The following is a 55405-nucleotide window of genomic DNA, read 5'->3' as shown; positions in this document are numbered from 1 at the left end:
CCGCAGTGACTACCGGCCTGACCGCGGTGGTGCATAGCCTGACGCAAAAAACCATCGCCCACCAGGCGGCATTGCAGCAAAAAGCCCTGCTTGACCAAGTGGTGCCCCCGGAACACTACGACAACGACATGCAGACCGAGTGTTTCCTGGTAAGCGATCCGGCGCTGGGCAACGGTGCCCCTCACCGCCTGTATCTGGCGCGTAAAAACGGTCAACCTACGGCAGCCGCGGTAGAAACCACCGCGCCGGACGGCTATTCCGGCGCCATTCAGCTGCTGGTCGGCGCTGATTTCAGCGGCACCGTGCTGGGTACCCGCGTGGTCGAACACCATGAAACGCCTGGATTGGGCGATAAAATTGAGCTGCGTATCTCGAACTGGATTTCGTTCTTCAGCGGCAAGAAAATTGAAGGCCCGGACGATAAACGCTGGGCGGTGAAGAAAGACGGCGGTATGTTCGATCAATTCACCGGCGCCACCATCACACCGCGCGCGGTGGTCAACGCCGTTCGGCGCACGGCATTGTATATGGAAACGCTGCCGCCTAAACTTGATAGCTTACCTGTGTGTGGAGCCAGCGAATGAGTGAAGCCAAAGATCTGATTGTCCAGGGGTTGTGGAAGAACAACTCCGCACTGGTACAGCTGCTGGGGATGTGCCCGCTGCTGGCAGTGACGTCCACCGTGACCAACGCCCTCGGGCTTGGGTTGGCGACCACCCTGGTATTGACGCTGACCAACGGCTCCATTTCCGCGGTGCGCCGCTGGGTGCCGAATGAAGTGCGTATTCCCATTTACGTCATGATCATCGCGGCGGCGGTCAGCATCGTGCAAATGTTGATCAATGCCTATGCCTTTGGCCTGTATCAATCGCTGGGGATCTTTATTCCCCTGATCGTTACCAACTGTATCGTGGTGGGCCGCGCCGAAGCGGTAGCCTCTAAAAAACCCATCGGTTTGTCAGCGCTGGACGGCCTGGCAATCGGCCTGGGCGCTACCGGCGTAATGGTAACGCTTGGCGCGATGCGTGAGTTGCTGGGCAACGGCACCCTGTTCGACGGCGCCGATATGCTGCTGGGCAGCTGGGCCAAAGTATTGCGCATCGAAGTGGTTCACTTTGACAGCCCGTTCCTGCTGGCCATGCTGCCACCGGGGGCCTTTATCGGCCTGGGCCTGCTTTTGGCGTTGAAATACCTGATTGATGAACGGATGAAAGCGCGTACGGCCAAAGCCTTGCTGGCTGAACCGACGCTGGGACAAGGACAGACAGAGAAAGCCTGATGAATAAGCAAAAACGGCTGGAAATTCTTACCCGGCTGCGCGACAACAACCCGCAGCCGACCACGGAACTGGTGTACAGCACGCCGTTTGAACTGCTGATCTCCGTACTGCTCTCCGCGCAGGCGACCGACGTCAGCGTCAATAAGGCCACCGCCAAGCTTTATCCGGTGGCCAACACCCCGGCCGCCCTGCTGGCCCTGGGCGTCGACGGCGTCAAAGACTACATCAAGACTATCGGTCTGTTTAACAGCAAAGCCGAGAACGTGATCAAAACCTGTCGCATGCTGTTAGAACTGCACGGCGGCGAGGTACCGGAAGATCGTGCCGCGCTGGAGGCCCTGCCTGGCGTCGGTCGCAAGACCGCCAACGTGGTGCTCAATACCGCCTTTGGCTGGCCGACCATTGCCGTAGATACCCACATCTTCCGCGTTTGCAATCGTACCCGTTTCGCTCCGGGCAAAAATGTCGATCTGGTTGAAGAGAAGCTGCTCAAGGTGGTGCCGGCCGAGTTCAAGGTCGATTGCCACCACTGGTTTATCCTGCACGGCCGTTATACCTGCATCGCGCGTAAACCGCGCTGCGGTTCCTGCATCATTGAAGATCTTTGCGAGTTTAACGAGAAGGTTTATCCCGACGCCTGATCGCTGCCACCGGGCGCAACGCGCGCCCGTCTCTTCCTCATATCCCATTGAGCTATTTTTTATCGGAAATGTGATATCAAGCAGCAGTAACCTTGGTGTTCTCGCGGATTTCAGTAGAAAACCCAATTCCCGCTTATTTTCAAGCGAAAAATTAGTTAAAAATTGCGGTAAACCTCACGTTTTAAAGATCACATTACCGTCACAAGCGCCAGTCCCGTTTTCTTAAATTTCTATAATTTTACAAAATGCGTCATATGCACAACAATCCAATGGATTAATCACCCCACCTATTGATATGGACTAATAAAACTCCATTCAGCAGAATATATCACTGTTTAAATTCCGTATAGCTTTTAATCAAAACAAAAACTCGGCAAAGCAAATAAAGACGAACGTTAATGCTGCATAACATTTGCAACATGGTTGTTTCACTCCGCGAGCGTTATATGTAACAGGATATGACAAACGCCTTGCCTCGTTGACAAAGATAGTGAACATTAACCGCCGTCATCCCATCCTATAACAACGCAGAAGGATGCAGTCCTGCATCACCTTTTGCAATTTCTCGTCTCTCTGGGACGGGGCAGTGAAAAATCAGAGGTACCAGTGTCAACAGCAAACAACAACAGCGAACAACCTGAAAGCGTGAGTCTTAACGCCTTCAAACAACCCAAGGCGTTTTACCTGATCTTCTCTATCGAGCTGTGGGAACGTTTTGGCTATTACGGCCTGCAAGGCATCATGGCGGTTTATCTGGTCAAAATGCTTGGCCTGAGCGAAGCCGACTCGATTACCCTGTTCTCTTCCTTCAGCGCACTGGTGTACGGCTTTGTCGCCATCGGTGGCTGGCTCGGAGATAAAGTGCTGGGCTCCAAGCGCGTGATCGTGCTGGGCGCGCTGGTGCTGGCCGTCGGATACGCCATGGTGGCCTACTCCGGCCATGAAATCTTCTGGGTGTACCTGGGTATGGCGACCATCGCCGTGGGTAGCGGCCTGTTCAAGGCTAACCCATCTTCCCTGCTGTCAACCTGCTATGAGAAAGACGATCCGCGTTTGGACGGTGCATTCACCATGTACTATATGTCCGTCAATATCGGTTCTTTCCTTTCCATGTTGGCCACACCGTGGCTGGCGGCGAAATACGGTTGGAGCGTCGCGTTCTCACTGAGCGTGGTGGGCATGCTGATCACCCTGGTCAACTTTATGGTGTGCCACAAGTGGGTTAAACAGCACGGTTCCAAGCCTGACTTCAAACCCCTGCAGGTGAAAAAGCTGCTGATGGTCCTGGTGGGCGTAGTCGCTCTGGTAGCCATTTCCAGCTGGTTGCTGCACAACCAGGTGATTGCCCGCTGGGCACTGGCGATTATCTCCATCGGTATCGTGATTGTGTTCGCCAAAGAAACCTTTGCGCTGCACGGTGCTGCGCGCCGCAAGATGATCGTCGCCTTCCTGTTGATGCTGGAAGCGGTCGTCTTCTTTGTGCTCTACAGCCAGATGCCGACCTCGCTGAACTTCTTCGCTATCCACAACGTGGAACACAGCATCCTCGGTATTGGTTTCGAACCCGAGCAATATCAGGCGCTGAACCCGTTCTGGATCATGCTGGCCAGCCCTATTCTGGCGGCGCTGTATAACAAGATGGGTGACCGTCTGCCGATGCCGCACAAGTTCGCTTTCGGTATGATCCTGTGTTCAGGTGCCTTCCTGGTGCTGCCGTGGGGTGCCAGCTTTGCCAACGAACAAGGTATCGTTTCGGTTAACTGGCTGATCCTGAGCTACGCGTTGCAGAGTATCGGCGAGCTGATGATCTCCGGTCTGGGCCTGGCTATGGTGGCGCAACTGGTACCACAACGCCTGATGGGCTTTATCATGGGTTCCTGGTTCCTGACCACCGCCGCTGCCGCGCTGATTGCCGGTAAGGTCGCCGGTCTGACCGCCGTGCCTAGCAATGTTAACGACGCGCACGCTTCGCTGGCTATCTACAGCCACGTGTTTATGCAAATCGGTATCGCTACTGCCGTGATCGCCATCCTGATGATGCTGACCGCGCCGAAGCTGTACCGCATGACGCTGGACACCGCTGAAGATACCAACAAGAAAGCACAGGCGGCCGCTGCGGCCAACTGATCGCCGGCGAGGTTTTCATCGCAATAAAAAGCCGGGGCAATCATTTGCCCCGGCTTTTTTATCTCTCGTCCTGCGAGATTCAGACCTTCGGTTTAGCGCTCAGGTTAGTCCACATGAACTCGCTGACCAACGCACCGTGGAACGCGGCCTGTTGTTTGTCTGCCGCCGCACTGTGCCCACCCTCGGTATTCTCATAGAAATAGGCCTGCTGGTACCCCATCTGCTGCATCCGCGCCGCCATTTTACGCGCGTGCGACGGGTTGACCCGGTCATCACTGGTGGCGGTGTAAAACAGCACCGGCGGATAAGGTACATCGGCTTTGATGTTGTGATACGGCGAGAAAGTCTTGATGTACGCCCACTCTTCCGCTTTGCTCGGGTCGCCGTATTCAGCAATCCATGAAGCCCCGGCGGAAAGCTGGGTATAACGTTGCATATCCAGCAACGGCACTTCACAGACGATGCAACCGAACAGCTGCGGGTACAGCGTCAGCATGTTGCCTACCAGTAAGCCACCGTTGCTGCCGCCGCGGGCCCCCAGATGTTGTGACGATGTCACTTTTCGCGCAATCAGATCCTCCGCCACTGCGGCAAAGTCCTCATAGGCACGATGACGGTTTTGCTTAAGCGCCGCCTGGTGCCAGGCTGGACCATACTCACCACCGCCGCGAATATTGGCCACGACGTACACCCCGCCACGCTCCAGCCAGGCCGGCGCCTTGGCTCCCATGTAACCCGGCGTGAGCGACACCTCAAACCCGCCATAACCGTACAGCAGCGTAGGGTTGCTGCCGTCCAGCTTGATGTCCTTGGCCGATATTTGGAAATACGGCACCCGCGTACCGTCTTTTGACGTAGCGAAATGCTGGCTGACCTGATAACCACTGGCGTCAAAATCCTGCGGCCCTTGCTTAAGCAGTTCCGGCTCCCCGCCGTCCAGATTGCCCATGTACAAAGAGGTCGGCTGCAGGAAGCCGCTGAGAGTCAGGAAGTAATCGTTGGTCTCTTCATCAATGCCGCCGGCGGACAGGGTGCCGATGGCCCCCGGTTTGCCCAGCGGCTTGCGCTGCCAGCCATTCTCTTGCGGCGTCAGCACTTCCAACCGGTTTACCACGTTGTCCATGATGCTGAGGATCAGGTGATCGCGCGTGGCGCTGTAGCCACTTAACGCCACCTGCGCGGTCGGGGTGAATAACACCGTAAATTCACGCTTGCCGGCCAGATAATCGTCAAAATGGGTCGCCAATAATGCACCGGAAGGATAACGCGTCTCCCCCACCTGCCAGTCGCTGCTCGGCTTAACCAATAGCCACTCGCGGTGGGTGCTGAACTCGGCGTCGGCGGGAATATCAATTTTGATTTTCTGATCTTGTGCGGTCAGCAGATAGGTTTCGCGGCGATAGAAATCCAGGCTGCGGCCCACGTAGTTTCGCTCAAAGCCTGGCGTATGGTCATGATAGGCATATACCACCATATCCTGCGGTTGCGCTTCATACAGCGTTTGAGCCGCACTCAACGGCGTGCCGCGCCGCCAGCGTTTGGCAATGCGCGCATAACCTGATTGAGTCATGGATCCCGCGCCAAAATCCGTGGCGACAAACAGCGTATCCTTATCAATCCACGAGGCCTGACTTTTCGCCACCGGCAGCACAAAGCCGTCTTTAACAAACTGCTTGGTCACCAGATCGAATTCACGGATTTCGGTGGCGTCACCGCCGTCCGGCGACAGCTCCAGCAGGCAATAGCGGTATTCGGGAGCCAGCGACTGCGAGCCATGGAACACCCAATCTTTGCCTTCGGCCTTGCCCAACGCGTCAATATCCAGCACCGTTTCCCAGTTCGGTTGATCCTTGCGATATTCCTGCAAGGTGGTCCGTCGCCACAGGCCGCGTGGATTGGCTTGATCCTGCCAAAAGTTGTAATAGTACTCATCCCGCTTGGTGACCCACGGAATTTGGCTCTCTTTATTCAGAATGGCCAGCACCTGCTTTTCCACCTGACGAAAACCTTCGCCCTGGGCAAAACGCGCGGTGGTGCGTTGGTTTTCCTGCTTGATCCATGCCTGTGCGGCTTTGCCCTGCAGCTCTTCCAGCCACAAGAATTGGTCGGCGGCGCTGGTGCCCCCTTCTGCCGCCATCGCCAGGCGGATACTGTTGGGTAATGAAGTCATCGCGAATACGGCTCCTGCGGTTTGTGCGCTGAGTTTAATAAACTGGCGTCGGTTGGTGACTGGCAAGTTCAATCTCCCTTTGAAAGTTAATAAGACTCATTTTCAACAAGGTAGGCGTTTGGCGGCGCAGAGTCAAAGCCTGCGCCCACGCCGTTGAATCAAAATTTAGGGTAATGGATCAGATCGTGAATGCGTACCGTCTGTTGGCTGGCATTGCGGTAAGCATGTGGCCGATCGGCCTGAAAGCGCATCGCCTCGCCGCTGCTCAGGTGATACCACTGCCCGTCGACGGCCAGCTCCAGCTCGCCGCTGATGACAATCACATGCTCGATCACCCCCGGCTCATGTGCAGAAGACTCGCTGAGCGCCCCTGGAGCCAGATCGATGACAAACATGTCGAACCCCAGTTGGCGATCGAAGGGAAACAACGGGACGACACGCATATCGGCGTTGTATTGATTAAACACTGGCGCATCGCCATAGCGGTGCAGCGTGGCCTGCTGTTGCAGCGGTGAGATCTCGAGAAACGCAGAGAACGCCACGTTAAACCCGGTCGCAATTTTCCACAGCGTTGCCACCGTTGGGCTGGATTCTCCGCGTTCGATCTGCCCCAGCATGGCCTTGCTGACGCCGGTATTTTCCGCCGCCTGATTCAGGCTCCAACCGCGCTGCACGCGCAAAGAACGAAGCGTTTGTGCCAGATGACCGGACAATTCCTGCATGTTTTTCTCCCTTGCTTTTCGGCTGATTATAGCCCCTTGTGCGCTATAACGCACGGTGCTATGCTGCCGTTTCACTGTGCGTTATAACGCACGACCGTTACCGGAGTCAGGCATGCGCCCAGCCCTCTCTTTGCGTCATCTGTCCCTGCCCGCCGTGATGGCCGGGTTCGTTGCGGTATTGGTCGGTTACACCAGTTCTGCCGCCATTATCTTTCAGGCGGCCGCGGCCGCCGGTGCGACGCCAATGCAGATTGGCGGCTGGCTGACCATGTTGGGGCTGGGGATGGGCATCACCTCCCTCGGACTGTCGCTGTATTACCGCACGCCGATCCTGACCGCCTGGTCGACGCCCGGCGCCGCGCTGCTGGTCACCAGTCTGCCAGGAACCCCACTCAACGAAGCGATTGGCGTTTTCATCTTTGCCTCCGGGCTGATCCTGCTGTGCGGCGTGACCGGGCTGTTTGCCCGGTTGATGGATTACATCCCGCAGGCAATTTCGGCGGCGATGCTGGCGGGGATCCTGCTGCGCTTTGGCCTGGATGCCTTCGCTTCGCTACAGGTGAATTTCGTGCTGAGCGCGGGAATGGGGCTGGTGTACTTGATAACTCGCCGTTATCTGGCCCGCTACGCGATTGTCCTGACCTTGTTGACCGGCCTGGCGATTGCGGCGCTGCAGGGTAACATCCATCTTGCGCAGCAACCGTTGGCGTTCGCCATGCCGGAGTTTATTGCGCCACACTTTAGTGCGTCTACGCTGTTAGGGATTGGTGTGCCTTTCTTCGTGGTCACTATGGCGTCACAAAATGCCCCCGGCATCGCCACCCTCAAGGCCGCCGGCTACAGCGTCCCCACCTCGCCGTTGATTAGCTGGACGGCGCTGACCGCACTTTTGCTGGCGCCGTTCGGCGGGTTTTCGGTTTGTATCGCCGCTATTACCGCCGCGATCTGCATGGGGCCTGACGTGCATCCGCATCCGCAGCGCCGCTATATGGCCGCCGCTGCCGCCGGGGTATTTTACCTGCTGGCCGGTGCCTTCGGCGGCGTTATCGGCATGTTGTTCAGCGCATTGCCCGCCGCCTTGATCCACACCATTGCCGGGCTGGCGCTGCTGGGCACCATTGCCGGGAGTCTGCAACGCGCATTGCAAGATGAAAAGCAACGTGATGCCGCGCTGATCGCTTTCCTGATCACCGCGTCCGGCGTGACGCTGCTCGGCGTCGGCTCGGCATTTTGGGGGATTATTGGGGGGGCCATCGCTCATATCATCCTTTCACTGCCACACCGCGCGAACCGCAGCGAGAATTAAGTCCGCAGGTTGAAAGATGCTTTAGTCCCTCCGTCAATGTTCACCCTTTAGCGATCTTCTGCTTAACTGATGGGGAACCATGGACGGTTTTACTATTGCCATCGTCAATCACTAAGTGACATTGTCACGAGGATGTTTATGAATGAGCATGCCACGCTGTTAGCCCAGCGTCTGATCCGTAATTTCGACCAGGTTGATAAATCACACGACAACCGTCCACCGCTGTATGACAGCATCGGCGCCCGTTTGGGCACCGGTACCGCAGCCAAAAAACTGGGGGCTTCTATCGACGTGGTAGCCCCGGGCATGCGTTCATGCCCTTATCACTTCCACTATGCGCAGGAGGAGATGTTCATCGTGCTGGAGGGGATCGGCACCTTACGGGTTGCCGGGGAGCGGCTGCCGATCAAAAGCGGGGACGTTATTTTCATTCCGCCGGGCCCGGAATACCCGCATCAGATCATCAACACGTCGGATGCGCCGCTAAAATATCTGTCTGTCAGCACCCGCGAGCAGCCCGAACTGGTGGAATATCCTGACTCAGGCAAATTTCAGGCGATGGCCGTGGACCAAAATGGTGAAATGGTACGCTATTTACAGCGGCCTTCAGCGTCGCTCGATTATTGGCAGGATGAACCCTGAATCCCCTTCCGGTAACGACAGGCCCAGTGCGAGCGCCGCCTGCTCGGCGACACGGAAATCGATATCCGCCGCTTCGCCGTCCTCCATAAACCAGGCGGCGGACAGCCCTGCCCAGGCAAGGATCCACTGCAGCAGACGCTGGCGTTCCAGCCCAGCCAGTTGGCAGATCTGCACGACTCGCCGCTGAAAAATGTCTGGGTCAGTAGCAATACCGTAGTTGGGGTTGCAGAAGATGTTGGCGTAGTCGAACGCGCGTTCGCCATAAAGGCGTTTAGGGTCGATCACCAGCCAGCCACGCTCACCGAAATCCAGCACGTTGTCATGGTGTATATCTCCGTGCAACACGGTCTGTTCACGCGGGCTGGTCAGCAATTCTGCGGCCACCCTGGCGCTGAGGCGCAGCATGCCACCGTGCGCCTGCGCCGCCGGCCACAGTGAGTTAAACCATTGGTGCAAAGGAATGAGTTCCGGTAAGGGTTCGGCACGTGGTGCATGCAGGCGGGCAACAACCTGGCAAAGAATTTCCGTCGCCTGACGATCGTCGCCATCGCGCACCATTTGCGGCAACGAGCGGCTGCCTTGCGCACGCTCCAGCAAGATCCCATCCTCATGCCAGGCCAGCACCCGCGCAGCACCTTCGCCCTGCCACCAGCACATCAATAAACCGCCGAACTTTTCTTCCTGTTCGCGGGCTATTTTCAACATGGCGGCGGCCCCCTGATAGCGAACGGGCATCAGCAGGCTGCTGTGAGTTTCAAACGCCTGGCCGTCGGGCTGTAGCTGCCAGCGTTGCATGTAAGGAATTAAGGCCGAATTCATTACCCTGAAACGTCCTTCACAGTTATAAATGAATGGTAGTGATATTATTTAAAATCAATATATCGCAGCGTACTTCCGATGTTCATCGCACTATCCTAACCAAGTTTGTTTACTTTTTTAATTTATCTCTCGGGGTTTTTACCATGACATCATTAAAGCGCATTAATTATCCGCATCTGCCTACGCCGGGGGGGCCCTATGTCCATGCCGTACGCCACGGGGATACGCTGTATGTTTCCGGCCTGACGGCATTTGCCACCGAGGCTCAGGGGCAAACGACCCAGCAACAGACGCAGGCGGTTCTGGAGCAACTGGCAACCATCGCCGCCACAGAGGGCACGAACCTCAAAGCGCTGATTAAAATAACCGTGTTTCTGACAGATATCGGCGATTTGCCGGCCATCCGGCCGATACTGTTTGACTATTGCGACGGCGCGCTTCCGGCCTGCTCACTGGTCGCGGTCAGCGCCTTGTTCTCGCCACAGGTCAGCGTTGAGATCGAAGCCGTTCTGGCGCTGTGAACGTAAGGTGCCCGTAGGCATCGCGTGCGTTACCCTTTGCCGCCATTGGGACTATTCTGCTAATTTACAGCTAGGAACTTTATTACCGCCGAGACGTTAATGCAGCAAAAGCCGGTTATGCACGAAGCCAGACAGTTAAAGCGCCTCAACGCCGCCACGCGTCGGCAATCCCATATGTATAAGTGGATTGCCTTTATCGCGGCGCTGGACGCCATACTGGTATTTTTTTATGACCGGGATATGCGCAACATTACCTTTTCAGGCGCCGTTGCGCTGGTGTGCGGATATTTGTGGATCCGCGATCGCAACAAAGCGCGCGGTTATCGGCGGGAGTACGATCGCAAATTTGGCAAGCACAGCGGCCTTTAGTCCTGCATTGCTTCCAGCACTTTTGCGCTGTCGACGATTTGCACGAACTTAACAATTTTTCCCGCGCGCAGCTGGTAAATATGCGCAAAGGATGCGGTGAAGGACTTTCCGGTGGCCGCGTAGGTGCCATGGTAGAAACCCTGCGCAATCACGGTTTCGCCGGCATCATAAAAGTGGTCGACATCGGCGCGATAGCCCTGCCATTCCGTCCCCAAACGCTGGTGAACATTTTTGAATATCGCCTGCGGGCCGATATAGGTGCCGGCATAAGGAAACCCCGCCGCTTCGGTCCACTCGGCATCTGGCGCCAGCGCTGCCAGCAGGTTGCGGCCATTCTCTTCGGCACTACCGCCCTCATAGGTGGCGCGTACAATTTCAAGATTCGTAGGCATGATCTTTCTCCGGTGGCGTCTGCAGGATATTCCGGCCATACCCCGCAGACACAGGTTTACACCAAGCGGAGATGACCGGAATGGCGTCATTGTAAGTTGCTTATTCCGGTATAAAAACCGCGATTGCGGCAATAGTCTGTTGCATTGTAGTAAACAATTAGAACATTGCGCTGTCATCACCGCCGCATCAAAGGGGGTTATGATTGAGGTTTTCCGCCCACAAGGAACAAAACACGTGCATTCTTCACCACTGACGCAAGCCTTACTACAGCCTTTCGCCCCCCATCAGGAACTGGCTCAGGCGTTGTTGCCGCTGACGCTCGATTCCGATGATGGCTCTCATGACGTGGCACATCTGCATCGCGTGTGGAAAAACACCCGCAAAATCAGCCAACAAGAAGGCGGCAACCGTCGCATCCTGTGTGCGGCCGTGCTGTTGCATGACTGTGTGGCAGTGGAAAAAAACTCGCCACAGCGCCATCTGGCCTCGCGCATGGCGGCAGAGAAAGGCGCCCTGGTGCTCAAACAGCTGGGCTGGGAGCCGCAGGACATTGCCGAAACCGCCCATGCCATCGAGGCCCACAGCTTCTCCGCAGCCATTACCCCGGAGAGCCTGGAGGCAAAAATCATTCAGGACGCAGACCGTCTGGACGCTATCGGCATGATTGGCGTAGCGCGTTGTTTCTATATTGGTGGACGCATGCGCAGCGCGCTGTACGATGCCGCCGATCCGCTGGCGGAACAGCGCCAATATGACGACAAGCGTTTTTCCCTGGATCACTTCGAAACCAAGTTATTCAAACTGCAGGAAGGTTTCCAAACCGCCACCGGCAAGAAAATGGCGCTGGAACGTACCGAACGCATGCGGCGTTTCCTCAGCGAACTGCTGGAAGAGATGTAACGCGCCAGCGCCCTGCAAACTGGCATTTCCGTTACGGCAGCAGCATCTTCACACCGCTAATTGCTGTACACTGGATGCCAACTTCACTGACCAGGCTGCAAAAATGAAAAAACTGACGCTGAAAGACATGACGGAAAGCGAGCAACGTGAAGTAAAAACCGAGTTGGACAAGGCACGTAAAAGCCTCGGGCGCGCCTTGACCAATGGCGAGAATAACAAGATCAAGGATGAGGTGGTGGCTCGCATCACTGCCGCCCGCGAGAAAATTGAAAAAGCCACCCGGGCCGAACGCAAAGCCAATCGCGTTCAACCCACCGGGGAAACGTTCAGTTGGTCGGCTTCGATCAACGGCGCACGCCGTCCCCGCTAATCAATTTCGCCCCGCCAAGGCGGGGTTTTCCTTTTCCCGGCTTATTAGCCAAACTCATCAGCGCGGTTTCATCATGAATAACCGTGTTATCAACCTGTTGCAAATTGACAGCATCATGCAGAATATTCATTATCATCGCATTACCCCTTTTCAAGAGACCGCCATGACTCACCTCAACCACAATGACGCTGCGCAAATATCGGCATTGCCGCTTGAAGGTTTGGTGGCAGTTTACTCGAAGAAACAGACGCTCATTTGATCGGGGCGCGCTGTCCCGTCAGATGAGCTGACTGGGCGGTGTACGACTCGTTTCCCCTCTTGTTATCTCATCTGGCTTCTTATTGTTCGCATTGAAGGAAATTACTATGGCCTCATTTTCCGGTATCTGGGTTGCGCTGGTGACCCCATTTAATCACAACGCCGTTGACCTGCCCGCCACCCAACGGCTGGCCCAACACCTGATCGCCTCTGGCGTCGATGGGTTGGTGGTTTGCGGTACCACCGGTGAGGCTGCCGCGTTAAGCAAGGAAGAACAGCTGGCGGTGCTCGATGCCGTGCTGGCCGTGACGCCTGCCCATCAGGTGGTGATGGGGCTGGCCGGCAATAACCTGATCGACACATTGCAAATGCAACAGGCGATCCAGCTGCGCGACGTCGCCGGCGTGCTGATCCCCGCCCCCTACTACATTCGCCCGTCGCAATGCGGTCTGGTGGACTATTTCACCCAGTTGGCCGACGCCTCAAGCGTGCCGGTGATCCTGTACAACATTCCGCAACGCACCGGCGTGGTGATGGAGCTGACAACCCTGCGCCAGATTGCACGCCATCCGCAGGTGAAAGCCATCAAGGACTGCGGTGGTAATCCAGACACCACCATGGCGCTGATTAACGACGGTGAAATCGACGTACTGACCGGGGAAGATAACCTGATCCTGACGACGCTGTGCCTGGGCGGCACCGGGGCGATTTCTGCTTCCGCGCATATTCAGCCGCAGCGTTTTGTGCAATTGGTGCAGCAGGTCGCCGACGGCGATTTGGTTGCCGCCCGCGCTAACTTCTATGGCCTGCTGCCGATGATCCAGCAAATGTTCAGCTTCCCGAACCCAGCCCCGGTCAAAGCCGCATTGGCGCAGCAGGGTCTGATCCGTAACGAGTTGCGTTCGCCCATGCAAATCGCGCCGCAGGCATTGCAACAGCAAATTGCCGTCACCCTGGCGCAGTTGCAGCCCGAAGCCGCGTTGATAAGTTAAATTTGTCGTTTAACCCGCTGTAATTTTGGCGTTATAGAGCTAGGATCAGAAGTTAAGCATGCCTGTCACTCATCATTATCAAGGAGCTTTCGATGAAACTGTTCTATAAAGCCGGTGCCTGTTCTCTGTCTCCACACATTGTACTGCGTGAGGCGGGCCTGGATTTCACGGCGGAAAAGGTCGATCTGGCGCTGAAGAAAACGGAAAGCGGTGCCGACTATCTGACCATCAACCCGAAAGGACAAGTGCCTGCGCTGCTGTTGGATGACGGCAGTCTGCTGACCGAAGGCGTCGCGATTGTGCAATACCTGGCCGATCGCGTGCCGGATCGCGGTCTGATCCCCGCAGCGGGCACGCTGTCGCGCTACCATGCAATTGAGTGGCTTAACTATATTGCTACCGAACTGCACAAGGGTTTCAGCCCGCTGTTTAACCCGAAAACGCCTGAAGAATACAAAGCCTTCACGCGGGAAAAACTGGAGAAGCAGTTCAGCTATCTGGATTCAGTGCTGGCGAAGCAACATTTCTTGCTGGGGAACCGGTTTAGTGTGGCAGATGCCTATTTGTTTACCATTCTGCGCTGGGCTATCGCCATGCAGTTTGATCTCAAAAAGCACGCCAACCTATCGGCCTATTTTGATCGCGTGGCCGCACGGCCGGCAGTAGATGCCACCTTGAACGCGGAAGGATTGAAATAATTTCCTGGCCCCGGCGCGATAATCCGCCGGGGCACAGCGTCAGCTTAATTACAGCTTTACCGCTTTAAAATCACAGTCTGGCTGCACGATACGATCCTGAGCCGCCACCACCTGTAGTTCGTACTGTCCCATTGCCTGAGTTGTCAGCATCACTTCATAAACCGCCGCCGTCACGTGCTCCAGCGCCTGATCAAGCGCCTCGCCCTTAAGCAGATTAACCAGCAACAGGCCGCTGGTCAGATCGCCCACGCCTACCGGTTGGCGGCTGCCAAAATCCACCAGCGGACGACTGATGTGCCAGGCTTCATCCGCCGTAACCAACAGCATTTCGAAACAGTCCGGATGGTAACCGGCGCGGCTCAGGTGCTTGACCAGCACCACTTTCGGTCCCTTGGCAATTAGCTCACGCGCAGCGCTTACCGCTTGATCAACATTCGCGACGGTGCGCTGACTCAACAACTCCAGCTCCAGCAGGTTTGGCGCGATCATGTCGCTGCACGGTAATGCCTGCTGACAATGAAACTCCGCCACGCCCGGTGCCACGATGCAGCCTTTTTCAGGGTGACCCATGACCGGATCGCAAAAATACCAGGCGTGCGGATTGGCCTGTTTGACCTGACGCACGATTTCCAGAATATGGCTACCCTGCTCCGGCGAACCGATATAACCGCTCAGCACGGCATCGCAATGCTTGAGTTGATCGATATCCGCAATACCCTGGGCAATTTCCGTCAGGTGGCTGGCTGGCATCACGCAACCGGTCCACTTGCCGTACTGGGTGTGATTGGAGAACTGGACGGTGTTCAACGACCAGACGTTAACGCCCATGCGGCGCATCGGAAATTCTGCCGCACTGTTGCCCGCGTGGCCAAACACCACATGAGACTGAATAGAAAGAATGTTTTTCATCAAAAATTTGCTCTGATGCCTTAAAAATAAAGGGGCCGCTGAGGGCCCCTTTGCTGCAATTTCGTTTACTGCCAATCTACCAGGCAGTAATGTTTTTTGCCGCGACGCAGCAGCGTATAACGACCGAACAGGCGATCGGCGTCGCTGAAGGTGTATTCGGCGTTAGACTGCTTCTCACCGTTGATGGTGACTGCATTGGAGCCAATCATGGTGCGAGCCTGGCCGCGTGAAGGTACCAGCTCGGCATTCACCAGCGCCTGTTGCAGATCGGCGTCGCCATCGAGCTTGATGGTCGGCATACCGTCCTGCGCCAACTGAGCGAAGTCAGCTTCAGTCATGTCGTGCAGTGCACCGGAGAACAGGCTCTGGGTGATACGTTTGGCCGCAGCCAAGCCTTCCGCACCATGCACCATGCCGGTCACTTCTTCTGCCAACACATACTGGGCACGCGGTGCCTTGCCGCTGTTCTTGTCTTCTTCTTCCAGCGCGTTGATTTCGGCCAGATCCATAAAGGTGAAGAACTTCAGGAAGCGGTACACGTCGGCGTCGGCGGTGTTGATCCAGAACTGGTAGAACTTGTACGGGCTGGTTTTTTCAGGTGCCAACCAGACTGCGCCACCTTCGGTTTTGCCGAATTTGGTGCCGTCGGCTTTGGTGATCAAAGGCACGGTCAGGCCGAACACCTGCTGCTGATGCATGCGGCGGGTCAGATCGATACCTGAGGTGATGTTGCCCCACTGGTCGGATCCGCCGATCTGCAGCTCAACCTGATGACGGTTGTAGAGCTCGGCGAAGTCGAAGCCCTGCAGCAGATTGTAGGAGAACTCGGTGAACGAGATACCGGAATCGTCACGGTTCAAACGCTGCTTCACCGCTTCCTTGTTGATCATCTGGTTGACGGAGAAGTGTTTGCCGATATCACGCAGGAAGGTCAGCACGTTCATGCCGCCGAACCAGTCGTAGTTGTTGGCTGCTACCGCGCTGTTGTTGCCACAGTCGAAATCCAGGAACGGAGAAACCTGTTTGCGGATTTTTTCTACCCACTCGTTCACGGTATCGGTGGTGTTCAGCTTACGTTCAGCCGCTTTGAAGCTCGGATCGCCGATAAGCCCCGTGGCGCCCCCCACCAGCGCGACCGGTTTGTGGCCGGCAAGCTGGAAACGCTTCAGGCACAACAGAGGAACCAGATGGCCCAAATGCAAGCTGTCAGCGGTCGGATCGAAACCGCAATACAGTGCAATTGGCCCTTGCGCCAGTCGCTCTGCTAACGCTTCCTCATCCGTAACCTGGGCAACGAGGCCCCGCTCTTGCAGTTGTTTAATCAAGTTGCTGCTTGCCATCAATGACTCCATGTATAAACGAATGCACCTTTGTCGGTACACGACCTTTCGCCCACTGGCGAAATATAAAATTCAGAATACCGCATAGAATAAAGCGCCGGCGACATCAGTGCCAGCGCTTAAGGGGGATTTTCGGTCTTCAGGGCGCCAGTCGGTCAATTTTCCAGTCATTCCCGTCCCGTTGGTACAGGAAACGGTCGTGCAGGCGGTTGGCACCGCCCTGCCAGAACTCGACGGAGTCGAAATTGACCCGGAATCCGCCCCAGAAACTCGGCAGCGGGACTTCGCCCTGTTGGAATTTTTGCTTCAGCTCGAGGAATTTGCTTTCCAGCACCCCGCGCGCGGAAATGCGCGATGACTGCTGCGACACCCAAGCGCCGATCTGGCTGTCTTTCGGGCGACTGGCGAAGTACTTCATTACTTCTAAAGTGGAAAGCCGCTCCGCCTTACCGAGGAAAATCACCTGGCGGTCAAGCATGTGCCACGGGAACAGCAGGCTGATATGCGGGTTATTCGCCAATTGCTGTGCTTTGCGGCTGCCCAGGTTGGTGTAGAACACCAACCCTTTTTCATCCACATGCTTAAGCAAAACAATACGCTGATAGGGTTGACCATTTTCATCCACGGTTGCCACACACATGGCAGTCGGATCGGCCAAACGAGCGTCGCAGGCCTGTTTAAGCCACTTTTCGAACAGCTCCAGCGGATTGGCGGTCAGATCGTTGCGACGCAGGCCACCCCGGGTGTATTCACGGCGCAGGTCCGCAACATCAAATTCATTATTTTCAATCATTGGGTTATCAACCAACTGAAAAATCGTGATTCTATTCTGCGCCAGCGGCGTCAGGATCTCAATCGATCTGACGCCGCAACCGCCGGATCAATTCGCCAGCGTGCAGTCGCTCATGATCACTTTGCCATTACGCTCAAGGTAGGCGTTTTGGCCCTTGGACCAGAAGGTGTATTTACCGTCACTGTATTTTGCGCCGGTCATGGCCAGCACCTGCTTCAGCGTCAGTTGCTCGCCATCCATCAACATGCTGACGGTGCTCTCCTTGCCATCCAGCGCCACCGTCAGTGGCGTGGTACCACACTGATAATGCAGAGTCTGGCTGCTTTGCGGCAGAACGTAGCTGCAACCGGCCAACGCCAGTACACCGGCGGCAATAATGATTTTTTTCATGCTGTTGCTCCTTAGGGAAATCTGTCGATTTCTATCCTAACAGAGCTAACGGCCCCCTAAAGGCAAAACCGGATAAATCCCACCCAGCAGGGTTTCACGGCTGGCACCGGTAACCGAAGGCAGATTGCCGGGCTGGCCAGACAAGGTACGAAACGCCAGCCAGGCGAAGGCCAGCGCTTCCATATCATCGCCGCTGATGCCGAAATCGTCAGTCAGGCACACTTCGGTGCCGGGCAGTAGCGCCGACATCCGCGCCATCAGCAATGGGTTACGCGCCCCACCACCGCAGACCAACAGGCGTTCGCACCCGCCAGCCAACTGGACCTGCTCGCAGATAGTGATCGCCGTCAGTTCCGCCAACGTAGTTTGTACGTCAACCGGCTTGACCGCCGGCAGTCCCGTAAGCTGACGTTCCAGCCAGGCCGCATTGAAATACTCACGGCCGGTACTTTTCGGTGCCGGCAGCGCAAAGTAAGGATCGGCCAGCATCTGCTGCAACAGAGGCAGGCAGACACGGCCTTCCATCGCCCAGGCGCCGTCTTTATCGTAAGGCTGCGAGCGATGGCGCCATACCCAAGCGTCCATCAGCATATTGCCCGGCCCGGTATCGAAACCGCGCACCGGCGCCCCCGGCAACAACATCGAAAGATTGGCAATGCCGCCGATGTTCAGCACCATGCGGCGTTCCACCGGGTGCGCCAACAACGCCTGATGGAAGGCCGGCACAAGTGGGGCGCCCTGGCCCCCATAGGCCATATCGCGCCGACGGAAATCCCCCACGGTGGTGATGTTGGTCAGCGCGGCAATGCGATTGTTATCGCCCAATTGCATAGAAAAACGGGCGTCGCCTTCGGGCTCGTGCCATACCGTCTGGCCATGGCAACCGATGGCGGTGATGTCCTGAGCCGACACGCCGGTTTGCTTTAGCAGGCCAAGCACCGCCTCACCAAACAAGGTGCCGAGCTGCGCATCCAGTCGCCCCACTGCAGCAAGCGTGGTCTGTTGCCCCTGGCACATACCGAGAATATCCTGCTTGAGCTGAATCGGCATCGGATGGCTGTAACTGGCCTGCTGCGCCACCATTCGTCCGTCGATCGCAGCAAGCACCACGTCGACGCCATCCAGACTGGTGCCGGACATAACACCTATATAGCGGCCTGACTTCATAGCAACATCCTTTACCCTGTGCGGGGAAACAAAATTTTGACCTGATAAATAAACCAGAATTAAAACATTAACGCCATGAATTCTGTTGTCTTTTTTCACCTCTGTGAGCAATGCGCCTGTTTTTCTGCTCACTTCCCCGGTTGATAACCAGCGCTAAACGATGGCTCAACGCGCAACGGAATTTCCTGCGGCGCTGTTATAAAGCTAAACCACCGTTTATTATTGGTTGAACAGCGCAACGTTAAGCTGCATGCAGTAGCGGGTCATGGTGATGTGCGTGCGTTTGAGCCATACTTTGTCTATCATTTTCATTGAATCTGGCCTGGAAAGGTTCCCCAGGTTATGGACTACTACCAACAGGAGTTTTATATGATCAAGCGTCTTCTCGTCGTTGCTATCGCCGCAGTTACGCTGGCAGGGTGCGCCAATGAATCCATGTCCGGCGACGTTTATTCCGCTTCGCAGGCCAAACAGGTTCAAACCGTGACTTATGGCACGCTGGTTTCGGTGCGCCCAGTCAAGATCCAGGGTGGTGAAACGTCGAATACCATTGGCGCAATCGGTGGTGCCGTATTGGGTGGCTTCCTCGGTAACACCGTCGGTGGCGGTACCGGTCGCAGCCTGGCAACCGCAGCCGGCGCAGTAGCCGGTGGCGTGGCGGGTAACAGCATCGGCGAAGCCGCCGGCCGTACCTCAGGCTACGAGCTGGAAATCAAGACCGACCAGAAAGAGAATATCGTGGTGGTTCAGAAGGCGGGCGCAACCAAGTTCAGCCCAGGCCAGCGTGTTCGTATGGCTCGTACTGGCGACACCATTACCGTATCTCCGCTGTAAGCGATACAGATGGGTAAAACCGGAGGCTTTAGGCCTCCGGTTTCATTTCCGATGCTGTGAAATCTAATCGAATAAAAAGAAATTCTTATTGTTTATTTTGTAGTTCAGTGATGTTTTGCTCAAGCTTGCCAATTAAACTAACCAACAGTTGTACTTCATCAGTAGTAATGCCGCTCAGAATCTCGCCCCGCGTAGAGCTGATGACGCTGTCCACTTCCCGGATGATGGGATCGGCCGCTTCAGTCAGTTTGATACGCTTTGCACGCCGATCGTTGGCGCAGGTGTGGCGAGTAATCAACCCCTTCTCTTCCAGTTGGTCCAGAGTACGAACCAATGACGGTTGCTCAATGCCGATCGCTTTAGCCAGCTGGATCTGTGACTGCTCCGGCGGCAAACGATTGATACTGTGCAAAGTAACCCAATGCGTTTGCGTGAGCGCCAGCGGCTTGAGCCGATGATCGATGAGCGCGCGCCATACACGAACTAATCGTGCTAAATCTGAACCTAATGTTGACTCCACTTACCCCTCCTTATAATTAGCATGCTAACATACCCTCCCAGAGCTTAGACTATTTTGAGTAACTCACATTAAAAACACAAATGTATATAATGTATATTGTGGAAATAGCCACCATTTTGATCAGTTATTGTTTATTCTCTATGCAACCGCTCAACATATTCACTCACTGGGATTGTTAATGTGAATACTTCATGGCTTCATGCCTCGTCCCCGCTACCCGATTTGGTGCTGGGCGCCTCGCTTTATTTTCCGCCCCTATTTAAGGCTGTTTTGCTCGGCCTGATTTTATGGCTACTGGTACACCACCTGTTGCGAGACTGGATTTATTCCGGCGAAATTTGGCACCCTATGCTGATGGATTTGTCTATTTTCGTCATCGCCGTCAGCGGCTCCCTGTGGCTTTTAGCGAGTTGGTAACTCATGACGTATAAAACATTAAAATATTTTTCTACGGTAATCGTCTGTGCCATTGCCATCTGTGCCGGTTGGTGGTTATGGAATTACTATATGCAATCCCCCTGGACCCGCGATGGAAAGGTGCGCGCCGAACTCGTCAATATCACACCAGAAGTTTCTGGAAGATTAGAGAAAATAACCGTTCATGACAATCAGTTCATACCTGCGGGAAGTCTGATTTTTACGATCGACCCCGTGCCTTACCAGATTGCGCTGGACAATGCTGAGGCCGCGCTGGCAAAAGCGCAGTCTGATTTGGCTAAGGCCGATCATGAGGCGGCTCGCCGCCGCGGCCTGCCGAAAAATGTTATTTCAGCGGAAGATATGGATGAGTCAAATTTAGCGGCGCAGGCAATGAAAGCCGCGTATAAAGCCGCACAGGCTAATCTGGAACAGGCAAAATGGAATTTAAGTAAAACTAAAATTTATGCCCCTACCGATGGCTATATCACCAATTTACAAACCCGCGTGGGTAACTACGCCAGCGCCGGTTCTCCTCTGGTTGCGCTGGTCGACATGCACTCGTTTTATGTGCTCGGTTATTTTGAAGAAACCAAGTTAAAACATATAAAAGAGGGCAATAAAGCCGACATCGTTTTATATAATGGCAACATTCCGCTCCAGGGGCAGGTGGAGAGTATTGGCCGCGCCATTTACGATCAAAGCGTCGAAAGCAGCGCAGATTTATTAATGGATGTTAAACCCAATGTACCTTGGGTGCGCTTGGCTCAGCGTGTGCCAGTCCGGATAAAATTGCTGAATGTCCCGACTGATTTGCCCCTGGTAGCCGGCACCACCTGCACCATCTCGATTCATCAGTAAGGCTAACGTGTGAACCTGCCTTTTTTGGAATGGAACCGTACCCCTTGGGGAAAAGCCACCGGCGGACAATGGCGTTATGCACTGCGCAATTCACTGGCGATGTGCCTGTCACTGTGGGTCGCTTTTGTTCTCAATCTTGACGAACCTTACTGGGCGCTGACATCGGCCGCGGTAGTCAGCTTCCCCACCGTCGGCGGCGTAATCAGTAAAAGCATCGGCCGGGTTTTCGGCAGCCTGGTCGGCGCTGCCGCATCGGTGGCCATCGCCGGGCACTGCCTGAATGACCCCTGGCTGTTCACGCTGTTTATCGCCGCCTGGATCGGCCTGTGCACTTACATTTCAAACCACTATCAGAACAACGTTTCCTACGCCTTCGCGCTGGCGGGCTACACCGCCGCCATCATCGCCTTCAGCACCGTCAACGTGACGGACACTCAGCAGATCTTTGATATTGCCCAAGCGCGCGTTTGTGAGGTCATCACCGGTATTCTGTGCGGCGGTCTGATGATGATGATCCTGCCCAGCACCTCTGACGGCGAAGCCTTGTTAACCTCGTTGCGGCGCATGCATCTGCGATTATTGGAACATGCCGCGATGCTGTGGCAGCCGGAAATCACCGTGCAGATGCGTACCTCGCACGAAGGGGTTATCGGCCAAATCCTGACCATGAACTTGCTGCGTATTCAGGCTTTCTGGAGCCACTACCGGCTACGCCGACAGAATAATCTGCTCAACTATATGCTGCACCAGCAGTTACGTATTACCAGCGTGATCTCCAGCCTGCGCCGTATGCTGCTGAACTGGCCGGATCGCCCGGACAACCTGGCCAGCGTGCTGGAGCAACTGCTGACCGAGCTGCGTAACCCCGAGACTGACAAGTACCGTTTGGCGCGCATACTGCAACAGATTGCGCCGCAAGATCCCGCCAACTATCGTCATCGCGCCTTCTGGCTGCGTCTGCGCCATTTCTGCTGGCTGTATCTGGGCGCCAGCCGCTGGTTGCAGCGTCTGGAGAGCGCCACGCCGGTCAGCGATATTCAGCCACCGCGCGTCACCTCTTTGGCCCGTCACACCGACAGCTACGAAGCGGCGTATAACGGCCTGCGCACCTTTTTGTGCATTGTCATCGGTTGCGCTTACTGGATTAACACCCAATGGGACGCGGGCAGCTCGGCCCTGACGCTGATAGCTATCAGCTGCGTGCTCTACTCTTCCACGCCGTCCCCCATCAACAGCATCACTACCCTGCTAAAGGCGGTGCTGCTGCTGTCAATTGCCTGCTTTGTGGTGAAATTTGGCCTGATGATTCAGATTGATGATTTTTGGCTGTTCTGTGCCTTTCTGTTCCCGGTGCTGGTAACGATGCAGATGATCAAGCTGCAGCACCCCTCCTACGCCGCACTCTGGGGCCAACTGATCGTATTCATGGGCTCTTTTCTTTCCGTCACCAATCCACCAAGCTACGACTATCAGTCGTTTATCAATGACAGCATCGGGAAGATTGTCGGGGTATTGCTGGCCGGTTTAGCCTTCCAAATATTGCGACCCAGCTCGGACAAACGCAAAAGTCGGCGCATTATCCGCGCCCTGCGGCGGGACTTTATCGATCAGTTAAGCAAAAAACCGCAGCAAAGCGAAAGCCAGTTTGAATCGCGAATCTATCATCGCATCAGCCAACTGAATCAAAGTCAGGATCAAGAAGCGCGCAGTTGGTTATTGCGCTGGGGCGTGGTGCTGCTCAACTGCAGCCATATCGTCTGGCAACTGCGTGACTGGCAAACCCGTTCCGATCCGCTCTCGGCGGTTCGCGACGTCTGTATTCATTGCCTGCGGGGAATCATGACGGAGAAAGGCGTGCAGCACAGTTCGCTGGACGCCAGCTTGCAAGAACTGCAGCGCATGAGTACTGCGCTGGCGCACCACCCTGAACAGGCGGCGCGCGATCTGGCAGGCTTGATTTGGCGGCTTTATTGTTCGTTGCAGCAGCTACAACAGGCGATTGTCCCTGTTGATAGCGCAGCGACGACATCCACCGCCCGCTAACCGTTGTTATGACTTAATCACGCCGCAGGCGAAGCGTTCGCCTCCGCCACCCAGCGGTTTGGGATGATCGGAGTGATTATCACCACCGGCGTGCACCATCAGTGCCTTGCCGCTGATTTCACTGATTTTTTTCAGCCGAGGCGCCAGCACCGGGTAGCTGGCCATGCCGTCGTCGGTCACGTAAATAGCCGGCAAATCCCCCAAATGACCGTCGGCGTACGGCCCAAGGTGCTTACCGGTTTTTTGTGGATCAAGATGTCCGCCGGCCGCCAACGCCGCGACGGCCTTGCCGTCCTTCATTCCCGGTTCGCAACTGCCCTTCTCATGAACGTGAAAACCGTGCACGCCGGCAGGCAAGGCTTTGAGCTGTGGCGTAAACAACAAACCATAAGGCGTTTCGCTGATCGTCACCTTGCCAATATCCTGACCAATTCCCTGTCCGGTCACCAGATTCATGTCAACATCCACCGTCGCCGCCTGAGCAACGCCGCAGGCCATCAAACCAAAGGCCGCATACCAATAGTGTTTCATCAATCAATCTCCTTGAAGTCTCTGTGAGTGTTCAGTATAGGGGAAGCTGCCGCGTCACCGCACAAAACACGCACAATTTTGGCGATCAAATTCGCATTCTTAATAATTACTACTAATAATAATTCTACCGATGTCGGTCCTCCGACCAGACGCCGTGCGGCATACTCATTTCATTGCGACTCGCTGCAATAGCTATTCAAAGATTAACCCGGCAACGCAGCTAATTCATAAGGAACTGATATGGGAATCTTTAATTATCAAGGCCTCGATGAGGCGAAGTCCAAAGCGTTATTTACCGATGCTATGGCAATTTCCACCTACGCCTATCACAATATCGATAATGGTTTTGATGAAGGCTATCATAATACCGGCTTCGGGCTGGGCCTGCCCTTTACCCTGGTCACCGCGTTGATAGGCAGCTCTCAATCACAGGGCGGATTACCCGGTATTCCCTGGAACCCTGACTCGGAAAAGGCGGCGCTGGCGGCGGTAAATAACGCAGGCTGGTCATTGATTAGCGCAGATCAATTAGGCTATCAGGGCAAAACGGATGCTCGTGGCACCTATTACGGTGAAACTCTGGGCTATACCACTGCACAGGCCGAAGTACTGGGAAAATACGACGGCGAGGGTAATCTCACCGGCATCGGCATTGCTTTTCGCGGCACCAGCGGCCCGCGTGAATCGTTAATCACCGATACCATCGGCGATCTGGTCAATGACCTGCTGGCCGGTTTCGGCCCCAGTGGTTATGCCGATAATTACAGCCTGAAAGCCTTCGGCACCCTGCTGGAGGATGTGGCCAAGTTCGCCCAGTCTCACGGACTGAGTGGGGATGACATTACCATCAGTGGTCACAGCCTCGGCGGCTTGGCCGTGAACAGCATGGCGGCGCTCAGCGACGGCAATTGGGGTGGCTTCTATGCGCAGTCCAACTATGTCGCCTTCGCTTCTCCTACCCAATACGAAACCGGCGATAAAGTCATTAATATCGGCTACGAAAACGATCCGGTATTCCGCGCGTTGGATGGCACGACGCGCACTTCGGCAACGCTGGGCGTGCATGACGCACCACAAGAGTCCGCTACCAATAACATCGTTAATTTCAACGACCACTATGCCTCCACCGCCTGGAATATTCTGCCCTTCTCTATCCTCAATGTGCCAACCTGGTTATCTCACCTGCCGTTCTTTTATCAGGACGGATTGATGCGGGTATTGAATTCAGAGTTCTACTCGCTGACCAGCAAAGATTCGACGGTGATTGTCTCCAATCTTTCTGACGTTACCCGCGGCAATACCTGGGTGGAAGACCTCAACCGTAACGCCGAACAACACAGCGGCCCAACCTTTATTGTCGGCAGTGACGGCAATGACCTTATCAAGGGCGGCGCGGGAAATGATTATCTCGAGGGCCGCGCCGGCAATGACACCTTCCGTGACGATGGCGGTTTTAATATTATTTCCGGCGGTGAAGGCCATAACACCCTGGATTTGCAACATGCATTGAAAAATACCGAGGTCGCGTACGACGGCAATACGCTCTATTTGCGCGATGCTGACGGTGGCATCACTCTGGCTAACTCGATTGGCACGCTGAAAAGCAAAGAGTCGTCACTGCTGATTTTCACCAAAGAGGTTGATCATCAGGTGACCGACAACGGATTACTTTCCACCAAGGGGTTGACCGCCTACGCCAGTTCGGCGAACGGCACCGCGGCCGATGACGTTCTGACCGCCAAGGATTCCGGCTCCTGGCTATTCGGTCTGGAGGGAAATGACCAGCTGTTTGGCGGCAAAGGCAATGACGTGTTCGTCGGAGGCGCGGGTAACGACGTTATGCACAGCCAGGGCGGCAGCAATACCTTCCTGTTCAGCGGCGACTTCGGTCAGGATCTGATTTACGGCTATCAGGCCCGAGACAAGCTGGTATTTATCGGTACCGACGGCAGCAGTACGGGCGGTGATTTCCGTGATTTTGCTTCCGAGGTGAACGACAATCTGGTGTTTAATTTTGGCGGCAATACGGTCACTTTAGTCGGGGTCGGGTTCGATAGCCTGTCGGACGGCCAGGTGGTACTGGCCTGAACTCCGGGACATTAACGTTAAAAACGGGCGGCCGAGGCTGCCCGTTTTATTGTGCCGCTTAAGGTACGTCGTAACCCAGCGCCGCTTTGCGGATGCGGAACCACTGTTGACGATCCAGCGTCAATTGCTGCGCCTTCAATGCAGAACGCACGCGTTCAATCTTGCCTGAGCCGATAATCGGCAACGGTGCCGACGGCAGACGCATCACCCAGGCGTACACCACCTGCTCGATAGTCTCGGCCCCGATTTCCTGCGCCACCGCCTGCAACTCATCACGCAGCGGCTGGAACTCGGCGTCGCTGAACAGGCGGCCGCCCCCCAGACAAGACCAGGCCATCGGCTTGATGCGTAATTGCTGGCACTGATCCAGCGATCCATCCAGGATACTCGGCTGATGAATCGGTGAAATCTCCAGTTGATTGGTCACCAGCGAGAATGGCAGCCGCGATTGCAGCAACGTAAATTGCGCCGGTGTGAAGTTGGAAACGCCGAAGTGACGCACTTTGCCACTTTGGTGCAGAGACACAAAGGCCTCGGCGACCTCATCGGCATCCATCAGCGGATCCGGACGGTGGATCAGCAACAGGTCAAGATAGTCGGTATGCAGATGCGCCAACGAACGTTCCGCGCTATAAACGATATGCTCGCGGTCGGTGATGTAATGGCCGATGGCGTTGCCCGGTTTGGCTGTAGTGGCGATACCGCATTTGGACACCAACTCCATCGACTGGCGCAATGACGGCTTCAGCCGCATCGCTTCGCCAAAAGCCTGTTCGCAGGCATAGCCGCCGTAAATATCCGCGTGATCGGCAGTGGTCACGCCCAGCTCGATATGCTGTTCAATGAACGCCAACAGCTGTTGCGGCGACATGCCCCACTCCATCAAACGCCAGTATCCGCAAATCATGCGGGAAAATTCAGGCCCCTGCGGCGCGAGTTGAATACGGTTTTCCATTATTGAAACCTCATGACAGTGTTTGATGCCAGCATACACAAGCGGGTAACGACGTGGAAAGGGGAAAGCCGCGCTAACGTGCGGCGGATCGGGTACCGGTCAAAATAGCGACGGCTGTTCGGGATGCGGCTCATCAGGCTGTTTATTGGCTCGCTGAAGGCGCAGGAAGCGTTGGTGACACAGGCGCAGCACATCCCTTTTTTGCGCATCGCTCATTTGCATCCAGCCAAAGCGCTCTTCGCGGCTGCGCAGGCAGCCACGGCAAAAGCCTCGGTCATCGGCCTGGCAGATACCTCGGCACGGGCTGGGGATGTCAAAAAACTCAAGCTGCTGCGGCACGCGTCCTCCTGTTATCTCTTGCTAATTGAAGACGCCATCGGCGCCGCTGGCAAGTGACTTTTCGGTGTGGCGGCGAAAATAGTCGCGCAAGTAACGCAGCGCCTGGCGATTTTTCTCCGGCATCGCCCGCTCGAGCGTCATCGCATGCAGCCGTAACGGTGTCGGCCGCCATTCAGGCATCAGTTGGATTAACTCACCGCGTTGCAGCTCATCTTCTATTTCATACAGGGGTTGAGTCGAGATCCCCAAACCATTGCGGGTGAAGGCGCGCATGACGGTCATGCTGTCGCTGACAATCTGCCCTTCCGCCAGACGCAATTTAAGCTGCTGGCCGCTCTGGTGATGCAAATCGAGATGCGCACCGCTGAAAGCCCCGGTGATCCATCGGTGTTGCACCAGGTCTTGTGGCGTCTCCGGCACGCCATGCTGGCTGAGATAGCGAGGAGCGGCACACAGCACCATCGGCCATTCGGCCAACGGATGGGCAATCATATTGGCGTCCGCCAGTTGACGATTAACTCGCAGCGCAATATCGATACGTTGATCAATCATATCGACAATCCGGTCGTCAGCCAGCACCTTCAGTGTCAGCTTGGGATGCGCCTGCAACAACGGCGCCATCGCCTCCGCTAACGGGCGACCACCGATACCGATGGTCGTCGCGATGCGCAATTCTCCCACCAGGGTATCGCGCAGTTCCGCCAGACGCTGTTCGGCCTGCTGTGCCTGAAACAACATCGCCTCACAACCGGGATAGAACGCCGCCCCCGCTTCGGTGAGCGCCAGGCGGCGTGTAGAACGGTGCAACAAGGGCACACCAAGCGTTTTTTCCAGTGAGCGCAGGTGCTGGCTGACCGCTGACGGCGTCATTCCCAGTCGCCGGGCGGCTCCGGCTAGCGATCCTTCGGCCACCACGGTGGCGAATACCGCCATTCGATTCAGTTTATCCATGATTATGAAGTTTTACTTAATCAAGAAAGCATGAATATGGCACTAATCAACATCATTGTTAAGTACTACATTATCTATACCCGCTCGGGTCAATCTGAGCAGAAAGTTAATACTGACCCCTTTACTGACAGGAGCATAAAGATGAAAGTAGCCATTATTGGAGCAACAGGTTTTGTAGGCCGCCGCGTGCTGGATGAAGCTCTGGCACGTGGACTGCAAGTCACGGCGATTGCCCGTCAGCAAAAAGACCTGCCGGAAAACGCCAACCTGAGCATAGCGCTGGGCGACGTCGCCGACACCGAATGGCTGGCGAAACAGCTGGCCGGTCAGGATGCGGTGATCAGCGCCTATAACCCAGGCTGGGCGGAAGACAACCTTTACGAAAAAACCAGCCGCGGCGCACAGCAGATCCTGGACGCGGTTAAAAAAGCCGGCGTTAAACGCCTGCTGGTGGTGGGCGGTGCCGGCAGTCTGGAAGTCGCGCCGGGCGTTGAATTGGTGGACACGCCGGAATTCCCGGAAAATATCCGTCCAGGCGCACAAGCGGTACGCGATTTACGCAACAAACTGCGTAACGAGACTTCGCTCGACTGGACCTATTTGTCGCCAGCTGCCCTGTTGGAACCTGGCAAGCGCACCGGCCAGTTCCGCCTTGGCACCACCAAACTGTTGATGAATGGCCAGGCGCCAGCCGGTATCTCGGTGGAAGATCTGTCGGTCGCCATCATCGACGAAATTGAAAAACCGCAGTTTATCAAAGCGCAATTTACCGCCGCTTACTGATCGCATCGCCAGACCGTCCCCCGGTCTGGCGACCTTTTTTCTAAACCAAAACTAAACGACTTCGCCACCATTCTGAATCTCTAAGGTTTTCTTAAGTTTCATCCTGTAAATTTCAGCGCATTACTTAATAGCAGGACTTAGATTTGGCAATGTGGTTACGTCAACGCTTACAGTGCAACAGCCTGGGTTTTATCCTCGCCAGCGCCTTGTTCTTCACTCTGTTCCAGAATGCGTTATTCCTTCATAAGGCCTGGTCGTATATCAGCTTCGATAACGTCCACAGCGTTATTTTCGCCGCCACCATGCCGGTAGTGATTTTTTGCGCGTTGAATATCATCTTCAGCGTGCTGACCGTGCCCTTCCTGCGTAAACCGCTGATGATTTTCTTCCTGCTCGGCAGCGCGGCCGCCAACTACTTTATGTTCAGCTATGGCGTGGTCATCGACGGCAATATGATGCAGAACGCCTTCGAGACCAACCCGCAGGAGGCCACGGCCCTGCTGACACCCCGCATGGGGCTGTGGCTGGTGTTGCTCGGTATTCTTCCGGCGGTGGCGGTCTGCTTTACCGATATCCGCAAAACTCGCCCCTGGTGGTACATGGCCGGGCTGCGTGCCGCCAACGTGATGCTTTCCGTGGTGGTGATCCTGATTATCGCCGCGCTGTTTTATAAGGACTACGCTTCGCTGATCCGCAATAACAAAAGCGTAGTGAAAATGCTGACGCCTTCCAACTTCGTCGCCGGCACCATCAAGTTTACCCAGCAACGCTACTTCACCCGTAACCTGCCGCTGGTGAAAATTGGTGAAGATGCGCGCAAAGGGCCGCTGATAGCCACACAGCAAAAGAAAACCCTGGTGATCCTGGTGGTGGGCGAAACGGCGCGCGCCGAGAATTTCTCGCTCGGGGGCTACGGCCGCGAAACCAACCCGCGCCTGAAACAAGACAATGTGACCTATTTTAAAAACGCCAGCTCGTGTGGCACTGAAACCGCCATATCCGTCCCCTGCATGTTCTCCAACATGCCGCGCAAGGATTACGATGCGACTCTGGCTACGCATCAGGAAGGTGTACTAGACGTACTGGCTCATGCCGGTGTTAACGTGCTGTGGCGTGAAAATGACGGCGGCTGCAAAGGTGCATGCGATCGCGTACCGCACGTAGACATGACCAAGCTGAAACTGCCGCAGGATTGCGACGGCGATGTGTGCATGGATAATGTATTGCTGTACAAGCTGAACGACTACATCAACAGCCTGAAAGACGACGGTGTGATCGTACTGCATCAGATGGGCAGCCACGGGCCGGCCTATTACCGCCGCAGTACGCCAGAGTTCCAGAAGTTCTCGCCGACCTGCGACAGCAATCAGATCCAGGATTGCACCCACGAGCAGTTGGTCAATACCTATGACAATTCGCTGCTTTATACCGACGCCATGCTGGACGACACCATCAAACTGCTGCAGCAGTACAGCGGGAAATTCAACACGGCGCTGGTGTACCTTTCCGACCACGGTGAATCATTGGGTGAAAACGGCATGTACCTGCACGGTACGCCCTACGTCTTCGCTCCAAGCCAGCAGACCCACGTTCCCTTCCTGATGTGGATGTCTGCAGACTATGAGCGCAACTTCAAGATCGATCGCCAGTGTCTGAACAATATGGCGGAAAAGGACGAAGTCTCGCAAGACAACCTGTTCCATACCCTGCTCGGCATGATGAACGTGCAAACTCGCGAGTATCAATCGCAGTTGGATATTCTGCAACGCTGCCGCAGCGGTTCATAACCGCTTAACATCTTCACCCCGCTCGGGCAAAATACCGTTCATCGCAACCGGCGTTCTTACGCCGGTTTTTTTATTGCTATTGACCTAGACCGATTGGTCTATTATGCTGACAGCCATTATGACTAAACATGCGCATTGCCCGACAGACACCCGTGAACATTTGCTCGCTACCGGCGAGACGCTAAGCCTGCGCCTTGGTTTTACCGGCATGGGGCTGAGTGAACTGCTGAATACGGCCGGGGTGCCGAAAGGCTCGTTCTACCACTACTTCCGTTCGAAAGAAGCCTTTGGTGAAGCGATGCTGCAACGTTATTTCGAGCATTATGATGGGCAAATGAAACAGCTGTTTGCCGACGATAAAAGCGATGCGCGCCACCAGTTGCTGAGCTATTACGCCCAGGCAATCAGCTATCACTGCCGCAGCGAATGCCACAATGCCTGTCTGGCGGTGAAGCTTTCCGCCGAGGTGAGTGATCTGTCAGAACCGATGCGTCATGCATTGGAAACGGGAACCGCCCGGGTGATTGCTCACCTGCAGGACGCGATTGAACGCGGTATCCGCGAAGGCGCCTTGTCGATTGCCATGAGCCCGGCAGCAACGGCAGAAACACTGTATTCACTGTGGCTTGGCGCTTCGCTGCGTGCCAAAATCCGCCGCTCGGTCGCACCGTTGACCAGCGCGCTGGAAAGTATTGAATTGCTGTTGCGTCCGCCGCAACCTTAAACGAAACACCCTGGTTTTATCGAAACTTGCCCTGTGGGGCAGTTTTATTACATTACTAGTCGACCGGTCTATTAATATAGGATGCACTATGAAGATTGAAAAGTTGTTCTCCCCGTTGAAGGTTGGCGCTATCACCCTGCCAAACCGCGTGTTTATGGCCCCACTGACGCGGCTGCGCAGCATTGAGCCCGGCGATATCCCTACTCCGTTAATGGGCGAATATTATGCTCAGCGCGCCAGTGCCGGCCTGATCGTCACTGAAGCCACTCAGATTTCTTTCCAGGCGAAAGGCTATGCCGGCGCTCCGGGGCTGCACACTCCAGAGCAGATCGCCGCGTGGAAAAAAATCACCCAGGCTGTACACGATAAGAATGGCCATATCGCCGTTCAACTGTGGCACGTGGGCCGTATTTCCCACAACAGCCTGCAACCGGGCCAGCAGGCACCGGTGGCCCCTTCTGCGATCAATGCCGACACTCGCACCACCGTGCGTGACGAAACCGGCGCCTGGGTACGAGTGCCGACCTCTACCCCACGAGCGCTGGAAACCGACGAGATCCCGGGGATCATCAACGATTTCCGTCAGGCCACCGCCAACGCACGTGAAGCCGGCTTTGATTTTATCGAGCTGCATGCGGCGCACGGCTATCTGCTACACCAATTTATGTCGCCAGCGTCTAACCAACGTACCGACCAATACGGCGGCAGCATCGAAAACCGCACTCGCCTGACGTTGGAAGTGGTTGACGCGAGCATCGCCGAATGGGGTTCAGAACACATTGGCATCCGTATTTCACCGCTGGGTCCGTTCAACGGCCTGGATAACGGGGAAGATCAGGAAGAAGCGGCGCTGTATCTGGTGGAAGAGCTGAACAAGCGCAATATCGCTTATCTGCACATTTCCGAACCCGACTGGGCCGGCGGCAAGCCTTATTCCGACGCCTTCCGTGACTCGGTACGCGCCCACTTTAAAGGCGTCATCGTCGGTGCCGGCGCTTATACCGCCGAGAAAGCAGAAGAGCTGATCAATAAAGGCTTTATCGATGCGGTGGCCTTCGGCCGCAGCTATATCGCCAACCCGGATCTGGTAGAGCGCTTCAAGCAGAATGCTGCGTTGAACGAGCCGCAGCCTGCCACCTTCTATGGCGGCGGTGCAGAAGGTTATACTGACTACCCGACGCTGTAATAACGCGGAATACCAGATAAGAAAGCCCGCCGGTATGCGAATGCCGGCGGGCTTTTGTCGTGTTTTGGTTCAGGGGCAATTTAACGGGGAACCAACTTTCCCCAACGTTCGATCTCAGCGGCGTCGATATTGTTCATTATGGTGCGGAACCAAATGGTAAATTTATCAGGATCGTTTTTTATCTCCTGGGCTAATTGCCGAATATCGACCCACAACCAGCTGTGGGCCTCTTCGGGATCCTCTTGCGGTTCACCGTCAAACAAGCCCACGTAAATATAATCGAATTCGTGCTCAATTAAATCGCCTGGCACTTCCGCGCGGTAGGTAAAACTCGATACCTGCAGTAGCTCAGTGCAAAAGCCCATCTCTTCCTGCAACCGCCGCTGTGCGGCTGCCTGCGTCGCCTCTCCCCAGCGCGGGTGACCACAGCACGTGTTGGTCCACAACCCGGCAGAATGGTATTTACCGTAAGCCCGCTGTTGCAGCAGCAGTCTGCCCTGGCTATTAAATATAAAAATTGAAAACGCCCGGTGCAGTAATCCCTGCTGGTGCACCAGCGTTTTGGTTTGCGACCCCACGGAATTATCTTCGGCGTCCACCAGAATCAGCATTTCATCCATTAATGATCTCCTTCGGCAGTAGCCATCATTCCACACGGGTAAAAACAAAAAAGCATATTAACCAGATCCAAATGTATAAATTGAGGCCATTCACCCTGAGTCTGGATCGCTATCCGACCCTGCTGTTCCTTGCGAGGGGTATAGTACCTATTTCCATCAACCATAGGGCACATACTGTGCGATTGCTATTGATAAGGTGACAATGTCACTGAAACTCTGCCACTCCCGCCCCGGCATACATTGAAATCCCTTATGCGGCAACGCTATACTGAATTTCGCTTCAATCCATCCGCCATTGGCAACGGCACATCCAATCAGAGGAATTATGCGCTTACTCCATACCATGATCCGCGTCGGTGACCTGCAACGTTCCATCGACTTTTATACCAAGGTATTAGGCATGCGCTTGCTGCGTACCAGCGAGAACCCGGAATACAAATACTCGCTGGCGTTTGTAGGCTATACCGATGAAAGCGAAGGTGCGGTGATTGAACTGACCTATAACTGGGGCACCGACAGCTACGAAATGGGCAGCGCGTTTGGCCATTTGGCGCTGGGCGTCGACGATGTCGCCGCAACCTGTGACAGCATCCGTAATGCCGGCGGCAAGGTTACTCGCGAAGCCGGCCCGGTAAAAGGTGGCACCACGGTGATCGCCTTCGTTGAAGACCCGGACGGTTACAAGATCGAACTGATCGAGAACAAACATGCTGGGCATGGTCTGGGCCACTGAGGTCGATTAAGGGCGCTTCCTGCGCCCTTATTTTTATCTGCGTGATAACCGCCTGCAACTGGGCGCAAAATTTGCCATAATGCGCGCTGCATTCGATGAAGATAAGAAACTGATGGCCGAAAAAAGTGATCTTAACGCCCTGAGTGGCCGTTTTCGTGGGTTTTACCCCGTAGTCATAGACATAGAAACTGCCGGATTTAATGCCAAAACCGACGCGCTGCTGGAAATTGCCGCCGTTACGTTAAAAATGGATGAAAACGGCTGGTTGCAGCAGGACGAGACCCTGCACTTCCACGTGGAGCCTTTTGAAGGTGCCAACCTGCAGCCGGAAGCGCTGGCCTTTAACGGCATAGACCCAAGTAACCCATTGCGCGGTGCGGTCAGTGAGCACGATGCGTTGCACGCTATTTTTAAAGCCGTGCGCAAGGGCATTAAGGATCGTGGCTGCAACCGGGCAATCATTGTGGCGCACAATGCCAATTTTGATCACAGCTTCCTGATGGCCGCCGCAGAGCGCGCCAGCCTGAAACGTAACCCCTTCCATCCATTCGCCACCTTTGATACTGCGGCGCTGAGTGGGCTGGTACTGGGGCAGACGGTGTTGGCCAAAGCCTGCATCGCCGCCAATATCCCGTTCGACAGTTCCCAGGCACATTCTGCCCTGTATGACACCGAGCAAACCGCGTTGCTGTTCTGTGAACTGGTCAACCGTTGGAAACGCTTGGGTGGCTGGCCACTGGCGGTCGAAAACACCGACTAAGACAAAAAAATCGGGCGGCCCAGTCTTCACTGGTGCCGCCCGATGGATCCCAACAATAAAACCGAGCCGATTATGGCTGCTGGTCTTCCTGCTGTTTGTACTTCTCTGCCGTTTCTTTGATCAGCTGCTGCAGTTCGCCGCGCTGATACATTTCGATGATGATATCGCAGCCGCCTACCAGCTCACCGTCGACCCACAGCTGTGGGAAGGTCGGCCAGTTGGCGTATTTCGGCAACTCGGCACGGATGTCCGGGTTCTGCAGAATATCAACGTAGGCAAAGCGTTCGCCACAGGCAGACAGCGCCTGCACGGCTTGCGCAGAGAAACCGCAGTTTGGCAATTTCGGTGAACCTTTCATGTACAGCAGAATCGGGTTCTCAGCGATCTGGTGCTGAATTTTTTCAATCGTCGTCGTCATTGTATTGCTTCCTCAAGCCAAGTCTTATGGCTACAACATGCATCACACCGGCCATTGTAGCGGCTGGAACAGTCGCAAGAAAACGCCATCTTTTGCAAGGGCATTTCCCCGTAGTCAGTCGCGTCTTACCGGCAAAGCCTTTCCGGTCAAAACATATGCGCAGAATAACATTTTTAATCTGGCCATTTCACTAATATATTTTGCCATCAAAATGCGCCGTTAAATAATCCTGCTGACGGTGATTGTCGCTTTTTTATACATCAACGGATTGATTTTTCAGCAAAAAAAATGCCATTAACGTTTTCTCACAATATGGATTATCATTTATGAGTTCTTCGCTGTTTTATATGGCGAAATTCGGGAATACTGTCCTTCTTTCGATATCTGTTCCGGGGCCAAGGTTGGTAACGTCGACATGCGTTTAATTCTTACGCTTTTTGTGCTGTTGTTTACACAGCTATTCTTCAATCTGGCGCATGCTGCGCCACAGGCGCGTATTGCCGCCGAGCAACGCAAAAGCCATGTCAACGAAGCCCGGCCAGATGACCGCAAGAAAAAGAAAGCGGTAAAAGCCAGCAAAAAAGCAAAAACCACCACCCCGCAGAAAACCGCCAAGGTTTCCAAAGCCAAAACGGGAAAAACCGCTAAAAAGATCGTCAGCGCCAAATCGAAAGGCAAAACTCAGAAAATAGCCAAAATCAAAGTTACCCCGCCGAAAAAGGGTTACAAAAAAGGCTATGGTCGCCACCGCGAAGCCGGGATGGCCACCGCAAAACTGGTGCGTGATGATAAACCGTTGAAGCTGACTCCAGCGCACAAAAAACGCTATCAGCACGCCAAGCAAACCGCGATGGCCAAGCTGATGGACCAAATGGGCAAGCCTTACCGCTGGGGCGGTACTTCACCAAGAACCGGTTTCGACTGCAGCGGCCTGATTTACTATGCGTATAAAGACGTGGTGAAAATCAAAATGCCGCGCACCGCCAACGAAATGTATCACCTGCGAGACGCCGCGCCGATCAAGAGAAGCGAACTGGAAAGCGGTGACCTGGTGTTCTTCCGCATTAATAACCGCGGCGTGGCAGACCATGTTGGCGTTTATCTGGGCAACGGCAAATTTATTCAGTCACCGCGTACCGGTGAAGAAATTCGGATCAGCCAACTCGACAATGACTACTGGCAAAACCATTACATCGGCGCCCGCCGTGTAGTAACACCGAAAACCATTCGATAATTTCTTTGGCGGCTGGCTTACCCAGCCGCTCTCCCCTGACTGATTTTCCTGCTGTCCCTAAAGCACCCAATCCTTTAGCCCGCCCCCACTGTATTTCATCGCGAAAATTGCTAAGCTAAATACCCACAATAAAAACAGGTCAATTTAAGGTCCGTTGCTTTAGCGGCGAGTTGACACTGTACAAGGAGGAAGCAATGTCGTTTGAACTGCCCGCACTACCTTATGAAAAAAATGCCCTCGAACCGCACATTTCGGCAGAAACCCTGGAATACCACTATGGCAAGCATCACAACGCCTATGTGGTCAACCTGAACAATTTGCTGAAAGGCAGCGAGTTTGAAGGATTATCCCTTGAAGCAATCATCAAGGCTTCCAGCGGCGGCATCTTCAACAATGCGGCTCAGGTATGGAATCACACCTTCTATTGGCACTGCCTGTCACCTCAGGGCGGTGGAGAGCCTCAGGGCAAATTGGCTGCCGCGATCAACCAGGCTTTTGGTTCTTTTACCGCCTTCCGGGAACAATTCAGCGACGCCGCGGTGAAAAACTTTGGCGCAGGCTGGACCTGGTTAGTGAAAAAGCCGGATGGCTCGCTGGCGATTGTTAATACGTCGAATGCGGCCACGCCGTTGACTGGTGAAGACAAACCGTTGCTGACCGTGGACGTTTGGGAACACGCCTACTACATCGATTATCGCAACGCACGACCGGCCTACCTGGAAAACTTCTGGGCGCTGGTTAACTGGGCATTTGTGGAGGAAAATCTGGCGTAACGCGGGGAAAATACAACCAGGCGTAGCGAACTGCGCCTGGTTGACTGAAGAGTATCAGTTCAATGCTGCGGTGAAGCTAAAAGCGATAATCACAGCCAGCGCACCCAGGGTGGTGAACAGTGACATTTTCAAATCGGTATCCATTACAACTCCTTTTCAGATTGGGTTTCCCAAGGGTAAAAGGCACACAATTAATGTGTTAAACCATTTTCCCACAGTTGGCCGATAAAATCTTGTTATCATTTCCCAGTTTATAATACCGATTACCTCTTCCCCTTTTGCTCAATATGGGACAAAATTCGCAGTTCACAACTGTGTACCGGCAAAATGCCCCTCCTGACCAAGCGCTGACGACTTCAACACACTAAAAACTCAGTTTTCGCTTCTTTGGAGAAGGATCTACGCAGGCAAACGATTAACATCACACTTACATACTGCAACATGTGAGTTCAGGAGTCATTCTTTACATGGCAACGATTAAAGATGTGGCCAAACGCGCTGGCGTTTCCACCACCACCGTTTCGCACGTCATCAATAAGACTCGTTTCGTCGCCGAAGAAACAAAAGCGGCCGTTGGCGCCGCGATCAAAGAGCTGCACTATTCACCCAGCGCCGTGGCGCGCAGCCTCAAGGTCAATCACACCAAATCTATTGGTCTGCTGGCCACATCGAGCGAAGCACCCTACTTTGCCGAAGTGATCGAGGCGGTGGAGAACAGCTGCTACAGCAAAGGCTATACGCTGATCCTGTGCAACTCACATAACAATCTGGACAAACAACGCGCCTATCTGGCGATGTTGGCGCAAAAGCGCGTCGATGGCCTGTTAGTCATGTGTTCGGAATACCCGGACCAACTGCTCGGCATGCTGGAAGATTATCGCAATATCCCGATGGTCGTCATGGATTGGGGCGCCGCACGCGGTGACTTTACCGACACCATTATCGATAACGCCTTTGAAGGCGGCTATCTGGCCGGGCGTTACCTGATTGAACGCGGCCACCGCGATATCGGGGCCATTCCGGGTCAACTGGCGCGTAATACCGGTGGCGGACGCCATCAGGGCTTTTTAAAAGCCATGGAAGAAGCCAATATCGACGTGCGTGAAGAGTGGATTGTTCAGGGCGACTTTGAGCCGGAGTCCGGTTACAAGGCCATGCATCAGATACTGTCGCAGAAGCAACGCCCTACCGCAGTCTTCTGCGGTGGCGATATCATGGCCATGGGGGCGATCTGCGCCGCCGATGAACTTGGCCTGCGCGTACCACAAGACATATCGGTGATTGGCTACGATAACGTGCGAAACGCTCGCTACTTTACCCCGGCACTGACCACCATTCATCAGCCCAAAGAGCGTTTGGGCGAGATGGCCTTCACCATGCTGTTGGATCGCATTATCAGCAAGCGTGAAGAGTCGCAGGTGATTGAGGTTCATCCCAAGCTGGTTGAGCGCCGTTCGGTCGCTGACGGTCCGTTCATCGATTATCGCCGCTAATTATCTGCGCCGGAAACTCTCACGGTTTCCGGCGTTATTCTTCGCTTAGCCACTCCTGATTCAAGGTTTCACTGTCTCCCAGATAATCCAGCAACCAGGCCATAGCCGGAGACGGCGTATTTTGCTGCCAGGTCAGGCAACAAGGACTGGCGGGAAATGGCTGTTGCAACTGTAGCGCCACCAGCTCCCCGCGCTGCACCAAAGGCAATACCTGATGCGCGGGCATCATGCCAACGCACAACCCGGCACACAGGCAGTCCACCGCAGAAGCCCAGTCCGGTACCACCAGGCGGCGCTGGTTGTCCAACGTCCAGGTCACGCGCTTGGGCAGGTTGCGCGAGGTATCTTCCAGGCACAGCGACGGAAAGGGCCGAAGTTGATCGTCGTTCAACAGCCCCTCTATTGCGGCCAGCGGGTGATGCGGACTGGCCACGCACAACCAACGCATATCTCCCATATCGCGAAAGGCGAAACCGCCGCCCACCGGCACCGCCCTTGTGGCGCCGATCGCCATATCTGCACGACCGTCCACCAGCGCATCCCATACGCCATTAAACACCTCCGGCTGAACCAGCAATTCGACGTCGGGGAAATGGCGGTAAAAATCCAGCACCAATTGGCGACTGCGTTGGGGTTTAACGATGATATCCACCGCTATTTTCAATTGGCCCCGCCAGCCGTTAGCGACCTGTTGGCACTGTCGGCGCGTGTCGAGCATTTTTTTGATGACACCACGCGCTTCCTGAATAAACAGCACGCCAGCCGGTGTCAGTTCCACGTCGCGATGACGGCGCTCAAACAGCGTTACCGCCAGCCATTGCTCCAACTGCCTCACCGTATAACTTACCGCCGACGGTACCCGATGCAGCTCGTGCGCCGCGGCGCTGAAACTGCCGGTGCGGGCCACCGCATCGACGACATCCAGGGAATATTCAGACCACATAGCTTTGCCTTCAATTTTTTTAACAGCACCTCGCAAATATTACCGTTTCACAAGCAGAGATCCAGCCGGATACACTTGCCGGCGCTAAAAACCTGCGACAATAAAATATTAACGAGAAATACCATGCGAAATTCCTTTGGTTTTATGTTCTACCTTGCCGGCCTGAGCATGCTGGGATACCTGGCCACCGATATGTACCTGCCCGCCTTCGGCATGATGCAGCAAGATCTGCAGATTTCCGCCGGGGCAATCAGCGCCAGCCTGAGCATCTTCCTGGCCGGGTTTGCCTTTGCACAACTGCTGTGGGGCCCGCTTTCCGATCGCCTCGGCCGTAAACCGGTGTTGCTGATCGGTCTGGCGCTGTTTGCCCTCGGCTGCCTTGGCATGCTGTGGGTGCAAAATGCCGTGCAACTTTGGTCGCTGCGCTTTATCCAGGCGATTGGGGTTTGCTCCGCTGCCGTTACCTGGCAGGCCTTGGTGATTGACCGCTATCGCGAAGGCAAGGCTAACCGCGTGTTCGCCACCATTATGCCGCTGGTAGCCCTTTCACCGGCGCTGGCGCCGTTGGTAGGTGCCTGGTTGCTGAATCACATGGGCTGGCGCGCCATTTTCGCCGTGTTGCTGGGCATTACCGTGCTTCTGCTATTGCCGACGCTGCTGCTGAAAGAAAGCGCCAAAACCGTGCCTTCCGACGACAATAAGAAAAGCGCGCTCAGTTTCTTCCAACTATTAAAGTCACGCATCTTCAGTGGCAACGTTATGATTTTTGCCGCCTGTTCTGCCGGCTTCTTCGCCTGGCTGACCGGTTCACCGTTTATTCTTGGTGATATGGGGTATAGCCCGAACGACATCGGTCTGAGCTATGTGCCGCAGACGCTGGCGTTCTTATTAGGGGGCTATGGCTGTCGTACCGCATTGAACCGCATGAATGGCAACACCTTGTTGCCTTGGCTGCTGGTAGTTTATGGAGTCAGTATGGTTGCATTATATCTGGTTGCCACCCTGACTCAGCCCACGCTCACTACGTTGTTAATTCCGTTCTGCGTGATGGCGTTGGTCAACGGAGCCATTTACCCTATCGTGGTAGCCAATGCGTTGACCCCGTTCCCGGAAGGAACCGGTAAAGCTGCCGCCTTGCAAAACACCCTGCAATTAGGCCTGTGTTTTGTCGCCAGCATGCTGGTTTCGGCCTTTATCGCCCAGCCTCTGTTGGCAACGGTCACGGTAATGGTGTCGACGGTGGTATTGGCCGCGTTGGGCTATCTGATGCAACGGAGAAAGGTAATGGACGATCAACAGGCGACACGTCAGGAACATGCTAACTCCGCGTCATAATTGCCAGTATTAATAATCACTTAAAGAATATTTTTGCCGAGTGCGATTTACAGTTGAGTAAGCGCCTCGGCAAGCCTATACTCAAAAACGACCTTTAAAAATAACACTTTTATAATTTCTTTATCACTAGCAACTGTTGTGTACGCGTATGGCGTCACAGTTTTTTAAGGATTGTCTTTCCCGCGTTTCTTGCGCTGGAACCTTCTTAAAATTTTCCTCTGTTCATAGTCGGATATCAGACGCCACGGGATTCTTACCGTAGGTAAACGTATGCACCCGCAGAATTTGTCTAAGCTATTTTTTGACGGGTCATAAGTCAGAAGAAGGTGATGGAGAAGCTATGAGTTCATCGTGTATAGAAGATGTGAGCATCCAGGACAACCAATGGTACCGTATCGCTCATGAAATGCTCAGCATGGCCGGTATTGAAATAAACGGCTCGCGCCCTTTCGATATTCAGGTTAAAAATCCTAATTTTTTTAAACGCGTGCTGCAGGAGGGTTCTCTCGGCCTGGGCGAAAGCTATATGGACGGCTGGTGGGAATGCGAACGGCTGGATATATTCTTTCATCACGTGGTCCGCGCCGGTCTGGAAAAGAAACTGCCCCGCCACCTCAAAGATACCCTGCGAATTGCCGCCGCGCGATTAACCAATCTGCAATCGAAGAAACGCGCCTGGATAGTCGGCAAAGAACATTACGATCTGGGGAACGATCTCTTTACCCTGATGCTGGACCCTTATATGCAATATTCCTGCGCCTACTGGAAAGAGGCGACCACGCTGGAAGAAGCGCAGGAAGCCAAATTACGGATGATTTGCGAAAAGCTGCAGCTGCAGCCGGGTATGAATTTGCTGGATATTGGCTGTGGCTGGGGCGGGCTTTCTGCCTATGCGGCGAAAAACTATGGCGTTTCGGTGGTGGGCGTGACCATTTCTGCCGAGCAGCAAAAGCTGGCACAGGAGCGCTGTGCCGGGCTGGATGTCGAGATCCTGCTGCAGGATTACCGTGATTTGCATCTGCAATTTGACCGTATTGTTTCCGTCGGTATGTTTGAGCACGTCGGTCCGAAAAATTACCGCACCTACTTCAACGTGGTGGAACGTAATTTAAAACCGGACGGCCTATTCCTGCTGCATACCATTGGTTCGAATCGGACAGATATGAATGTTGACCCGTGGATCAACAAATATATCTTCCCGAATGGCTGCCTGCCGTCGGTTACCCATATTGCCCAGGCCAGCGAAGGGCATTTTGTGATGGAAGATTGGCACAATATTGGCGCTGACTACGATCGCACCTTGATGGCGTGGTACGAAAGATTCAAACAGGCATGGCCGCAGTTGGCCCAACGTTATTCGGATCGTTTCGAACGCATGTTCAGTTATTACCTGAACGCCTGCGCTGGAGCATTTCGCGCCCGTGACATTCAACTCTGGCAGGTGGTATTCAGCCCGAAAGGCGTAGAAGGCGGTATCCGCGTGACGCGCTAAAGACGCCCAATAAAAAACCCCGGCCAATTAACCGGGGTTATTCTTATACATGACCTGCAAAAGCATCAGCCGCAATAAACACGGATGATTTTATCCTCGCTGTCGCCCAGGAAATTCAGGCGGCGCAGGTTGAAGTCCATCGTGACCGCTGAGTTATACGGAATCGCACGTACCTGCGACTCAATTCGTACGCCTTCCAGCGAAGACATCGGTTTACCGACATAATTCTGGTATTGCGCCGCACCACAGGTGTCGCTATCGGCATCCACTGTCGGGTTGGCCGCGCCCTGGTCCGGCGAACTGCTACAAGCACTCAGCGCCAGCAGCGCCGTTAACATCAACGTTTTCCCATAAAACTTCACGCGATTGCTCCTCTCTGGTGGGTCGTTTGTCAGATCTTCTGCGCCAGCGCGCTCGCCGCCGCCATTGCCGCCTCGCGGCTTGCCAACACCCGTTCAACGGTGTCTACCACCGCCTGCGTTTGCGGGTCGATCTCAATATTCACCTTATCACCCAGGCGTTTTTTGCCCAGCGTGGTACGTTCCAGCGTTTCCGGGATCAGATGCACGCAAAAACGGTTATTCACCACTTCACCGATAGTCAGGCTAATTCCGTCAATACCAATAAAACCTTTGTGCAGAACATATTTCATCAGTTCCGCATTCGGCATACGTAACCATACCTGACGATTATTCTCGGAGGTATAAATCTTGGCAACTTCCGCCGTGCAGATAATATGGCCGGACATCAGGTGACCGCCAATCTCATCATTAAACTTGGCCGCCCTTTCGATGTTAACCACATCGCCCAACGCCAGTTCACCAAGGTTGGTCAGGCGCAGCGTTTCTTTGATCAAATCAAAACTGACGCGGTTACCTTCTACCGCCGTGACGGTCAGGCAGCAGCCGTTATGCGCCACAGACGCACCAAGCTCCAATCCAGGCAGCAGCTCGGTAGGCATTTCTATGACGTGGGTACGGAAGTTGGATTTTTCATCAATGGCGACCAGCGGCGCGGTGCCTTGTACGATACCGGTGAACATGTGAGCCTCTTCTTTCTGAAAATGTTTAAAGCGCTTGGGGCAGTTTGCCCCAGTTGGCGAGGAAAACCAAACCCGTGGCGACAAAAAGTCTGTACCTGCGCATTTAATAACTATTTCATCACAGCATTTGCTTAACCTCGCCGAGCGGGTACAATCTTTTTGACAAAATTCCGCTATTTTTAATTGTTGTCCTTTCGCGACGACCCTCCCCTCCATCATAAATAAATAGAAAAGGTGTATGCGTGCAGAAGTACTTCATTGAAGCGCGTAGTTTATTGGCCCTCGCAATCCCGGTAATCATCGCGCAAATATCACAAACCGCAATGGGTGTGGTAGACACCATTATGGCCGGTGCGTACAGCGCCACAGATATGGCGGCGGTTGCCGTCGGTACCTCTATTTGGCTGCCAGCCATTTTGTTCGGGCACGGCCTGTTGTTGGCGTTGACACCGGTTATCGCCCAGCTTAACGGCGCGGGCCGACGAGATCGTATTGCTCATCAGGTGCGTCAGGGCTTCTGGCTGGCGGGGGCGGTCTCGTTGCTGGTGATTATCGTGCTGTATAACAGCAAGTTCGTCATCGACTTGATGCACAATATCGACCCGCAATTGGCGGATAAAGCCGTGGGCTATCTGCACGCCATCATGTGGGGCGCGCCGGGCTATCTGTTCTTCCAGGTACTGCGCGGCCAATGCGAAGGGCTGTCGAAAACCAAGCCGGGCATGGTGATTGGCTTCCTCGGCCTGCTGGTGAATATCCCGATCAACTACATCTTTATCTACGGTAAATTCGGCATGCCGGAATTGGGTGGCGTCGGTTGCGGCGTGGCGACCGGCAGCGTTTACTGGTTTATGTTCCTGGCGATGCGTTGGTACGTGAAGCGCGCCCCGTCGCAGCGCGATATTTTGCCGCACGAAGGCAGCAGCCCGCGGCCCGACTGGCCGGCAATAAAACGCCTGTTCGGCATCGGTCTGCCGGTCGCGCTGGCGCTGTTCTTCGAGGTCACGCTGTTCGCCGTCGTCGCTCTGCTGGTCTCTCCATTGGGCATCGTTTCAGTGGCCGGGCATCAGATTGCCCTTAACTTCAGCGCGCTGATGTTTGTGTTGCCTATGTCGTTGGGCGTCAGCGCGACTATTCGCGTTGGCTACCGGTTGGGTGAAGGCTCGGTCGAAGGCGCGCGGATTGCCGCTTATTCGGCTATCGGGGTCGGTATTCTGATGGCCTGCTGCACCGCGCTGTTTACCGCCACCTTCCGCGAACAAATCGCCCTGCTGTACAACGACAGCCCGGCGGTAGTGGCCATGGCGTCACAGCTGATGCTGTTGGCAGCTATTTACCAGATCTCCGATTCTATTCAGGTAATTGGCAGCGGCGTTTTGCGTGGCTATAAAGATACCCGCTCGATCTTCTTCATCACCTTTATCGCCTATTGGGTGCTGGGTCTGCCGAGCGGGTATCTGTTGGCGTTGACCGACATTGTCGTCCCGGCGATGGGGCCTAGCGGCTTCTGGATTGGGTTTATTATCGGGCTGACCTTCGCCGCCATCATGATGGCCTTGCGTATGCGTTGGCTGCAAAAACAGCCTGCCGCACTGATCCTGCAGCGCTCTACCCGCTAACTATCACCACCGGTCGGTTACGCCGACCGGTGGCTTCAGCAGCATGGATTGCAGAAAAAACCGCCGCACTGCACACAAGCGCAGCAATCGCGTGAAATACCGGATAAAATTACGTTTTTCCCCTTGCCAGCGCGCGGGTAGCTCGTTAATATTCGTCCCCGCTGTCAGCCATGACAGACAGGAAAAGATGCGTCCGTAGCTCAGTTGGTTAGAGCACCACCTTGACATGGTGGGGGTCGGTGGTTCGAGTCCACTCGGACGCACCAAATTCCTAAAGCAGTACAGTGCGTCCGTAGCTCAGTTGGTTAGAGCACCACCTTGACATGGTGGGGGTCGGTGGTTCGAGTCCACTCGGACGCACCAAAATTCTAAAGCAGTGCAGTGCGTCCGTAGCTCAGTTGGTTAGAGCACCACCTTGACATGGTGGGGGTCGGTGGTTCGAGTCCACTCGGACGCACCAAATCATAATATCCGCAGCTCCACCCTTTCGGCCCGACAGTTCCTCAAGCTTTAAAAACTTTGCTCCTGCTCCCGCAAACCACATCAGGTATCATCAAGGCCAATACCCTATCAGGACAGATCCCATGCTGAAATTTACCGCAGAGACTGCGTTTGAAAAACTGGACACCGGCCTTACCCGCAGGCAAGGGGTAATGAGCGACGGCACCAGCGCCACGGAAGTGAAGTTCGACGCAGGAACCTTCGGCCAACTGCAAAAGCGGGCTTACGCTCTGCAGACGCGGGTGGTTTCCGGTGAGTTTGAATTCACCGTCGGCAATGATACTCAGGTGATCGTGGCCGGTGAAACTATCGCCATCCCCGCTAACATTGCCAGCGGCTGCTTCTGCCTGTCGGCCGGTACGCTGCTGGAAATTATCGTATCCGGCTAAAATCGGCCAATGGCATGTTTACACTAAGGTTATTTGCGCAACAAACCGCAGCTGTCAGTTTGCATTTGCGCCACATTTGCTGCTGATTTGCCGGATCCGAGCGTTAGCACCGGTTTTTTATTTTGTTTCCCGCCGCTTAGCCTTTATAATGCGCAACGTCTTTCAGTTGAATGGTTTCAGCCCTTGATCTGCGAAAACGCAATAACAACACATTTTCATCTCATCACGTTGCGCAGCATCCCCGCATCCCGGCGCGGGCTGAATTTTTCCGCCCCATTTCGACTCCGGTCACCTATCCTTAACTATGTTTTGCACCACCAGGCACGACTCAAATCCCTTATCAGTGGCCTGACCGCTGGTTTTATTCGTTTTATTATCCATCACAACTTGTAGAAAACTCCGTCATGAAAAAGACCAAAATTGTTTGTACCATCGGTCCAAAAACCGAATCGGAAGAAATGCTGACCAACCTGCTGAACGCCGGCATGAACGTAATGCGCCTTAACTTCTCCCACGGCGATTACGAAGAGCACGGCAACCGCATCAAGAACATGCGCGCCGTGATGGCGAAAACCGGTCAGAACGCCGGTATCCTGTTGGATACCAAAGGCCCGGAAATCCGCACCATGAAACTGGAAGGCGGCAAAGATGCCTCTCTGGTTGCCGGCCAGACCTTTACTTTCACCACCGATCAGAGCGTTATCGGCAACAACGAACGCGTTGCAGTAACCTACGCCGGTTTTAGCGCAGATCTGAAAATCGGCAACACCGTACTGGTGGACGACGGCCTGATCGGCATGGAAGTCACTAACGTGACCGAAAACGAAGTGGTCTGTAAGGTGCTTAACAGCGGTGACCTGGGCGAAAACAAAGGCGTTAACCTGCCGGGCGTTTCCATCCAGTTGCCGGCATTGGCTGAAAAAGACAAGCGCGACCTGATCTTCGGCTGCGAACAGGGTGTGGACTTTGTTGCCGCTTCCTTTATCCGTAAGCGTTCCGACGTGCTGGAAATTCGTGAGCACCTGAAAGCCCACGGCGGCGAGCAGATCCAGATCATCTCCAAAATCGAAAACCAGGAAGGCCTGAACAACTTCGACGAAATCCTCGAAGCTTCTGACGGCATCATGGTCGCTCGTGGCGATCTGGGCGTAGAAATCCCGGTAGAAGAAGTGATCTTCGCGCAGAAGATGATGATCGAAAAATGTAACCGCGCACGTAAAGTGGTGATCACCGCCACCCAAATGCTCGATTCCATGATCAAGAACCCACGCCCTACCCGCGCAGAAGCCGGCGACGTTGCCAACGCCATTCTGGACGGTACCGACGCAGTGATGCTGTCAGGCGAAAGCGCCAAGGGTAAGTACCCGCTTGAAGCCGTGACCATCATGGCGACCATCTGTGAGCGCACTGACCGCGTGATGCCAAGCCGTATCGACAGCCTGAATGACAACCGTAAGCTGCGTATCACTGAAGCCGTATGCCGTGGCGCCGTTGAAACCGCAGAGAAACTGGATGCGCCACTGATCGTGGTTGCCACCAGCGGCGGCAAATCAGCCAAATCCGTGCGTAAATATTTCCCTAACGCCGTGATCCTGGCGCTGACCACCAATGAAGTCACCGCGCATCAGCTGATTCTGAGCAAAGGCGTGATCCCACAGATGGTCAAGGAAATCGCCTCTACCGACGACTTCTATCGCATCGGTAAAGAAGCGGCGCTGGCCAGTGGTCTGGCACAAAAAGGCGACGTTGTGGTGATGGTTTCCGGTGCTCTGGTTCCGAGCGGCACAACCAATACTGCCTCGGTTCACGTGCTTTAATATAAAACGTGACATAATTATTTTGATGAAAACGCCGCTTAGCGGCGTTTTTTTTAGCACTGGTAAACTGTTTTCTCAAAAACGCAACCGTGGATTGCTCATAATTTAGCTAATTATAAATCGGAGTTGTCCCATGGAATCCAGCTGTTTTCCCTACATTTTTTAACTATTTTTCAAAAGAAGCTGTAAGTTTGAGCGAACGATCAAAATAAAGCACTCCAATACAAAAAAATTATTCTCTTTCGAAAAAAGTTTGTGTAATACTTGTAACGCTACATGGAGATTAACTCAATCTAGAGGGTGTTATAATGAATCGTACTAAACTGGTACTGGGCGCGGTAATCCTGGGTTCCACTCTGCTGGCAGGCTGCTCTAGCAATGCTAAAATCGATCAACTGTCTTCTGACGTTCAGACTCTGAACGCTAAAGTTGACCAGCTGAGCAACGACGTGAACGCAATCCGTTCTGACGTTCAAGCAGCTAAAGACGACGCAGCACGTGCTAACCAGCGCCTGGACAACCAAGCTCACGCTTACAAAAAGTAAGATAGCTTCGGTTATTGAAAACGGCGCACATTGTGCGCCGTTTTTTTTGCCTGTTATTTCCGCATTTCCCCCCCTTCCGTCTTTAGGCGAAAAAAAAGGGCTCAGCACGCTGAACCCATCGGTATTGACCGCTACGGCTACTTTTTAATTCACCGAACTGATAGGTGCACCCTTGAAAGGGCCCTTATTCGCTTCCTGCGAGGCTACAGGCGTTAAACTGACGTCAGAGGGGTTCTGCCCCACGTTAACCAGCACCGGCATGCCAGAGCGGCGTACAACCGCGCTATCGAACACGGCCTTATCGGTCTGTGCATCGCCGACAAAAGCCTTCTCGGCTTTGGACAACGTAATCGGCATGGTCTGCGGATCGTCGCTTTCAACTCTCGACAGCGGTTGATGCACTTCTACGTAACGTTTGCCGTCCGGTTCAACCGAGATTTTCACCGGATCGTTAATGACCTGAACACGGGTACCGCGCGGTACCATGTTGAACAACGCCTCGATATCCGTTGGGCGCAGACGGATACAGCCAGAGCTGACGCGCATGCCGATACCGAAGTTGGCGTTGGTGCCGTGGATCAGATACTCACCGTGCCCCATAGCCAGACGCATAGCGAACAGGCCCATTGGGTTTTCAGGACCGGCCGGCACCACGCCCGGCAGCTTCACGCCTTTCTCCAGATAGCGCTTGCGGATATTGGCGGTCGGCGTCCAGGTCGGGTTCGGGATTTTTTGGCTTACGGAGGTCACCTGCAGCGGAGTGTGCATCCCGGTCTGGCCGATACCGATAGGATAAACGATGACCTTGTTCTCGCCTTTCGGGTAGTAATACAGACGCAATTCGGCCAGGTTGACGACAATCCCCTCACGCTTGGTGTCCGGCAACAGCATTTGGGTCGGGATGGTCAACACCGAACCCGGCTTGGGCAGGAAGGGATCGGTACCCGGGTTGGCCTCAAGCATGCCCAGCAGACCAATTTTATAGTCGGCAGCAATCGCCTCCAGCGGACGCCCATCGTTCGGTACGGTATAGGTGGTGTTCTCGCCAATCAGACGGCTGTCCGGCGGCGGCAGCGGGTATTCGCTCGCGCTGGCGGCTTGCGTGCCGGTCAGTACGGTGGCAAATAGCATGCCCATTAAACTCAACGCACGTTTCATTATCATCCCTATATGCTTATTACGGTTCGGCCACAAGGCTATCTGGCACTTGGTGACCGGTAAATCAGACAAGACCTGATTAATACTAGCAATGCTGACGTCAAAGGCAATAAGTCCTCTAAAAATCAACATGTTATAACGTAATCGCTTTCTCCATTTGTCAGTATAACGTCAAGGGATAAGCTGCTGATATGTCACTGATTTGCGGGGTGAATGGCAGGGTTGGGCGGGTTTTGTAAAGACTCATTGACATAGCAAATATAAGCGCCTTATCAATGAGCCTTAGGAATATCAGAGTTTGGCGGCCTGACTGCGGATTGCGCGGATCATGGCTTCCAGCCCCTGAGAACGGGAAGGCGTCAGGTGCTGACTCAACGCCAGTTCGGCGAAAAACGGCCGCACGTCCAGCTCGACAATCTGCTGCGGCGTCATTTGGTGATAAAGAATAAACACCACCGCCAGCAGCCCTTTGACGATAGCCGCGTCGCTATCCCCGTGAAACTCGACCTGCCCTTGTTCATCGAGCCGCATCACAATCCACACCTGGCTCTGACAACCGGAAATCAGATTGCCCGCCTGACGTTCGCTATCGTCAAGCGCCGGCAGCTTCGCGCCCAGTTCGATGACATACAGGTACTTGTCTTCCCAGTTCAGGCAACGGGAAAAATTACGCACCAACTTTTCTTTATCCGGCAAGTTCGCCATGAGGTTCCTTTCAATAATTCAGGGGCCGGCATGCCGACCCCATGTCACTGGCCACCGGCGCTCAGCCAATAGCGCCAAGCCCGACAGTCTACCCTATCCCAGCAGTTTTTGAATTCGCTGCAACCCGGCCACCAGCCGGTCAACTTCTTCGCGGGTGTTGTACAACGCCAACGAGGCGCGGCACATGCTCGGCACATTATAGAACGCCATCAGCGGCATCGCGCAATGATGTCCGGTGCGAATAGCGATGCCGTACTGATCCAGGAAGCTGCCGACGTCATAGGCATGGTGTTCGCCCAGATTAAAGGCGATCACCCCAGCGCGATCCGCCGGACCATAGATCTTCAGCGTCGGTACCTGCTGCAGCGCTTCGAGCGCATAATGCATCAGCGAATGCTCATAATCTGCAATCGCCTCCAGCCCCAGCGCGTTCACGTAGTCAATCGCCGCCCCCAGTCCCATCATGCCTGCAGTATTGGGGGAACCGGCTTCAAAACGCCACGGTGGCTCGGCATAGGTGGTGCCGAGAGTCAGGCTCACCTGCTGAATCATTGAGCCGCCGCCTTCCCACGGTGGCATTTGCTGCAACAGCGCCTGACGACCGTAGAGAACGCCGATACCGGAAGGCCCATACAGCTTGTGGCCTGAGAACACGTAGAAATCACAATCCAGCGCTTGCACATCAACCCGTTGGTGCATGACCGCCTGCGCACCGTCAATCAGCACTTTCAGACCGGCAGCTTTGGCCTGCGCCGTAATTTCCTGCACCGGATTGACCGTGCCCAACACGTTGGAAACCTGAGTCAACGCCAGCAGTTTGGTGGTGGCATCGATCAATCCAGGCAGCTGCGCCACATCCAACGTACCATCTTGCTGTAGTGGCCAGACGCGCAGATTCAGCCCACGCTCTTGCGCCAGCATCTGCCAGGGCACGATGTTGGCATGGTGCTCCATCTCGGTGATGGTGATGCTGTCACCGGGCTGCAGGAAGTGGCGACCAAAGCTGTTGGCCACCAGATTGATGCCTTCGGTAGTGCCTTTAACAAATACGATCTCTTCCGCCGAGCCGGCATTGATAAACGCCGCCACCTTTTCACGCACCGCTTCCATTTCCTGAGTCGCCTCGGCGCTCATGGTGTGGATGCCGCGATGCACCGCCGCATAACCGTGACGATAAAAATCCAGCTCGCGATCGATTACCGCCTGCGGCTTTTGCGCACTGGCCGCGCTGTCGAGGTAAGCCAGAGGCTGGCCGTTGACCTCACGCGACAGGATCGGGAAATCGCCGCGCACCCGTTCGATGGGAAAACTCATGCGGCCTCCCCCGGCTCCGGCAAGCGCCGTGCAATGCGCGCCAGCACCGATTCACGAATGGTTTCGTTACCGATCCCCTCAGTCAGCTCAGCGGCAAAGGCAAAAATAATCATCTGCTGCGCAGCGTGCTTGTCGATGCCCCGTGATTGCAGATAGAACAGCTGCTCTTCATCGATACGCCCGACGGTGGCGCCATGGCTACACTTCACGTCATCGGCATAGATTTCCAGCTGCGGTTTGGTATCGACCTCAGCCACTTTGCCCAACAGCAGATTGTGGTTGGTCATCTGCCCATCGGTTTTTATCGCGTGCTTGGCCACTTTGATCATGCCATTGAACACGGCCTTGGCGCGGTCGCTAACCACCACTTTGTGCAATTGGCGGCTTTCGCAGTAACCCTTGTTGTGTTCCAGGTAAGTTCGGGTATCGCACACCTCTTTGCCGACCGGCAGCACCAGGCTGTTGATCACCAAATTAGATCCTTCACCGTTAAGCTGCGCGCTGGTGTTGTGGCGCGTCAGGCCCGCACCGAGCAGGAAGCTGTCACTCTTCACCTGCGCGTCGCGGCCAATCACCAAATCGTTATGGGCAAAGTGGTAACTTGGCTGGCTTTCAAACGCCAGTTTGCAGTGATGCAGTTGGGCATTGTCAGCCACATTGGCGGTCAGGCGTGCGCCGGTGAAATGCGCGGCATCATTCAAACTGACGTAGTGCTCAATCACTTCGGCCTGGGCGCTACGCCCAATCTCAAGATGATGACGGTGATGCACGGTGTTCACTTCGCCTGCAGCACCGCGTCCGCTGCTGATATGCAACAGGTACAAAGGGCGTGAAGCGCTTTTACCGGCCGCCACGCGGATAATGCTGTTTTCCTGCGCCAGGCTTTCGGTCAGGTGCAGAAAAATTTCAGGCTGAATGGGCTCAGGCAGCGCCTGTGGCGTGCCGTAGGAGGCAACATCAAACTGATAATCGCCCAGTTCGCCATCGCTCAGCGCCGCACTGAAACGACCGTCGATAAACACTAACCGATATGCATCGATAGCCAACGCCAGTGCATCCACCTGAGCCGTGGTCACCTGCTCTACAGGCGGCTCCAGGAACTGCTGCTCCAGCAGGCCTTCCAGCGGCGTGTATTTCCAGTTCTCATGCTTGCGGGTCGGCCAGCCCAGGCGTAAAGCCTGCTGCCAGTGCGCCAGCGCATGCGCGGAATGCTCGCCGCCGCGCTCTTCGAACAGGCTATAAAGCTGCTGCAGCGCGCGTGAGTTATTGTTCGTCGGTAAGCCAGCCATAGCCCTGCTCCTCCAACTGTTTCACCAGGGAGAAGTCGCCGGATTTGACGATGCGCCCCTGGGAAAGAACATGAACGTAATCCGGTTTGATGTAATCCAGAATACGCTGGTAGTGCGTGACGATAATGAACGATCGCTTGCCGTCGCGCAGCGAGTTAACGCCGTTGGCGACGATCTTCAGCGCATCGATATCCAAACCGGAGTCGGTTTCATCCAGAATGCATAGATCCGGCTCCAACGCCGCCATCTGCAGAATATCATTACGCTTTTTCTCCCCACCGGAGAAACCGACGTTGACCGAACGGGTCAGCAGATCGGGCGGCATGTTCAGCAGTTCAATCTTCTCTTCGATAAAATCAGCGAAATCGAAGCGATCGAGCGCCTCCTGCTGGCGGTATTTTCGCACCGCATTCACGGACGTCTGCAGGAAGAAATGGTTGCTGACGCCGGGAATTTCCACCGGATACTGGAACGCCAGAAACACGCCTTCGCCGGCACGGTCTTCCGGATCCAACTCGAGCAGGTCCTTACCTTTAAAGGTCACTTCGCCCTCAGTGACTTCATACTCTTCGCGCCCTGCGAGGGTCGCCGAAAGCGTGCTTTTGCCCGAGCCGTTCGGCCCCATGATGGCATGCACTTCACCGGGTTTGATCTCCAGGTCCAGACCCTTGAGGATCTCGTTGCCTTCCGCGCTGACTTTTAAATTCTTGATACTTAACATGCAGTGTCCTTAGGTCGCGCTTTCGCGCTGTAAATCCGGCGATTAGCCCACGCTGTGTTCCAGGCTGATGGCCAATAACTTCTGCGCCTCGACGGCGAACTCCAGCGGCAGCTCAGAGAACACGTCCTTACAGAATCCGTTGACGATCATCGAAATGGCATTGTCTTCACTGATGCCACGTTGCAGGCAGTAGAACAGTTGGTCATCGCCAATTTTTGAGGTGGTGGCTTCATGCTCCAGCTGCGCGCTGTTGTTACGCGCCTCAACATAAGGGAACGTATGGGCGCCACTGTCCGGCCCGATCAGCATCGAGTCGCACTGGGTAAAGTTACGGGCGTTTTCCGCCCCCGGCAGGATCTTCACCAGGCCGCGATAGGTGTTCTCGCTGTGCCCGGCAGAGATGCCTTTAGCAATGATGGTCGAACGGGTGTTCTTGCCGATGTGGATCATCTTGGTGCCGGTGTCCGCCTGCTGATGGCCGCTGGTCAGCGCCACAGAGAAGAATTCACCGATAGAGTTGTCGCCCTGCAGGATCACGCTCGGGTATTTCCAGGTGATGGCCGAGCCGGTTTCCGACTGGGTCCAGGACATTTTCGACCCGGCGCCTTCGCACAGTGCGCGCTTGGTGACAAAGTTCAGGATCCCGCCCTTGCTGTCACCGCCGGAGAACCAGTTCTGTACGGTCGAGTATTTCACTTCGGCGTCTTTATGCAGGATCACTTCCACCACCGCCGCATGCAGCTGATAGCTGTCGCGTACCGGAGCCGAGCAGCCTTCGATGTAGCTGACATAGCTGCCTTCGTCGGCGATCAGGATGGTGCGTTCGAACTGCCCGGTTTTGGCGGCGTTAATACGGAAATAGGTCGACAGTTCCATGGGGCAACGTACGCCCTTCGGCACATAGACGAAGGTACCGTCAGAGGCCACCGCGGCGTTCAGGGCGGCGAAGAAGTTGTCGTTTGAGGGTACGACGCGGCCGAGGTATTTGCGTACCAGATCCGGGTATTCGTGGATCGCCTCGCCGAAAGAACAGAAAATCACCCCGCTCTCGGCCAACTTCTCGCGATAGGTGGTGGAGACCGAGACGGAGTCAAAGATCGCGTCCACCGCCACTTCACTGCCTTCTCGCACCGGCACGCCGAGCTGGTTAAACGCCAGTTCAACCTCGCTGGTCAGGTAATTGTTGTCCGTGACCGCGCCGGGCTGCTGTTCTGCGCCGGGCTGCGAGCCACAGGCGTCATCACAACTGCCGCAGGATGGCGCCGAATAATAGCTGTAGTCCTGGTAATTCAGCCGGTCATAGTTGGCTTTCAGCCAGTGTGGCTCTTCCATTTGCAGCCAGGCACGGTAAGCCTCCAGGCGGAACTCCAGCATCCACTCAGGTTCGTTACGCTTGGCCGAGATGGCGCGCACCACGTCTTCGTTGATGCCTTTCGCTAACTCGTCGGTAGCCAGTTGGGTAAAAAAGCCTTCTTTATAGCGACCTTCGCTGACCCAAGCCTGCACTTCATTAGGCATTTCTACATTGCTTCGTGTCATGTTGATTGCATCGCTCAAACGCCAAAACTCTCGCCGCACCCGCAGGCATGCTGAGCTTTAGGGTTATTAAATTTGAATATCTGATTCAGCCCTTCACGGACAAAATCCACCGTGGTGCCATCGATAAACGGCATGGCTTT

60 protein-coding genes and 3 tRNA genes (2 of these 63 only partly in view) are annotated in these 55405 nt (G+C 54.8%); 35 read left to right on the top strand and 28 right to left on the bottom strand.

The genetic code is table 11. The features are described from left to right. The 4 genes from rsxG to dtpA all read left to right on the top strand — a co-directional run. A protein-coding gene (gene rsxG / locus AAZT04_RS06970; RefSeq protein WP_020826712.1) for an electron transport complex subunit RsxG crosses the window boundary here: on the top strand, positions 1–584 show its 3' portion. 46 nt of this gene lie to the left of the window's left edge; only the last 584 of its 630 coding nucleotides appear in the window; its start codon lies off the left edge, out of view; it ends in the stop codon at positions 582–584. Next, the gene (locus tag AAZT04_RS06965) at positions 581–1279 is read left to right on the top strand and encodes an electron transport complex subunit E (RefSeq protein ID WP_020826711.1); all 699 of its coding nucleotides are present in this window, start codon (positions 581–583) and stop codon (positions 1277–1279) included. The genes rsxG and AAZT04_RS06965 overlap by 4 nt, the downstream gene beginning before the upstream one ends. Next, complete coding sequence (gene nth, locus AAZT04_RS06960; RefSeq protein WP_020826710.1) at positions 1279–1920, top strand: endonuclease III; 642 nt, start codon at positions 1279–1281, stop codon at positions 1918–1920. The genes AAZT04_RS06965 and nth overlap by 1 nt, the downstream gene beginning before the upstream one ends. Positions 1921–2526: 606 nt before the next feature. Beyond that, the gene (gene dtpA / locus AAZT04_RS06955; RefSeq protein WP_046373676.1) at positions 2527–4047 is read left to right on the top strand and encodes a dipeptide/tripeptide permease DtpA; all 1521 of its coding nucleotides are present in this window, start codon (positions 2527–2529) and stop codon (positions 4045–4047) included. Between the two features lie 79 nt (positions 4048–4126). Here dtpA and AAZT04_RS06950 read toward each other — a convergent pair whose 3' ends face one another. Together AAZT04_RS06950 and AAZT04_RS06945 are read right to left on the bottom strand one after the other, a co-directional pair. Then, entirely contained in the window at positions 4127–6217 is a 2091-nt protein-coding gene (locus AAZT04_RS06950) for a prolyl oligopeptidase family serine peptidase (protein ID WP_434679391.1), read from the bottom strand. 158 nt (positions 6218–6375) lie between these two features. Continuing rightward, positions 6376–6939, bottom strand: a complete 564-nt coding sequence (locus tag AAZT04_RS06945; protein ID WP_020826707.1) for a helix-turn-helix domain-containing protein — start codon at positions 6937–6939, stop codon at positions 6376–6378. Between the two features lie 112 nt (positions 6940–7051). On the opposite strand from AAZT04_RS06945, the gene AAZT04_RS06940 reads away from it, so the two are divergent. Beyond that, positions 7052–8245, top strand: a complete 1194-nt coding sequence (locus tag AAZT04_RS06940; RefSeq protein WP_020826706.1) for a benzoate/H(+) symporter BenE family transporter — start codon at positions 7052–7054, stop codon at positions 8243–8245. Between the two features lie 138 nt (positions 8246–8383). Next, positions 8384–8887, top strand: coding sequence for a cupin domain-containing protein (locus tag AAZT04_RS06935; RefSeq protein ID WP_434679389.1), 504 nt, complete (start codon positions 8384–8386; stop codon positions 8885–8887). Here the strand turns inward: AAZT04_RS06935 and AAZT04_RS06930 are convergent. Next, positions 8852–9706, bottom strand: coding sequence for an aminoglycoside phosphotransferase family protein (locus tag AAZT04_RS06930; RefSeq protein ID WP_020826704.1), 855 nt, complete (start codon positions 9704–9706; stop codon positions 8852–8854). The genes AAZT04_RS06935 and AAZT04_RS06930 overlap by 36 nt on opposite strands. A gap of 143 nt (positions 9707–9849) precedes the next feature. On the opposite strand from AAZT04_RS06930, the gene AAZT04_RS06925 reads away from it, so the two are divergent. Continuing rightward, positions 9850–10227 carry a RidA family protein gene (locus AAZT04_RS06925; RefSeq protein ID WP_115058931.1) on the top strand — a complete coding sequence of 126 codons (378 nt, stop codon included), beginning with the start codon at positions 9850–9852 and terminating at the stop codon, positions 10225–10227. Positions 10228–10326: 99 nt separating this feature from the next. Next, positions 10327–10596: a hypothetical protein gene (locus AAZT04_RS06920; RefSeq protein WP_044550680.1), complete on the top strand. Its 270-nt coding sequence runs from the start codon at positions 10327–10329 to the stop codon at positions 10594–10596. Here the strand turns inward: AAZT04_RS06920 and AAZT04_RS06915 are convergent. Beyond that, positions 10593–10988, bottom strand: a complete 396-nt coding sequence (locus AAZT04_RS06915; protein ID WP_046373681.1) for a nuclear transport factor 2 family protein — start codon at positions 10986–10988, stop codon at positions 10593–10595. The two genes, AAZT04_RS06920 and AAZT04_RS06915, sit on opposite strands and share 4 nt — an antisense overlap. Before the next feature lie 235 nt (positions 10989–11223). On the opposite strand from AAZT04_RS06915, the gene AAZT04_RS06910 reads away from it, so the two are divergent. Both AAZT04_RS06910 and AAZT04_RS06905 read left to right on the top strand, forming a co-directional pair. Next, positions 11224–11889 carry an HD domain-containing protein gene (locus AAZT04_RS06910; RefSeq protein ID WP_234530104.1) on the top strand — a complete coding sequence of 222 codons (666 nt, stop codon included), beginning with the start codon at positions 11224–11226 and terminating at the stop codon, positions 11887–11889. Positions 11890–11992: 103 nt separating this feature from the next. Next, the gene (locus tag AAZT04_RS06905) at positions 11993–12259 is read left to right on the top strand and encodes a DUF3811 domain-containing protein (RefSeq protein WP_020826699.1); all 267 of its coding nucleotides are present in this window, start codon (positions 11993–11995) and stop codon (positions 12257–12259) included. Here AAZT04_RS06905 and AAZT04_RS06900 read toward each other — a convergent pair. Beyond that, a complete protein-coding gene (locus tag AAZT04_RS06900; protein ID WP_434679386.1) occupies positions 12234–12395 on the bottom strand; it encodes a hypothetical protein in 162 nt (53 codons plus the stop codon). The genes AAZT04_RS06905 and AAZT04_RS06900 overlap by 26 nt on opposite strands. Positions 12396–12624: 229 nt before the next feature. On the opposite strand from AAZT04_RS06900, the gene dapA reads away from it, so the two are divergent. Together dapA and gstA are read left to right on the top strand one after the other, a co-directional pair. Then, positions 12625–13509: a 4-hydroxy-tetrahydrodipicolinate synthase gene (dapA, locus tag AAZT04_RS06895; RefSeq protein ID WP_046373684.1), complete on the top strand. Its 885-nt coding sequence runs from the start codon at positions 12625–12627 to the stop codon at positions 13507–13509. A gap of 92 nt (positions 13510–13601) precedes the next feature. Next, positions 13602–14207 carry a glutathione transferase GstA gene (gstA, locus tag AAZT04_RS06890; protein ID WP_048762695.1) on the top strand — a complete coding sequence of 202 codons (606 nt, stop codon included), beginning with the start codon at positions 13602–13604 and terminating at the stop codon, positions 14205–14207. A 48-nt stretch (positions 14208–14255) separates the two neighbouring features. Here gstA and pdxY read toward each other — a convergent pair whose 3' ends face one another. The 5 genes from pdxY to anmK form a co-directional block, all read right to left on the bottom strand. Continuing rightward, positions 14256–15116 carry a pyridoxal kinase PdxY gene (pdxY, locus tag AAZT04_RS06885; RefSeq protein WP_048762694.1) on the bottom strand — a complete coding sequence of 287 codons (861 nt, stop codon included), beginning with the start codon at positions 15114–15116 and terminating at the stop codon, positions 14256–14258. Between the two features lie 65 nt (positions 15117–15181). After that, a complete protein-coding gene (gene tyrS, locus AAZT04_RS06880) occupies positions 15182–16456 on the bottom strand; it encodes a tyrosine--tRNA ligase (RefSeq protein WP_020826694.1) in 1275 nt (424 codons plus the stop codon). 139 nt (positions 16457–16595) lie between these two features. Next, complete coding sequence (pdxH, locus tag AAZT04_RS06875; protein WP_046373687.1) at positions 16596–17249, bottom strand: pyridoxamine 5'-phosphate oxidase; 654 nt, start codon at positions 17247–17249, stop codon at positions 16596–16598. An 87-nt stretch (positions 17250–17336) separates the two neighbouring features. Beyond that, a complete protein-coding gene (locus tag AAZT04_RS06870; protein WP_020826692.1) occupies positions 17337–17639 on the bottom strand; it encodes an MliC family protein in 303 nt (100 codons plus the stop codon). Between the two features lie 45 nt (positions 17640–17684). Then, positions 17685–18806, bottom strand: a complete 1122-nt coding sequence (gene anmK, locus AAZT04_RS06865; protein WP_046373688.1) for an anhydro-N-acetylmuramic acid kinase — start codon at positions 18804–18806, stop codon at positions 17685–17687. 369 nt (positions 18807–19175) lie between these two features. Here anmK and AAZT04_RS06860 point away from each other — a divergent pair, with 369 nt between their 5' ends. Then, positions 19176–19640, top strand: a complete 465-nt coding sequence (locus AAZT04_RS06860; RefSeq protein ID WP_041415361.1) for a glycine zipper 2TM domain-containing protein — start codon at positions 19176–19178, stop codon at positions 19638–19640. Positions 19641–19725: 85 nt separating this feature from the next. Here the strand turns inward: AAZT04_RS06860 and slyA are convergent, their stop codons facing one another. Next, on the bottom strand, positions 19726–20160 hold the full coding sequence (gene slyA, locus AAZT04_RS06855; protein WP_434679383.1) for a transcriptional regulator SlyA: 435 nt from the start codon (positions 20158–20160) through the stop codon (positions 19726–19728). Positions 20161–20340: 180 nt separating this feature from the next. Between slyA and AAZT04_RS06850 the strand changes: the two genes are divergently transcribed. From AAZT04_RS06850 to AAZT04_RS06840, 3 genes are read left to right on the top strand one after another with little or no spacing between them, the layout of a single operon-like run. Continuing rightward, entirely contained in the window at positions 20341–20577 is a 237-nt protein-coding gene (locus AAZT04_RS06850; protein ID WP_104410897.1) for a DUF1656 domain-containing protein, read from the top strand. Positions 20578–20580: 3 nt separating this feature from the next. Further along, the gene (locus AAZT04_RS06845) at positions 20581–21438 is read left to right on the top strand and encodes an efflux RND transporter periplasmic adaptor subunit (RefSeq protein ID WP_041414529.1); all 858 of its coding nucleotides are present in this window, start codon (positions 20581–20583) and stop codon (positions 21436–21438) included. 9 nt (positions 21439–21447) lie between these two features. After that, a complete protein-coding gene (locus AAZT04_RS06840) occupies positions 21448–23481 on the top strand; it encodes an FUSC family protein (protein WP_129940468.1) in 2034 nt (677 codons plus the stop codon). A 6-nt stretch (positions 23482–23487) separates the two neighbouring features. On the opposite strand, the gene sodC is transcribed toward AAZT04_RS06840, so the two are convergent. Further along, entirely contained in the window at positions 23488–24012 is a 525-nt protein-coding gene (gene sodC, locus AAZT04_RS06835) for a superoxide dismutase family protein (protein ID WP_020826685.1), read from the bottom strand. Between the two features lie 240 nt (positions 24013–24252). Between sodC and AAZT04_RS06830 the strand changes: the two genes are divergently transcribed. After that, complete coding sequence (locus tag AAZT04_RS06830; protein ID WP_434679380.1) at positions 24253–26100, top strand: polyurethane esterase; 1848 nt, start codon at positions 24253–24255, stop codon at positions 26098–26100. 58 nt (positions 26101–26158) lie between these two features. Here the strand turns inward: AAZT04_RS06830 and AAZT04_RS06825 are convergent, their stop codons facing one another. The 3 genes from AAZT04_RS06825 to AAZT04_RS06815 form a co-directional block, all read right to left on the bottom strand. After that, on the bottom strand, positions 26159–27055 hold the full coding sequence (locus AAZT04_RS06825; RefSeq protein WP_020826683.1) for an aldo/keto reductase: 897 nt from the start codon (positions 27053–27055) through the stop codon (positions 26159–26161). Positions 27056–27154: 99 nt separating this feature from the next. Further along, positions 27155–27394, bottom strand: a complete 240-nt coding sequence (locus tag AAZT04_RS06820; RefSeq protein ID WP_129940464.1) for a DUF1289 domain-containing protein — start codon at positions 27392–27394, stop codon at positions 27155–27157. 21 nt (positions 27395–27415) lie between these two features. Next, positions 27416–28345 (bottom strand): LysR substrate-binding domain-containing protein, encoded by a 930-nt coding sequence (locus AAZT04_RS06815; RefSeq protein ID WP_434679377.1) that lies wholly within the window; start codon positions 28343–28345, stop codon positions 27416–27418. Positions 28346–28486: 141 nt separating this feature from the next. Here AAZT04_RS06815 and AAZT04_RS06810 point away from each other — a divergent pair, with 141 nt between their 5' ends. The 4 genes from AAZT04_RS06810 to AAZT04_RS06795 all read left to right on the top strand — a co-directional run bounded on the left by AAZT04_RS06810 (position 28487) and on the right by AAZT04_RS06795 (position 32825). Then, entirely contained in the window at positions 28487–29128 is a 642-nt protein-coding gene (locus AAZT04_RS06810; RefSeq protein WP_020826680.1) for an NAD(P)-dependent oxidoreductase, read from the top strand. 149 nt (positions 29129–29277) lie between these two features. Further along, the gene (eptA, locus tag AAZT04_RS06805; protein WP_434679530.1) at positions 29278–30915 is read left to right on the top strand and encodes a phosphoethanolamine transferase EptA; all 1638 of its coding nucleotides are present in this window, start codon (positions 29278–29280) and stop codon (positions 30913–30915) included. Between the two features lie 103 nt (positions 30916–31018). Beyond that, on the top strand, positions 31019–31639 hold the full coding sequence (locus AAZT04_RS06800) for a TetR/AcrR family transcriptional regulator (RefSeq protein WP_020826678.1): 621 nt from the start codon (positions 31019–31021) through the stop codon (positions 31637–31639). 88 nt (positions 31640–31727) lie between these two features. Continuing rightward, a complete protein-coding gene (locus AAZT04_RS06795) occupies positions 31728–32825 on the top strand; it encodes an alkene reductase (RefSeq protein ID WP_020826677.1) in 1098 nt (365 codons plus the stop codon). 80 nt (positions 32826–32905) lie between these two features. On the opposite strand, the gene idi is transcribed toward AAZT04_RS06795, so the two are convergent. Continuing rightward, the gene (gene idi / locus AAZT04_RS06790) at positions 32906–33445 is read right to left on the bottom strand and encodes an isopentenyl-diphosphate Delta-isomerase (RefSeq protein WP_048762688.1); all 540 of its coding nucleotides are present in this window, start codon (positions 33443–33445) and stop codon (positions 32906–32908) included. 325 nt (positions 33446–33770) lie between these two features. On the opposite strand from idi, the gene gloA reads away from it, so the two are divergent. Next, positions 33771–34178, top strand: a complete 408-nt coding sequence (gene gloA / locus AAZT04_RS06785) for a lactoylglutathione lyase (RefSeq protein ID WP_041414525.1) — start codon at positions 33771–33773, stop codon at positions 34176–34178. Between the two features lie 79 nt (positions 34179–34257). Next, the gene (gene rnt / locus AAZT04_RS06780) at positions 34258–34938 is read left to right on the top strand and encodes a ribonuclease T (RefSeq protein WP_020826674.1); all 681 of its coding nucleotides are present in this window, start codon (positions 34258–34260) and stop codon (positions 34936–34938) included. Between the two features lie 70 nt (positions 34939–35008). On the opposite strand, the gene AAZT04_RS06775 is transcribed toward rnt, so the two are convergent. After that, positions 35009–35356, bottom strand: a complete 348-nt coding sequence (locus AAZT04_RS06775; RefSeq protein ID WP_020826673.1) for a Grx4 family monothiol glutaredoxin — start codon at positions 35354–35356, stop codon at positions 35009–35011. A gap of 415 nt (positions 35357–35771) precedes the next feature. Between AAZT04_RS06775 and AAZT04_RS06770 the strand changes: the two genes are divergently transcribed. Both AAZT04_RS06770 and sodB read left to right on the top strand, forming a co-directional pair. After that, positions 35772–36590, top strand: a complete 819-nt coding sequence (locus AAZT04_RS06770; RefSeq protein ID WP_401659497.1) for a C40 family peptidase — start codon at positions 35772–35774, stop codon at positions 36588–36590. 194 nt (positions 36591–36784) lie between these two features. Next, entirely contained in the window at positions 36785–37363 is a 579-nt protein-coding gene (sodB, locus tag AAZT04_RS06765) for a superoxide dismutase [Fe] (protein ID WP_020826671.1), read from the top strand. A 54-nt stretch (positions 37364–37417) separates the two neighbouring features. On the opposite strand, the gene AAZT04_RS06760 is transcribed toward sodB, so the two are convergent. Continuing rightward, positions 37418–37507 (bottom strand): YnhF family membrane protein, encoded by a 90-nt coding sequence (locus AAZT04_RS06760; protein WP_020826670.1) that lies wholly within the window; start codon positions 37505–37507, stop codon positions 37418–37420. 323 nt (positions 37508–37830) lie between these two features. Here AAZT04_RS06760 and purR point away from each other — a divergent pair, with 323 nt between their 5' ends. After that, positions 37831–38856, top strand: a complete 1026-nt coding sequence (purR, locus tag AAZT04_RS06755; protein ID WP_020826669.1) for an HTH-type transcriptional repressor PurR — start codon at positions 37831–37833, stop codon at positions 38854–38856. Positions 38857–38890: 34 nt separating this feature from the next. Here the strand turns inward: purR and punR are convergent, their stop codons facing one another. Further along, positions 38891–39799: a DNA-binding transcriptional activator PunR gene (punR, locus tag AAZT04_RS06750; RefSeq protein ID WP_434679371.1), complete on the bottom strand. Its 909-nt coding sequence runs from the start codon at positions 39797–39799 to the stop codon at positions 38891–38893. Positions 39800–39922: 123 nt separating this feature from the next. Between punR and punC the strand changes: the two genes are divergently transcribed. Both punC and cfa read left to right on the top strand, forming a co-directional pair. Then, the gene (gene punC, locus AAZT04_RS06745; RefSeq protein WP_129940460.1) at positions 39923–41134 is read left to right on the top strand and encodes a purine nucleoside transporter PunC; all 1212 of its coding nucleotides are present in this window, start codon (positions 39923–39925) and stop codon (positions 41132–41134) included. A 340-nt stretch (positions 41135–41474) separates the two neighbouring features. After that, the gene (cfa, locus tag AAZT04_RS06740; RefSeq protein WP_046373697.1) at positions 41475–42626 is read left to right on the top strand and encodes a cyclopropane fatty acyl phospholipid synthase; all 1152 of its coding nucleotides are present in this window, start codon (positions 41475–41477) and stop codon (positions 42624–42626) included. A 65-nt stretch (positions 42627–42691) separates the two neighbouring features. Here cfa and AAZT04_RS06735 read toward each other — a convergent pair whose 3' ends face one another. Both AAZT04_RS06735 and AAZT04_RS06730 read right to left on the bottom strand, forming a co-directional pair. Next, positions 42692–42988, bottom strand: coding sequence for an I78 family peptidase inhibitor (locus AAZT04_RS06735; protein WP_020826665.1), 297 nt, complete (start codon positions 42986–42988; stop codon positions 42692–42694). Positions 42989–43017: 29 nt separating this feature from the next. Further along, positions 43018–43668 carry a riboflavin synthase gene (locus tag AAZT04_RS06730; protein ID WP_020826664.1) on the bottom strand — a complete coding sequence of 217 codons (651 nt, stop codon included), beginning with the start codon at positions 43666–43668 and terminating at the stop codon, positions 43018–43020. A gap of 242 nt (positions 43669–43910) precedes the next feature. Here AAZT04_RS06730 and AAZT04_RS06725 point away from each other — a divergent pair, with 242 nt between their 5' ends. The 7 genes from AAZT04_RS06725 to AAZT04_RS06695 all read left to right on the top strand — a co-directional run bounded on the left by AAZT04_RS06725 (position 43911) and on the right by AAZT04_RS06695 (position 48539). After that, a complete protein-coding gene (locus AAZT04_RS06725; protein WP_046373698.1) occupies positions 43911–45287 on the top strand; it encodes an MATE family efflux transporter in 1377 nt (458 codons plus the stop codon). Between the two features lie 189 nt (positions 45288–45476). Next, a tRNA-Val gene (locus tag AAZT04_RS06720) sits at positions 45477–45553 on the top strand. Positions 45554–45573: 20 nt separating this feature from the next. Continuing rightward, positions 45574–45650 (top strand) — tRNA-Val (locus AAZT04_RS06715). Between the two features lie 20 nt (positions 45651–45670). Then, a tRNA-Val gene (locus AAZT04_RS06710) sits at positions 45671–45747 on the top strand. Positions 45748–45871: 124 nt separating this feature from the next. Then, positions 45872–46177, top strand: coding sequence for a cupin (locus AAZT04_RS06705; protein WP_020826662.1), 306 nt, complete (start codon positions 45872–45874; stop codon positions 46175–46177). 404 nt (positions 46178–46581) lie between these two features. Then, on the top strand, positions 46582–47994 hold the full coding sequence (gene pykF, locus AAZT04_RS06700; RefSeq protein ID WP_020826661.1) for a pyruvate kinase PykF: 1413 nt from the start codon (positions 46582–46584) through the stop codon (positions 47992–47994). Between the two features lie 308 nt (positions 47995–48302). Beyond that, positions 48303–48539 (top strand): major outer membrane lipoprotein, encoded by a 237-nt coding sequence (locus tag AAZT04_RS06695; RefSeq protein WP_004943717.1) that lies wholly within the window; start codon positions 48303–48305, stop codon positions 48537–48539. A 144-nt stretch (positions 48540–48683) separates the two neighbouring features. On the opposite strand, the gene AAZT04_RS06690 is transcribed toward AAZT04_RS06695, so the two are convergent. From AAZT04_RS06690 to sufA, 7 genes are all read right to left on the bottom strand, one after another. Next, a complete protein-coding gene (locus tag AAZT04_RS06690; protein ID WP_020826660.1) occupies positions 48684–49697 on the bottom strand; it encodes a L,D-transpeptidase family protein in 1014 nt (337 codons plus the stop codon). A 291-nt stretch (positions 49698–49988) separates the two neighbouring features. After that, a complete protein-coding gene (gene sufE / locus AAZT04_RS06685; protein ID WP_020826659.1) occupies positions 49989–50402 on the bottom strand; it encodes a cysteine desulfuration protein SufE in 414 nt (137 codons plus the stop codon). A gap of 93 nt (positions 50403–50495) precedes the next feature. Beyond that, a complete protein-coding gene (sufS, locus tag AAZT04_RS06680) occupies positions 50496–51716 on the bottom strand; it encodes a cysteine desulfurase SufS (RefSeq protein WP_434679366.1) in 1221 nt (406 codons plus the stop codon). Beyond that, on the bottom strand, positions 51713–53005 hold the full coding sequence (sufD, locus tag AAZT04_RS06675) for a Fe-S cluster assembly protein SufD (RefSeq protein WP_048762685.1): 1293 nt from the start codon (positions 53003–53005) through the stop codon (positions 51713–51715). Before sufD ends, sufS begins: the two co-directional genes overlap by 4 nt. Beyond that, entirely contained in the window at positions 52980–53726 is a 747-nt protein-coding gene (gene sufC / locus AAZT04_RS06670; protein ID WP_020826656.1) for a Fe-S cluster assembly ATPase SufC, read from the bottom strand. Before sufC ends, sufD begins: the two co-directional genes overlap by 26 nt. Positions 53727–53768: 42 nt before the next feature. Beyond that, a complete protein-coding gene (sufB, locus tag AAZT04_RS06665; RefSeq protein WP_041414521.1) occupies positions 53769–55265 on the bottom strand; it encodes a Fe-S cluster assembly protein SufB in 1497 nt (498 codons plus the stop codon). Between the two features lie 14 nt (positions 55266–55279). Then, positions 55280–55405: the end of a Fe-S cluster assembly scaffold SufA gene (gene sufA, locus AAZT04_RS06660; protein ID WP_020826654.1), read on the bottom strand. It continues 246 nt past the right edge of the window; the window shows 126 of its 372 coding nt (coding positions 247–372); its start codon lies off the right edge, out of view; the stop codon is at positions 55280–55282.

The organism is Serratia sp. Je.1.23.a, assembly GCF_051129805.1.
GTDB classification, from domain to species: Bacteria; Pseudomonadota; Gammaproteobacteria; order Enterobacterales; family Enterobacteriaceae; genus Serratia; species Serratia liquefaciens.
The sequence above is the reverse complement of the archived record's forward strand: the minus strand, read 5'-3'. Positions and strand labels throughout refer to the sequence as shown.

Excerpts from the sequence above, each read along its gene's own strand:
- AAZT04_RS06775 (WP_020826673.1), bottom strand. The coding sequence starts at position 35,356 with ATGACGACGACGATTGAAAAAATTCAGCACCAGATCGCTGAGAACCCG.
- AAZT04_RS06915 (WP_046373681.1), bottom strand. The coding sequence starts at position 10,988 with ATGCCTACGAATCTTGAAATTGTACGCGCCACCTATGAGGGCGGTAGT.
- AAZT04_RS06815 (WP_434679377.1), bottom strand. The coding sequence starts at position 28,345 with ATGGATAAACTGAATCGAATGGCGGTATTCGCCACCGTGGTGGCCGAA.
- sufE (WP_020826659.1), bottom strand. The coding sequence starts at position 50,402 with ATGGCGAACTTGCCGGATAAAGAAAAGTTGGTGCGTAATTTTTCCCGT.
- sufS (WP_434679366.1), bottom strand. The coding sequence starts at position 51,716 with ATGAGTTTTCCCATCGAACGGGTGCGCGGCGATTTCCCGATCCTGTCG.
- AAZT04_RS06845 (WP_041414529.1), top strand. The coding sequence starts at position 20,581 with ATGACGTATAAAACATTAAAATATTTTTCTACGGTAATCGTCTGTGCC.
- AAZT04_RS06905 (WP_020826699.1), top strand. The coding sequence starts at position 11,993 with ATGAAAAAACTGACGCTGAAAGACATGACGGAAAGCGAGCAACGTGAA.
- AAZT04_RS06870 (WP_020826692.1), bottom strand. The coding sequence starts at position 17,639 with ATGAAAAAAATCATTATTGCCGCCGGTGTACTGGCGTTGGCCGGTTGC.
- AAZT04_RS06945 (WP_020826707.1), bottom strand. The coding sequence starts at position 6,939 with ATGCAGGAATTGTCCGGTCATCTGGCACAAACGCTTCGTTCTTTGCGC.
- AAZT04_RS06795 (WP_020826677.1), top strand. The coding sequence starts at position 31,728 with ATGAAGATTGAAAAGTTGTTCTCCCCGTTGAAGGTTGGCGCTATCACC.
- AAZT04_RS06965 (WP_020826711.1), top strand. The coding sequence starts at position 581 with ATGAGTGAAGCCAAAGATCTGATTGTCCAGGGGTTGTGGAAGAACAAC.
- idi (WP_048762688.1), bottom strand. The coding sequence starts at position 33,445 with ATGGATGAAATGCTGATTCTGGTGGACGCCGAAGATAATTCCGTGGGG.
- pdxY (WP_048762694.1), bottom strand. The coding sequence starts at position 15,116 with ATGAAAAACATTCTTTCTATTCAGTCTCATGTGGTGTTTGGCCACGCG.
- cfa (WP_046373697.1), top strand. The coding sequence starts at position 41,475 with ATGAGTTCATCGTGTATAGAAGATGTGAGCATCCAGGACAACCAATGG.
- rnt (WP_020826674.1), top strand. The coding sequence starts at position 34,258 with ATGCGCGCTGCATTCGATGAAGATAAGAAACTGATGGCCGAAAAAAGT.
- sufD (WP_048762685.1), bottom strand. The coding sequence starts at position 53,005 with ATGGCTGGCTTACCGACGAACAATAACTCACGCGCGCTGCAGCAGCTT.
- AAZT04_RS06800 (WP_020826678.1), top strand. The coding sequence starts at position 31,019 with ATGCTGACAGCCATTATGACTAAACATGCGCATTGCCCGACAGACACC.
- pdxH (WP_046373687.1), bottom strand. The coding sequence starts at position 17,249 with ATGATTGAAAATAATGAATTTGATGTTGCGGACCTGCGCCGTGAATAC.
- pykF (WP_020826661.1), top strand. The coding sequence starts at position 46,582 with ATGAAAAAGACCAAAATTGTTTGTACCATCGGTCCAAAAACCGAATCG.
- AAZT04_RS06920 (WP_044550680.1), top strand. The coding sequence starts at position 10,327 with ATGCAGCAAAAGCCGGTTATGCACGAAGCCAGACAGTTAAAGCGCCTC.
- sufC (WP_020826656.1), bottom strand. The coding sequence starts at position 53,726 with ATGTTAAGTATCAAGAATTTAAAAGTCAGCGCGGAAGGCAACGAGATC.
- AAZT04_RS06935 (WP_434679389.1), top strand. The coding sequence starts at position 8,384 with ATGAATGAGCATGCCACGCTGTTAGCCCAGCGTCTGATCCGTAATTTC.
- anmK (WP_046373688.1), bottom strand. The coding sequence starts at position 18,806 with ATGAAGTCAGGCCGCTATATAGGTGTTATGTCCGGCACCAGTCTGGAT.
- dapA (WP_046373684.1), top strand. The coding sequence starts at position 12,625 with ATGGCCTCATTTTCCGGTATCTGGGTTGCGCTGGTGACCCCATTTAAT.
- gstA (WP_048762695.1), top strand. The coding sequence starts at position 13,602 with ATGAAACTGTTCTATAAAGCCGGTGCCTGTTCTCTGTCTCCACACATT.
- AAZT04_RS06950 (WP_434679391.1), bottom strand. The coding sequence starts at position 6,217 with ATGACTTCATTACCCAACAGTATCCGCCTGGCGATGGCGGCAGAAGGG.
- sodC (WP_020826685.1), bottom strand. The coding sequence starts at position 24,012 with ATGAAACACTATTGGTATGCGGCCTTTGGTTTGATGGCCTGCGGCGTT.
- AAZT04_RS06730 (WP_020826664.1), bottom strand. The coding sequence starts at position 43,668 with ATGTTCACCGGTATCGTACAAGGCACCGCGCCGCTGGTCGCCATTGAT.
- nth (WP_020826710.1), top strand. The coding sequence starts at position 1,279 with ATGAATAAGCAAAAACGGCTGGAAATTCTTACCCGGCTGCGCGACAAC.
- AAZT04_RS06760 (WP_020826670.1), bottom strand. The coding sequence starts at position 37,507 with ATGGATACCGATTTGAAAATGTCACTGTTCACCACCCTGGGTGCGCTG.
- AAZT04_RS06690 (WP_020826660.1), bottom strand. The coding sequence starts at position 49,697 with ATGAAACGTGCGTTGAGTTTAATGGGCATGCTATTTGCCACCGTACTG.
- AAZT04_RS06925 (WP_115058931.1), top strand. The coding sequence starts at position 9,850 with ATGACATCATTAAAGCGCATTAATTATCCGCATCTGCCTACGCCGGGG.
- AAZT04_RS06705 (WP_020826662.1), top strand. The coding sequence starts at position 45,872 with ATGCTGAAATTTACCGCAGAGACTGCGTTTGAAAAACTGGACACCGGC.
- AAZT04_RS06930 (WP_020826704.1), bottom strand. The coding sequence starts at position 9,706 with ATGAATTCGGCCTTAATTCCTTACATGCAACGCTGGCAGCTACAGCCC.
- AAZT04_RS06770 (WP_401659497.1), top strand. The coding sequence starts at position 35,772 with ATGCGTTTAATTCTTACGCTTTTTGTGCTGTTGTTTACACAGCTATTC.
- punC (WP_129940460.1), top strand. The coding sequence starts at position 39,923 with ATGCGAAATTCCTTTGGTTTTATGTTCTACCTTGCCGGCCTGAGCATG.
- purR (WP_020826669.1), top strand. The coding sequence starts at position 37,831 with ATGGCAACGATTAAAGATGTGGCCAAACGCGCTGGCGTTTCCACCACC.
- AAZT04_RS06900 (WP_434679386.1), bottom strand. The coding sequence starts at position 12,395 with ATGATAATGAATATTCTGCATGATGCTGTCAATTTGCAACAGGTTGAT.
- AAZT04_RS06695 (WP_004943717.1), top strand. The coding sequence starts at position 48,303 with ATGAATCGTACTAAACTGGTACTGGGCGCGGTAATCCTGGGTTCCACT.
- sodB (WP_020826671.1), top strand. The coding sequence starts at position 36,785 with ATGTCGTTTGAACTGCCCGCACTACCTTATGAAAAAAATGCCCTCGAA.
- punR (WP_434679371.1), bottom strand. The coding sequence starts at position 39,799 with ATGTGGTCTGAATATTCCCTGGATGTCGTCGATGCGGTGGCCCGCACC.
- AAZT04_RS06825 (WP_020826683.1), bottom strand. The coding sequence starts at position 27,055 with ATGGAAAACCGTATTCAACTCGCGCCGCAGGGGCCTGAATTTTCCCGC.
- AAZT04_RS06940 (WP_020826706.1), top strand. The coding sequence starts at position 7,052 with ATGCGCCCAGCCCTCTCTTTGCGTCATCTGTCCCTGCCCGCCGTGATG.
- AAZT04_RS06860 (WP_041415361.1), top strand. The coding sequence starts at position 19,176 with ATGATCAAGCGTCTTCTCGTCGTTGCTATCGCCGCAGTTACGCTGGCA.
- AAZT04_RS06810 (WP_020826680.1), top strand. The coding sequence starts at position 28,487 with ATGAAAGTAGCCATTATTGGAGCAACAGGTTTTGTAGGCCGCCGCGTG.
- eptA (WP_434679530.1), top strand. The coding sequence starts at position 29,278 with ATGTGGTTACGTCAACGCTTACAGTGCAACAGCCTGGGTTTTATCCTC.
- sufB (WP_041414521.1), bottom strand. The coding sequence starts at position 55,265 with ATGACACGAAGCAATGTAGAAATGCCTAATGAAGTGCAGGCTTGGGTC.
- tyrS (WP_020826694.1), bottom strand. The coding sequence starts at position 16,456 with ATGGCAAGCAGCAACTTGATTAAACAACTGCAAGAGCGGGGCCTCGTT.
- gloA (WP_041414525.1), top strand. The coding sequence starts at position 33,771 with ATGCGCTTACTCCATACCATGATCCGCGTCGGTGACCTGCAACGTTCC.
- AAZT04_RS06830 (WP_434679380.1), top strand. The coding sequence starts at position 24,253 with ATGGGAATCTTTAATTATCAAGGCCTCGATGAGGCGAAGTCCAAAGCG.